This is a genomic window from Paenibacillus montanisoli (assembly GCF_003268025.1).
Taxonomy (GTDB): domain Bacteria; phylum Bacillota; class Bacilli; order Paenibacillales; family Paenibacillaceae; genus Paenibacillus_Z; species Paenibacillus_Z montanisoli.
Genome location: NZ_QLUW01000001.1, coordinates 286,927 through 344,597 on the forward strand (window position 1 = coordinate 286,927; position 57,671 = coordinate 344,597).

Below are 57,671 nucleotides of genomic sequence, written 5' to 3' on the forward strand. Positions count from 1 at the left end.
AACGCCAAACTGATTCCGGATGGCATCACCTATGAGCAGGCTTCTTGGCTGACGCTGGCGCAAATTACGCAGGTCGGCACGCGCCGCGCGGAGCTGAAGCTCGGCGAAACGGTCGCGATTGTCGGGCAAGGCCTCCTGGGCCAACTCGTCGTGCAGTACATGCGCGCTGCCGGCGCAAGGCAAATTATCGTTATCGACCAAGCGGAATCGCGGCTTGAATTTTCGCGCCGCAGCGGTGCGACGCATACGATTTGCGCGCCGGTCGATGCGGCCTTAGAGGAAGTGCGCCGCATTACGGGCGGCAGCATGTGCGATGTCGTGTACGATATTACGGGGCATCCGGCCGTGCTTGCCCCGGCAACGCTGCTTGCCAAGGAGATGGGCCGCGTCGTGCTGCTTGGCGACACGACTCAGCCATCCAAGCAGGTGATCGGACCGCGCGTCGTTTCGAATTCCGTCGCGATTCTGGGCATCCACGCGAGTATGACGCGCAACTACAACGGCGTCACCGGCGACCAGATGACGGCTGTATTTTACGATTATCTGCTCCAAGGGCGCATGAACGTGGATCTGCTGCAAACGCACACGTTCTCGCCGCTCGACGCGCCTGCGGCGTACGATTTCTTGGTGAAGGACCGCACGTCGGCGATCGGCGTTATCTTTGATTGGGACGCGCTGTAAAAGATTTAGAAATTTTTGAATTTAAAATTTAATAAGATGTTAGAAAAAGGCTGCGGAATTATTAGATTCCGCAGCCTTTTCTATGTTTATAGGCGTTTATGCCCAGGAAGCTGCGAGAGGATTCCATCTTATGAAAGGGTTTACAATTCAATATTTTTTGTAGTAAGTTAGAAGTGCAAAGCAAACATTTGAAGAAGAGGTGTAATAAACGATGCCAGTATTCAGCAGAATGTTGCAGCAGAAGGACAGTCGAGTACGTATTGCGGTCTTATTGATTGCCAGTCTTATCTTAATGCTCTTGGCCCAGATGAGAGCTCCATCGGTTTACGGCAGCCCCGCGCCAGGAGATACCGTATCGTTGAAGGTCATGACGTACAATATTTGGCTTGGGGGAAATCAGATTTCATTAGACAAGACAGCCGAGGCGATTCAAGCGGCCGGCGCCGATCTCATCGGCATTCAGGAAGGCGGATCGAATATTCCTGTGCTTGCCGAGAAGCTGGGCTTCTACTATGACAGCGGACAAGCCGTTATCAGCCGTTATCCGATCGTCAAGTCAGGGGATCCCGATTTTGTGTACATTGAAGTGAAGCCAGGCAAGGTTGTTGCCTTTAGCAACGTGCACCTGCTTGCTTATCCATACGGTCCTTATGATATTCGCGACGGGATTAGTTTGGAAACCGTCATGAATAACGAGGAATCCATCCATATGCAGGAGATGAAGAGCCGGTTTGAGAAGCTTCCGAAATTGGCCAAGAACGGCATTGCCGTATTTCTGACCGGGGACTTTAATGTTCCTTCCCACTTGGATTGGACCCAGCAAACGAAGAACGAGCACTTCGGCATGGCGGTCAAATGGCCGGTTTCAAAGAAGCTGCAGCAGCTGCACTTCCGTGATTCCTATCGGGAGATTCATCCGGATCCGGTTACTCATCCAGCCTATACCTGGACGCCAGGCGAAAATGGCCAATTGTATCCGGACGAAGTTCACGATCGCATCGATTTCGTATATGCCGCAGGCCCGTCCGTGACGACAAACAGCGAGATCGTCGGAGAGAATGGACAATATTCCGATATCGTCGTAACCCCATGGCCTTCCGATCACCGGTCAGTCGTATCCACTTTCGTCGCAAAGCTTGCGCCAACGCCGGAAATTATCGTTTCGAACACAACGATTGCAACCGACAAAGCCGCTTATGTAAAAGGCGAACCGATTGCCGTATCATACACGGATGCGTATGGACCGAAGGATTGGGTTGGGATCTATCCGGCCGGAGCGGATGTTAATTCCGACAACGGTTCGCTTCTTTGGCTCTATATAGAAGATGCCAAAGGCGGCACATTGATCTTCGACTCATCCGGCTTGGAGCCCGGAAGCTATGACGCCGTGCTGCTGTACAATGACGGATACCAGGAGCTAAAGCGAACAACGTTCCAAGTTACCGCGCCATAAACTGAAGTAGAAGAGGCTGCCCTTGATCGGGCAGCCTTAGAATGTAGCGAAAGTCCGATGGGCCTGTCTATTCTAGCCTGGATTGTAGAGAATCCCACCATCGTTTAATTGGCGGGATTGTCGACTTTTATCTTGTTAGCGTGTGCGCGGTAAGCGCCCGAAAAATTCTAACGGATGCCCCAGCGCTTAATTGCGCAAAAATAGACTTTCTTAACATCTAACGGTCGCCAGAGAGGTTATTTGGACCAAATCGGAAGAATTCGCTGCCCCAAACGCCAAATAGCGTTTCTGAGAACCGTTAGCATTTCAAAAGGGTCATTTGAGGCTCAATAGCGCGCGTGGCAACCGTTAGCGTATGCGCGGCAGCATGAGCCAATTTCGATTCTCGAAGTCATTCAAGATGTGGATGATTCCACGTTAGAAATCGACAAACAAGCCTGATGTCAGTCAAACATCCGGACTCGCGATTGATCTATTTACGTTTTCTACAGCCTGAGGCTGCCCTTGACCGGGCGGCCTTTTTTTAACGGGCGCGATGCGCGCGCAAAACGAAAAGCAGCCGCCCACTATATGAGCTGCTGCCTAACTAACTCAGCGAAACTTATCCCGGTGACGCGGCGATCAGATGTCGTGATTGACGGCGATGATCCCATAGACTTGGGGGGTATCGGCGCTGCCGCCAAACCAGATGTCGCCGTTGCCGACCATGACGCCCTGATAGTTCACGAACAGATTGTCCGCCGATTGACGGGCAATGGCCTCCTTCACGTTACTGTTAATGATCGAGTCGTATTGCTCGACGAAAACGTCGCGTGTTTTAATGAGCTGCGTGCCAGATTTGCCGTTAACCCGGAGCGGGTACAGAATAAGACTCGCGACCGTTGCTTTATCGTCCGCGGCAATCGCCGTTTGAACCTTCGCGAATACCTCGAGGAACTTCTGCGGGTTCTGAATGCCTGCGACCTCGAACGGATTGCCCCCCGCCTTGATCCTGGTTGTAATCGATGGCGGCGCTGCGGCCGAAGACTCCGCTGCGGCATTATCGTTTGCGGCACTGCCGCAGCCGGTTGCGGCAAGTAACGTTACGGCTATGAGAACGGCTGCTGTGAGCCGGTATGCGAGCGCGGTTCTTTTTCCATGAAGTGTCTCCATTGCCAATCATCCCTTCTTACTCATATGCTTTCACTTTATGGACGAAAGGATACGGCGTAATGTTTCGAGGGCGGCGATAGAAAATAGTGGTGCTGCGGCAAAATAAAACCGTGACCGTTCGGGATGAACGGTCACGGTTTTATTATTTTGCGTGTATGCGCCGGTTAAGCCCGGTTGACGATCGTTTCGTAGGTCGTGCGGTCGCAGTTTTGTACCAGCTTCACGAGCAGCTCCTTAGCCGCATCGTAATCGTCGGTATGCAAGACGGAAGCGGAGGTGTGAATATACCTTGCGCAGACGCCGATGACCGTGGAAGGAATGCCGATGCCCTGCGTATGGACCGCTCCGGCATCCGTTCCGCCTTGGGAGACAAAATATTGATATTTGATCTTGTGCGTCTCCGCCATATCAAGCACATATTCCACCATGCCGCGGTGCGTCAGCATGCTTGGATCGTAGATGCGAAGCAGCGTGCCTTGGCCGAGCTGGCCGAATTGCGACTTATCGCCATTCATGTCGTTGGCGGCGCTGCAGTCCATGGCGAAGAACAGATCGGGCTTAATGAGCGAAGAGGCGGTTTTCGCTCCGCGCAGGCCGAGCTCCTCTTGAACGGTCGCGCCGGCATACAGCACGTTCGGCAGCCTCTTGCCCTTAAGCTCTTTCAGCAGCTCGATGGCGAGACCGACCCCGTACCGATTATCCCAGGACTTCGCCATAATCTTCTTCGGATTGGCCAGAGGGGTGAACGGGCAGTGCGGCACGGCCTGCTGGCCGATACGCACGCCGACCTCTTCGGCATGCTTGCGGCTGTCCGCGCCGATGTCGATGTACATGCCCTTCACATCCAGCGGCTTGCCGCGCGTGGCTTCGTCCAACAGGTGAACGGGCGTCGTGCCGATAATGCCGACGATCGGCCTGTTGTCGGTCATGACTTGAATGCGCTGCGCAGGCAGCACCTGGCTGAACCAGCCGCCCAGCGTCTGAAATTTCAGCATGCCATTCTCGGTAATGCCGGTAATCATGAAGCCGACCTCATCGAGATGCCCCGCCGCCATGATGACCGGACCGCTTTCATCGCCGCGCATGACGCCGAAAATGCTTCCGAGCCGATCCTGCACGATTTCGTCCGTATATTTCTCAATTTCGCCGCGCACGAAGCTCCGCAGCTCGCGCTCGAAGCCGGAGGCTGCCTGAAATTCCGTCAGCGTCCGCATCAGTTCCATCGTTTCTTGATTCATGGGCTATTTTCCTCTCTATCGTTATGGAATGGACTATGTATCGATTCAACACCACCCTTATTCTACCTTCTTTCGAAGGGAAGGTAAATGCGGCAGGGCCTTCCTTAGCTCGTCACTCGCAGCCGCCGGAAGGCTTCTTCGACAAACCATCGGTGCCGCTCCCGCATCCTTCGCTCCGCGTCTTCGAGGAGCCCCCAGTGAGCAAGGCTCCCCGCCGGCCGCAGCGCGGCATAGAGCTCCCAATAGGGCAGATCGGTATAATCGATTCCGGACATTCGGGCTGTATAGGCGCGGGTGAAGGTCTCCATTGCATCAGGTCCGTATGCCCAAAGCAGCTCCAGCCTGCTGCCGGCTAGGTCGGACAGCGGATCGCCGACTGCCGCATCCTCCCAATCCAGAACGGCCGCTAACCGTCCATCCTGCCACAGCAGATTGCCCGGCCAATAGTCGCCGTGCAGCAGCGTGCCGCCATTTCGGCCGCGCAGCGGCCATGCCTCGAGCAATGCGGCTCGGATCCGGCTTTCGCTTAATGCCTCGTCCGGTACGGAAGGAGGATGATTAAGCTTCGCCCATGCGATTTCTTCATAGACGGGGAGGAAGGACAGGTCCGGAGCTTGGCAGCCGGCAAGGTGGATTTGCGACAGCACGGCGGCCATTTCGTCGACGGCCTGCTGATGCTGTCCTTCGGCTACAGCCGTCGCGCCCTCCACGTATCGGGTCACGACGCATGGCGAGCCGAGCAGTTCCCCGTCCGGATCGGCATAGAGCGCGCCGGGTACCGGCAGGCCCGCATCCTCAAGCTGGCGCAGCAGCTTGAATTCGTCCGCGGCTAGGCGGGGATTGCGGCGCAGGTCCGCAGCGCCGTGCTGCCGCACGACGCAGCGTGCCGTTTCGCCGTTTGGACGCCGCCATTCCAACAGCGTTACAACCGCGGAGACGCCGCCGCCCAGCTTTTGCGCGCGGAGAAAAGCGCTTCCCGGTTCAAGCGCGTTTACGAGCGGTGCCCATTTCTTTTTCTCATCGTCTGCCGCTGCCATAGCCGTTACCCCCTCTGCATGTTGATATCATCCATCATACCCGTCCGTCGGGGGCATGCCAAATCCAGTCGAAACCAATCGATCCCTGTCCGAGTTTAGGAGGGAAACCGCAAGTCTTGTCGAACTCTACCTAAGCGTTTACAAAGTGATTTCGATTGACCTGTTATAAGATAATATTAACCCATTGCCTGTCTCGAAACGACAGCGATAAGATAGCAATACACTGGCATGAAGCCGCTTACACACAGGGAAAAAGGGTGATGAGAGCATGTATCGGGTGCTGATCGTAGATGATGAGAAGGAAATCCGCGAAGGGCTGCGGCTTCGTTTTCCATGGGCGGACTTTGGCATCGGGCTCGATGAGGTGCATACGGCCGACGATGGCGAAAGCGCGCTGGAGCTGACGGAGCAGCTGAACCCTGACGTCATCGTGACGGATATTAAAATGAGCCGGATGTCCGGCCTCGAATTTATTCAATCCCTGCATCAGCAGGGGCATTTCTCTGGCAAGTCCGTCGTGATCAGCGGCTATGACGATTTCGATCTGGTGAAGCAGGCGATGCAGCTGGGCGCAATCGACTACGTGCTCAAGCCGATCAATATCGACGAGCTGACGCAGGTCGTAAATAAGGCTCTCGGTCAAATCCGCGAGGAGCGGTTAGATAAGCAAAATAAGCTGCTGCTGGAGAGTCAGGTTCATTTTGCCCTGCCTAAAATGCAGGAGGAGGTCGTTCGCGAGGCGGCGGAGAACGAGTACAATCCGTACTGGGAATCGCGCATGATGCACAGGCTTGGCAATTTGCAGCTGGAGTGGCTGACGCAGCACAAGCTGGCGCTGATGCTGATCGAGGTGGACGATCTGAAGGCCATCGATCAAGGGCGGCTGTACCGCAAGGAGAAGGAGCTTGTCCTGTTTGGCATCGGCAATGTGGTGAAACAGACCTTGCAGGAGGAGTACCTGCATCCGGCCTGCATGTATAACGATGCGAAGTCGCGCTTCGTCATCGTGCTCAGCTGCAATCACCAAGAGCAGCTTGCGTATGTCAAAGAGATCGCCGTTACGTGTATCGAACGCATCAACGGCTACGTCAAAGTGAAAGTCAGCATCGGACTCGCCTCGACCGTCGGCGGCATCAAGCAGTTGTACAATATGCGCCAGGAAGCGGCGGATATTTTGGAGCAAAAGGCCGTTTACGGCGGCAACCGTCTGCTGCTTCGGCAGGATCTTGGCGTCGATGCGGAGTTTTCAGAGCCGTCTCTCGGCAACGTCAACGAGATGATGGACCTGATCCGCTACGGCTCGGACCGGGAGATCCGGGAAGTGATGAGGTCGTTTGCCGATTTTGTCCGTGGTTGGGGCGCGACGAATATTAAGGATATTCAGCAAAAAATTTTCGAGTGGCTGCTGGAGCTGTTCAAGAAGGCGGTCGCCGCCGGCTGGAAGGAGCGCGGCTGGGAACGCAATCCGATTGCGATCTGGGATCGGCTGGAGCAGTACGATACGCTCGATTCACTGCGCATTCAGGTGGAAAGCTACCTCATCGTGATCGCTGCGGATTTCCGTAAGCACTTGGTGCCGCAAAGCCAGATTATTTCGGAGGCGGAGAAGGTCATCCAGCGCAATTACGCGGACAACTTGACGCTGCACACCGTTTCGCAGGAGGTTCATGTGACGCCGGTCTGGCTGAGCAAGCTGTTCAAGAAGGAGAAGCAGCAGACGTTCCTGGAGTACTTGACCGAGGTGCGGATCGAGAAGGCGAAGGAGATGCTAGGCGACGTCGGCAACAAGATTTATCAGGTGTCGCAGGAGGTCGGGTACCGGGATCCGGTTCATTTTACGAAACTGTTCAAGAAGAATGTGGGTCATACGCCGAAAGAATACCGGAAGCTGAGAGGAATCATCGATGAGTAGCTATTCGCTGGAACAGGCGGCTTCCTTGCGCAATAAAGTGATCGCCATGTTTTTTATGATCATTATCGTGCCTTTCCTGCTGTTTGCTTACTACGCGCATATCAAGTCGGTGGAGGGGATCTCGAACGCGAACGCCTCCTTCTCGATGGACTATATGCTTCAATCCAAGAAGAATTTGGACCGCTACTTGAACCAGTTGAACGAGCAGATTAACGGCATTATCGGGAATCCGAAGTTCCAGCAGCTCATGGAGCAGTCGATGACGCCGGAGAGTGACGAGAGCGCGTTCATCTCCGGAATGACGCTGCTGCTCGACCAGTCCAAGTCGCAGGTCGACGCGTTCCGGGTGCGGGTTTTTCCCATCAATCCGTACGATCATCCGATATACATCAACACGCTGGATGAGCCCAAAGACTTCGAGACCAGCAGCTGGTTCAAGGCGGCGCAGAAGACGGTGACGCCGATGTGGCATCTGTTCATGCCGGAGGAGAGCACGTATTTCCGCCCCATGCTTTCGAAGATCAAGCGCTTTACCGGGCTGAACGACCAAATTCCGCGCGGGATCGTCATTACCGATTTGACGGAGGATCAGCTGAAGCGCTACCTCTTGCCGTCGCAGCGGATGAAGGGACAGCGGATGTTTCTGTTGACGCGCAGCGGGTATGTTCTGTATGACTCGGCGGATAACGAGCAGGCCGGCAAGCTGATTCGTTCGGCGCCTTTGATCGAATCGATTGCGGGCTCGACGCAGAAGGCGGAGACGCTCACGATTGATGGGGAAAAGCAGCTCGTAACGTACGTGAAGCTCGACGCAGAGCCGTGGATGCTTGTCAGTACGACGCCGCTTGAGCAGCTGACGCATCCGATTCAGGAGATGGATAAGGTGCTGGTGCTCTTCCTGATCATTTATTTGATCTGCTGCATCGGCGTCGTCATCTATATCACGCTCTATTTCACCCATCCGCTTCACCGGCTGGTGCGCTCCATGCGCAAGCTGGAGTCCGGCGAATTCCAGTTCGTGCTGCCGCCATCGGTCCGGCGGGACGAGATCGGCTGGCTGTACCGCGGGTTCAACAACATGACCGGCAAAATCCAGCAGCTGCTTGACCAGACGACGCAGGCCGAGCGGACGAAGAAGGAGCTGGAGTTTCAGGTGCTGAGTCACCAGATCAACCCGCATTTTCTGTACAATACGCTGGAGTCGATCCGCTGGAAGGCGGAGTACCATAACATGACGGACATTAGCGAGATGGTCTCGTCGCTCGGCAATTTGCTGCGTTTGAGTTTGAATCAAGGCAAGGAGATCACGACCGTTTCACGCGAAATCGAGCAGGTGAAGGCATATGTGCGGATCGAGCAGGCGCGACTCGGCAGCCAGGTTCGCTTCCTGATCTCGATCGATGACGAGGTGCTGCATGCGCCGTTTCTGCGCCTGCTGCTGCAGCCGCTGGTGGAGAATGCGATCCATCACGGCATCCGCTTAAACCCCGAAAAGGGGAAGATCATGCTCACCGGCCGCAGGGAGGGAATGGATATGGTCATTGAGCTCAATGACAATGGACAGGGCATCCCGGAGGCGGTTTTGCGGGAGCTGATGCTGGCGGACGAGAAGGCGGTGCCGGTTGCCGGAGGCGGTGGCAGCGGTGGCGGTGGCGGTGGTGCCGCAGTCATCGCCAAGCGCCGCGGCGTCGGGCTGGGCAACGTAAATGACCGGCTGAAGCTGTATTTCGGCGACGCCTACACGCTGCAGATCGAATCCCGCGCCGGCGCCGGGACGCGGATCGTGCTGCGGCACCCGATTATGGAGCCGCAGGAGGAGCGGGCTTAGGCACCGTGTATGAATAGAGAGAGGGAGGGCATTATCCCGGGGAGCGGGGTAATGCCTTTTGTTTACCCGTTGTACGAGGAAGAAGAGCTCTGGGAGCACTACAAACGCCGAGATGGAGCGATTTGTGAGAAAGAAGAGCTCTGGGAGCATCACAAACGCCGAGATGGAGAGATTTGTGAGGAAGAAGAGCTCTGGAAGCACTACAAACGCCGAGATGGAGCGATTTGTAAGAAAGAAGAGCTCTGGGAGCACTACAAACGCCGAGATGGAGCGATTTGTAAGAAAGAAGAGCTCTGGAAGCACTACAAACACCGAGATGGAGCGATTTGTAAGAAAGAAGAGTTCTGGGAGCACTACAAACGCCGAGATGGGACGTTTCGCGAGAAAGAAGAGTTCTGGGAGCATCACATTGTCCTATAGAGTAATACCCCCACCGCACAGGCCAAATTTACACCACAAAGTTTAATTTTGGCTCATAGTACCCTGAAAGCCCTTACAGTATGATTAAACCAACACCGAACAAGAAAGGTAAGAACGCCGATGAAATTGAACAGCGAAGCTATAAACAAACCGCAATCGCTGCCTGCATCCGCCACCGTCTATCGCAGAAGGTCGGGCTTCCTGCGCGATCTGAAGAGCAACCACTCGCTCTACATCATGTTTTTGCCGGTCGGCATCCTGCTGCTCATCTTTAATTATTGGCCGCTCGCAGGCCTCATCATCGCCTTCAAAAACTTTGACTTCAGCAGAGGCATCTTCGGCAGCCCCTGGGCTCAGCCGATCCTGAACAACTTCGACTACCTGCTCTCCTCCGACGCCGCTGCCAGGGCGGTGCGGAACACGATTTTGCTAAACGGGTTGTTTATCGCCGTCGGGCTCGTATTCGAAGTCGGACTGGCTCTGATGCTGAACGAGGTGCGCAACAAATATTTTAAACGGATTACGCAGTCGATCACTTTCCTGCCCTTCTTCATCTCTTGGATCGTCGTCGGCGTCTTCACCTACAACCTGTTGAACTACGAGAACGGAGCCATCAACCGGATCGTCGAGTGGATGGGATTCCAGCCGATCGACTTCTACAGCGAAGCCTCGCTATGGCCGCTAATCCTGACCATCGCCATCCGGTGGAAGGTCACCGGCTACGGAACGATTATCTACTTAGCAGCGCTCACGGGCATTGACAACAGCTATTACGAAGCCGCCTCCATCGACGGCGCTTCGCGGTGGCAGCAAATTCGCTACATTAGCATTCCGATGCTGAAGCCGACAATCATCATTCTGACGCTTCTTGCGGTCGGACGCATCATGAATGCGGATTTCGGCATGTTCTACGCGATGGTTGGCGATGCGAGCCTCCTATACCCAACAACGGACGTAATCGACACGCTGGTATATCGCAGCTTAAGGAAATCCGGCGACATCGGCATGGCCTCGGCAGCCGGCTTCATCCAATCGGTCGTCGCGTTCATCCTGGTGCTCGGCAGCAACTATGCCGCACGCAAAGTCGACAAAGACTCCGCGATTTTCTAACCAGCTTACAAGAGGAGGGACATCACCAACATGCCGGTCAAACGGATCTCGCTATCACAAACGATCATTATCGCGATCATCTCCCTGTTCAGCTTAGCCTGCCTGATTCCTTTTCTCATGGTCATTACCGGCTCGCTCGCAACGGAGAACGATATTATCAACAACGGCTATTCGCTGTTCCCGAAGAGCATCACCTTCATGTCCTATAAAATCCTGCTGCTCGGCTCGAACCGCATCATTGACGCCTACGGCATCAGCTTGCTCGTCACGGTTGCGGGGACGCTGCTCTCGGTCTTGGTGACCAGCTTGGGCGGCTACGTCATGGCGCGGCGCTCGTTCAAGTACCGCAACATTCTCTCCGTCTATGCCATCATTACCATGCTGTTCAGCGGCGGGCTGGTGCCTTGGTATATCGTCTGCGTCAACTACCTGCATCTGAAGGACACGCTTTTGGCGATGATTCTGCCTCCGCTCGCAAACGCGTTCAACATGTTTCTGATTCGCAACTTCCTGCTTTCCATCCCGGAGGACATCTATGAATCGGCCAAAATGGACGGCGCCAGCGAGTACCGCATCTATGCCCAGCTGATCATGCCGCTCTCCAAGCCGGTGCTCGCCACCGTCGGATTGTTCGTCGCGCTGGGGTATTGGAACGACTGGTTCCTCGGCCTGATGTTCGTCGATAAGCAGGAGCTTCAGCCGCTTCAGCTGCTCCTCAGGACGCTCGTCTCCAATGTCGAGTTCCTGCGAAGCTCGAGCAATGCCGCCGACATGCAGCGCATATCCGCACAGCTGCCATCCGAATCGATCAAGATGGCGCTGACGGTCGTCACTATCGGCCCGATCGTGTTTTTGTATCCGTTCCTGCAGCGGTATTTTGTACAAGGCTTGATGGTCGGCGCGGTTAAAGGATAACACACGCAAGCCACAACTATAGCGGTGCCGTCAAAAACGCGCCGGATAGTATATAACAAACTCAAGGGGAGAGGTACACGATGAAGAAGATGCGCTCCAAGCTTCCGCTGCTGCTCGCGATTGTACTGATGCTGAGTCTGGTTCTCTCGGCATGCAGTTCGGGCAATGACAACGGCAATTCGAATGGCAATTCGTCCGGCTCGGAGACCGGCAATTCCACGAACGCGGCGAAAGACGATTCGGGCAATGCTGCGGCCGACAATACGGCCAAGGAGCAAGAGGAAGTGACGCTGAAGTTCTATTTTGGCGGCGATAAGAAAGCGGCTACGGACGAAGTATGGTCGGCCGTCAGCGATTATGTGAAATCAAAAGGCCTCAACGTCAAATTCGATATCAACTTCATCCCGTTCGGCGACTTTAAGGACAAAATGCTCGTTATGGCCGCTTCCGGCGACAAATGGGACATGAACTTCGACGGCGACTGGCTGTCTTACAAGCAAATGGCAGCAAAAGGCTCCTACATGGCGCTTAACGACCTGCTTCCGAAATATGCGCCGAACCTTTACAAGAAATATCAAGAGCAAGGCACGCTTGCAGCTGCGACAGTCAACGGCCAAATCGTCGGTCTTCCTTGGACGATGAGCATGAACCAGCGTAAATACGCCGTATGGCGGGTCGACCTGACAGACAAAGCAGGCATAACGCCGGCGGTAGATTCGATCAAAACAATCGAAGACCTCGACGCGTTCCTGCACCAACTGAAAGAAGCGTATCCGAAGGATAAACTGTCCCGTTCCACGCCGCTTGGCATCTACATGGAGCGCGACGAGTGGGTTGACCTGGGCTTCCACGGCATGGGCTTCTACCTGAACGATCCGGACGTGAAGATTCAACCGGTGGAGCAACAGCCGTTCTACAAAGAAGCGGCACTGATGGCGAAAAAATGGTACGACGACGGCATCATCAACCGCGATGCGATGATCGACAAAGAAGACGGCGCGGCACAATGGAGAAACGGCAAAATGTTCTACACCGACTCCTCGCACGAATGGGTGTACGCGAACCCAGGCTTTGCGGATCCGTCCTACAAGCTGTCGAGCTCGCTGCTTTACCCGGATAAGAAATACGTGAACCGTACGGCGCTCGCGAACGTGATGGCGATCAACCGCAACTCCGAGCACGCGGACCGCGTCCTGCAGTTCCTGGATATGCTGGAAACCGACAAAACGCTGTATGACCTTGTCCAATACGGTATCGAGGGCAAAACATACGTGCTGGACGGCGAAACGGCCAACTATCCGGAAGGCATGCAAACGACGACGTCCAACTACATGGAGTGGGGCGGCCAATGGGCGCTGTGGAAGCCGCAATTCATGCGTCCGAACCCTGCCTACGGCAAAGATTTCTGGGTGAAAGAGGCAGAATTCGCAGCGCTGCCGGTTAACGTAAACTCGCCGGTTGACGGTCTGTTCATCTCCGAGGACAACATTAAGAACGAAGTGGCGAAGCGCGACCAAGCGATCGAGGAATTCCACAAGCCGATCGAGTACGGCAACGCGAAGGATGTTGACAAAGCGGTAGCGGATTATATCGAGAAGCAGAAGGCGAACGGCCTTGACAAAATCATTGCCGAAGCGCAGAAGCAAATCGACGAGTACTTGGCTGCGAAGAAATAAACGGAAATCCGCGCCTTGAGTAAAGGCGCGGATTTTTATGCCGGGAAAAACGTAGGTTGAAGAAGGTGCAGAGGAGCTTGTTCAAGAAAGGTATAACGGAAACACTTCGTACTCAACGACATCCTTGGGCACAGTCACCATCTATAACGACATGCACCTCCAGGTGCAGGAATCGGAGGATCAGACAGTGGCAAAGATCACAGGCGTAAAATGTATCCGCACACGGCATGACGGCAGCTGGACGATTGTGAAGGTAACGACGGATCAGGACGGATTATACGGCATCGGCTCGGCGACGGACATGTATAATCCGGAAGCGGTCGTACAAGTGGTGGAGCAGCTGTTCGCTCCGCAGCTGATCGGCAGAAACGCAAGCCAAATCGAGGACATCTGGCAAATGATGCATACGAGCGGCTACTGGCGCCACGGCTCCATTACGCAGACCGCGATCGGCGGCATCGATATGGCGCTGTGGGACATTAAGGGCAAAGAGGCGAATTTGCCGGTGTACCAGCTGCTCGGCGGCGCCTGCCGGTCGGCCGTGCCGTGCTACGGCCATGCGGACGGCCGCGATATCGAGGAGCTGACCGAGGCGGTGCACCGCTATGCGGAGGAGGGCTACACGGTCATCCGATGCCAGCTTGGTTCATACGGCGGCGGCGGATTCCTTCCGGTTTCCAAAGCGAACGTGCCGAATCCAAGCTGGTCGGCTAACGTGTTCAATGAAGCGATTTATATGAACGCCATTCCGGCCATGTTCGAGAAAATGCGTCTCACCTTCGGCAATGACATCCAGTTTACGCATGACGTGCACTCCCATTTGCAGCCGATTGCCGCTGTCCAGCTCTCCAGGAGGCTGGATCCGTATCAGTTATTTTTCCTTGAGGATGTGCTGCCGCCGGAGCAAATCGGCTGGTACCGCCAATTGCGTCAGCAATCCTCGACGCCGCAAGCGGTCGGCGAGCTGTTCACGACGCCGCATGAATGGACCGATCTCATTACGGAGCGGCTTATCGACTTCATCCGCGTACGCGTATCCAAAGGCGGCGGCATCAGCGCCTGCCGCAAGCTGGCCGCGCTCGGGGAGACGTTCGGCGTGCGCACCGCTTGGCAGGAGGGCGGGGAGAACGACCCTGTCAACCAAGCGGCGGCCGTACATCTGGACCGCGCGGTGTGGAATTTTGGCATCCAGGAAATCAACCATTTCAGAGATGCGGAGTGTGAAGCGTTCCCGGGCCATGTCGAGCGCAGAGGCGGCTATCTCTACTTGTCCGAGAAGCCGGGGCTCGGCGTCGATATCGACGAAGAGAAAGCTGCGCTGCTCGTAGACGAGAAGTGGAACAAGACGGCTTATCACAAGCCGTATTCGCTGGATCGCAGGCCGGACGGCACGTTGGTTAGACCATAGCGGGGAGGGCGATACGATGAAAACGATAGCTGTAACCGGAGCAAGCGGGAAGCTGGGCGGATGGGTCGTCGGCGAGCTTCTGAATCAGGGATATACGGTCGTTGCGCTGGATAACCGGAGATCCGACAAGCTCCGCTGCCGGCAGATCACGGTCGACCTGGGGAACCTCGGGCAAGTCATCGGAGGCGTGAACGGCGCCGACGCGATCATTCATTTGGCGGCCATTCCCGCGCCTGTTTCCTATACGAATGAATTTATTTTCTCAAATAATGTCCAGTCGACTTACAACGTGATGGAGGCGGCTTCTGTGCTGGGCATCCAGAAGGTCGTGCACGGCTCGAGCGAATCCTCGTACGGCTTCGCCTGGGCGCCGAAGAGGTTCGATCCGGATTATTTTCCGGTCGACGAGGCGCATCCGCAGCTTCCGCAGGAATGCTACGGTCTGTCGAAGATCGTGAACGAGCAGACGGGCGAGATGTTCCACCGCCGCACCGGCATGCAGGTCGCCGCGATGCGCTACTCGCTGATCGCGACCCCGGATGAGCTGCGATCGTTCGGGGAGCGGATCCAGCAGCCGGAGAGTTTCAAAAAAATTCTGTGGAGCTATATCGATGTGCGGGACGCCGTCTCCGCCACGCTCGCGGCATTGACGACGGACGGCTATGGCGCGGTGTCGCTCAACATAACGAGCAGCGATACGCTTAGCGATTGGGAGACGGAGCGGCTGCTCCGGGAATTTTATCCCGAGGTGCGCGACCTTAGAAGAAGCTTCAAGGGGCGCGAAGCGATCGTCAGCAATGAGGCGGCTCGCCGGGTGCTGAACTGGCAGCCGGAGTATTCATGGAAGGATTCGCAGTAGATGGCATGCGGGGCTCCTCTATGGGCAGAAGGGTTCCTTTTTGCAAGAGGTGCTCCAGGTGCACCACATTGCCTGAAATGCGGCGAAATAGGAGAATGTAGTGCTCTAGGTGCACCTCATTGCCTGGGATACGGCGAAATAGGAGAATGTGGTGCTCTGGGTGCACCACATTGCCTGAAATGCGGCGAAATAGGAGAATGTGGTGCTCTGGGTGCACCACTATTAGAGATTCACTATTAATGGATTTAGATGCTATAATTGGCATAAATCTACTTAAGAGGTGATGGGTTCGTGCTAGGAAGAAGCGGCAATCCAACGTTGAACGACAAGTCGTTCGAGCAATCCGGCCATTATAGCGGCTCTGGTCGTATGACGATTGAAGGTACGGTGAATAAGGCTTTTATTACGCTAGCGATTTTGCTTGGCGGGGCATTTGCAACCTGGTCGATGTACTTTAATGGGCAAAATGTAACCCCATACGCTGTAGGCGGCGCGATCGGGGGGCTGATTCTGGCGCTGATCATCAGCTTCAAGCCGACGACGGCTCCGTTTCTGGTTCCGGTTTATGGCGCGCTGGAAGGCGCTTTTCTCGGCGCGTTGTCCGCAACATACGAAGGGGCTTACAACGGCATTACGCTGCAAGCCGCGCTCATTACGATGTGCGTCTTTATCGCGCTTCTGCTCGCCTATAAGACAAGGCTGATCAAAGCGACCGAGAATTTCAAGCTGGGTGTATTCGCCGCAACCGCAGGCATTGCGCTCGTTTATCTTGTCAGCATCGTGCTCGGCCTGTTCGGCGTAGCGGTCCCTTACTTGCACGACAACAGCTTGATCGGTATCGGGATTTCGCTGGTAATCGTCATTGTCGCTGCCCTGAATCTCGTGCTCGATTTCGATTTCATCGAGCAGGGGGCGCAGCGCGGGGCCCCGAAGTTCATGGAATGGTACGGCGCATTCGGGCTGATGGTCACGCTGGTGTGGCTGTATATCGAGATATTGCGCTTGCTTTCGAAGCTTCGCAGCCGCTAGGTTAGTAGCTTAAAGAGAATCATTGCTTCTATACCGCTTATGCTCATCATTACGTCCTGTCAGAAACTCATTGAGAAAGGCGTTTCTTTCACAGAATTGAAAGGGTAGGGGATCGAATTGGCACGTAAAGTTGCACTAGTAACCGGAGCCGGACGCGGGATCGGCAGAGGCATTGCGATTGCCTTTGCCCGTTCCGGGTACGATGTATGCGTGAACTATAATCAGAGCGCGGACAAGGCGAAAGAAGTCGTTCAGGAGCTGCTCCAGCTTGGCGTAAGAGCGGAAGCGATTCAAGGCGATATTTCGAAGCTAGAGGGGATTCAGTCGTTGTACGATCAGTTCCGGGAACAGTTCGGCCGGATCGACGTGCTGGTCAATAACTCCGGCATTACGCGGATGAAGCCGTTTCTGGAGACGACGCCGGAGCTGTTCGATGAGGTTTTCAATACGGACATGAAGGGACTGTATTTCTGCTCTCAGCAGGCAGCGCGCCTCATGGTCGAGCAGGGCACGAAGGGCGTCATCATCAATATCAGCTCTAACCATGCGGAAGGCTGTTGGGCGAATTCGACCGTCTATGCCGCCGCGAAGGCCGGGGTCAACAAGCTGACGAAGAACATGGCTCTGGACCTGGCGCCTCACGGGATTCGGGTTGTCGGCATCGCTCCGGGCTATACGAATAATGGCTGGGCGGACGGAAGCGAGCGTGCTCAGAAGATCGTTGAAAATATTTCATCGCGTATACCGCTCGGACGGTTTTGCACGCCAATCGAGGTGGGCGAAGCCGCGGTATTCCTCTCCTCGGAGAGTGCCGGCTATATGACGGGAACGACCATGTTCATGGACGGCGGCGCGCTGCTTCCGGTATGGGCGGAGAAGGGATCCAACTAGCAAATCCAAAATATGTTACTAAGTTCAAATCCAAGTCCAAGGAGATGCTCGAGCTGTGAAAATAACAGATATGAAGCTGTTCCATGTGAAACCGCGCTGGCTGTTCTTGAAAATCGAAACCGATGAGGGCATCGTCGGCTGGGGCGAGCCGATTGTCGAAGGGCGTGCCCTTACGGTCGCTACGGCGGTAGAAGAACTGAAGCGTTACCTGATCGGCGAGGATCCGCTGCGCATTGAGCATCATTGGCAAGTCATGTACCGCGGCTCGTTTTATCGCGGAGGCCCGGTGCTCGTCAGCGCCATTAGCGGAATCGAGCAGGCGCTGTGGGATATTAAAGGCAAATTCTATGGATTGCCTGTCTATGAGATGCTTGGCGGCAAAGTGCGCGATAAAATCCGCATGTACTGCCACTGCGGCGGCGAAACGCCGGAGGCGTTCGCGGCCAATGCGAAGCGCCGGGTGGAAGCGGGCTTTAACGCGATTAAGACTGGCGTGGACGCACCTGTGCGCCAGGTCGATTCGCTGGCCTTCGTCGAAAGCCAAGTGGCCAAGTTCGCAGCTGCCCGCGAGGCCGTTGGCAGCGGCGTAGACATCGCCATCGATTTCCACGGCCGCGTCAGCCCGGCCATGGCGATTCGGCTTGCGGCGGCGTTGGAGCCGTATTATCCGATGTTTATCGAGGAGCCGTGCCTGCCGGAGAATGCGGATGCCCTCCTGCGCGTCGCGCAATCGACGAGCATCCCGATCGCAACCGGCGAGCGTCTGTTTACCCGCTGGGGCTTCCGCGATGTGCTGGAGAAGGGAGCCGTTGCGATCGTGCAGCCGGACCTTTGCCACGCAGGCGGCATTTTCGAAGGGCGCAAAATCGCCGCGATGGCGGAAACCTACTACGCCACCATCGCGCCGCACAACCCGCTGGGGCCGATTTCGCTCGCATCTTGCCTGCAGCTGGATGCGTGCACGCCGAACTTCCTGATCCAGGAGCATCCGTCCATGGCGGAGAAATGGGATCTCGGCGAAGGCTACTTGAACAAGCCGTTTGAAGTCATTGACGGCCATGTCGCCGTCCCTCAGGGACCGGGCCTTGGCATTGAAATCAATGAAGAAGCGCTCATTGAGCGCAGCTACAGCGGCGACTGGGATACTCCGCGCCTAGCCTACGACGACGGCTCGTTCGCAGAGTGGTAAGTAGATTTAGAAATTAAATATAAAGCCTGTATCGACGATTACTCGGTAATCGAAGATACAGGCTTTTTCCCATTTCAGGCAGCCCGTCCGCGGCGAGCGCCCCGAGTCGGATTAAGCTGGGCATTGTGAGCCGCTCCGCATTCGAGGTAAGATATATAGGCAAGCAAACTTCGGACCGGCGCGGCTTAAGCCCGTTCCGAGCGAAAGGTGTCGGTATGCTGACGTTTTACTTGTTTCCGATCTCATATGCGTTTCTGAGCTTTCCGGTCGCGGCGCTTCTGTTCACGCTGCCGTTCCTGCTCGTGCAATACCGGCGGCACGGGTACGTGAATAAGTACCGGGCGCTGCTGCTCTATCTGTTTCTGCTATATATAATGAACGCGGTTTACCTGATTCTGCTGCCGCTCCCGCCGAGCGTTCACAACGAACCGCCGTCCGTCTCTTACGCGCAGTGGGTCCCGTTCCATTTCGTGCTCGACATCTTGAAGGAGACCGGAGTCGACTGGGAGCGGCCTTCAACATACCTCCGTCTGCTGAAGGAAAGGGCGCTGCTGCAGGTCGTGTTCAACGTGCTGCTGACCGTGCCGTTCGGCATGTTCTTGCGTTATTATTTCCGGACCGGCTGGCTGAAGTGCCTGCTGCTGACCCTCGGGCTCTCGCTCTTCTTCGAAGTGACGCAGGTGACGGGCATCTACGGAATCTACGACTATCCATACCGGCTGTTCGACGTCGACGACGCGATGACGAACACGGCTGGCGGGATGTTGGGCTTCGTGGCCGCCGACTGGCTGTCTTCGCGGCTGCCCCACATCGACAAGCTTGACGAGTACGTCGATTTGGCGGCGAAGCGCGTGTCGTACACCCGCCGGGGGCTGGCGTTCCTGATCGATTGGTTCGTGCTGAATCCGGTTATGGCGGTGCTTGCGGTCTTGAACGTCCCTGTGCCGTACGTCATTGCAATCGCGGCTTACTTCATCGTCCTGCCTTATTTCAGCAACGGGCAGACGCTCGGCAAATGGTTCGTCCGCATCCGCGTACGCGGAACCGGCAACCAGCTGCGGCTGCGCGAACTGTTGATCCGGTACGGTCTGCTCTACGGCGTCGTCGGAGGAGCAAACGCGCTTATGGTCAGCATCGGCGCTCGCGGGGGAGGCAGCTCAATTGCCATTCTACCATTACTGTTGGCCGTCTTCGCGGTCAACGCCGTCTTTGGCATTCACCTAGTCATGTGCCTGTTCAACCGAAAGCGAAAGCTGTTCTACGAGCGGCGCAGCGGTACCGGCCACGTCATCACGCAGAAACCAGTAAAGTCCGGCCGTAAGAACGCCGGGTAAAGCCTGTCGGGCGACAAAATCGTTTGGCACGAACTTTCACATGCTGAAGCGGGCACGACTGCTCTAACGCATATCGAAAACGCGGGCGCGCCACATGGTGCGCCCGCTTTTATTATGATGGGAACGATTGACAATAACGTAATCGCTTCGTCGAATAATCTAACAATATGGCACCGAGGAGGTGACATACTACTTAAAACGCAAGTTGACCTTCGCGTACCCTAGAGCGCCTCGCCGAAGTAAATTGTATGTCCCTGATCGTCCTCAATCACAAACTCCTTCGTGCTCCATTGCGTCTCATGCACGTCCTTGATCAGATGAACTCCGCGGGCCTTCAACGTCTCGGCCAAGGCAGCGGCATCGTCCGTTTGCAGGTAGAGATGGAAATGCTCGCCTTCTTTCGTATATGCGATTGAGGGGTCCTGTTCGCAAACGGACTTGAGGTGGAAGACCTGATTGTTTGCACGAATGCCTGCATAGAAATCTTCATAGCGGAACGCGAGTTCCAAGCCTATCCGCGTGGTGTAGAATCGTATGGAGCTCTCGAGATTCATCGTTCGCAGTTGCGGAATAACTCCCGTTATTTTCATTTTTCTCCTCCTACTAGATGGTTAATTCGATTCGAATGCCAAGCATCTTAGCTTGTTCCTAATTATATCATCCGTTGATCTTCCATTATGAGATTGTTGGAAAGTTGGATACCGAACCAACACGTTCTGACATTCTTTTCAACGGATTTCCAATATAATGTTACATGAAGACGTTAGTATTGGGGGAGCGGTATGGAAAACTATTTACACTATCGCGTATGGTACAAATCCAATGGACGTTTCAACAACAAAATCATTTATGGACCTACGATTAAAACTCCCGGTGATGCTTTATCTTTTTTTAAAAAGCTCTATAGCATCGAACCAACTCATGCCGAATTGATCTCGTAAAATCGGGTACGTTAGTTTCAGTGAATCATGGGGGCAGTTTGCGAACCGCAGCTGCTCTTTTTCCATTGCGCTGACAGGCGGTTTAGTTCCAATAAATACAACAATTCTCTATACAACTTTTCTTGATTTAAAGCGTTTAAAACCGAGGCAACTATTATCACTGGACTTGGAAGGAAAATAAATAATGAACCAATATAAATTGAGTGATATTGCGACACAAATTGCAGTTCATTCTTTTCTGAAAGAGGAATGGCATGATGAGATAGCACAAGCTAAGGAGTATGTATACAAAACAGTAGATATTATTGGGACCAATAATAGTGCATTAAGAAATCCTCTAAATCTTGACGAAGACGTTTTTTATTTTAGAGATAGGGAATATCCATTGACGGGACAAGAAATGATTTCAGGGGATTATTTACTATTTAAATATATTGGTCACAACGGAGATATGTTTATTAATGAATGTATTTCTATTGATGAGTTGGAAGATGAAATCACTGGTGGCGGAGGGATAACCAACACATTTACAACATTTCAAATCCCCATTGTTATGGGGAAAGTTCGCCACTACACGATCACATTTATAAATGGGATCGACGGTCAGGAATATAACTTTGTTAAGGGTATTCACGATGCGTTACCAGAATGGGATTATGAAAATGAGCAGCCAGGCGAAGTGTTTTTTGAAATTTCAAAAGTAAAGATACATTGGCTTAACTCATAGACTAGTTGAAGTTATGACGGCTTTATTAGTTATCGGATCAAGCTCTTGTCATTCGGGTGCAAGAACTTGATCCGATTCCCGATTTGTTGGCAGTTCTCAGTTGGTTAAGCCCTCGGACAATGATTTCAACCGTCTGAGCGACGGGAACAAGAACATCCACAGTCCGGCTACGGCTAATGTGCCGAGCCCGCCGATGAAGGCAGCCGGGACAGTGCCGATCAGGCCGGCCAAGGTGCCCGACTCGAACTCGCCGAGTTGGTTGGACGTCCCGATGAACAGCGAGTTGACGGCATTGACGCGGCCGCGCATTTCATCCGGGGTCTGCAATTGAACGAGCGAGGAGCGGATCACGACGCTGATTACATCTGATGCCCCGATAAGCAGCAGCGCGACTAGCGAAATCCACAGCTGCGTTGAAACGGCGAACAACATCGTCGCTAGGCCAAACACCGCAAGCGCTCCAAACAGCGTCGGACCAAGTGCCCGATTCAGCGGATAATAGGCTAGCACGAGCGACATTAGCAGTGCACCGACGGCCGGAGCCGTGCGCATCACACCCAGCCCTACCGGCCCCGTATGCAGGATATCTTGGGCGAAGATAGGCAGCAGTGCCGTTGCTCCGCCGAGCAGGACGGCGAACAGGTCGAGTGAGATCGTGCCCAAAATGACCGGATTGCGCCGAACGAAGACGAGACCGGAGAACAGCGAGCTGACCGTCACCGGCTCGGATTTGCGGACTATCCGCTCCGTACGAATGAAATAAGTTAGGAAACCCGCTGCTAACAAGGCCAGTGCGGAAGTGATATACACAAGCTCAGGTCCAGCGACATATAGCAGTCCACCTAGGGTTGGTCCCAGAATCTGCGATGTCTGTCCGGCTGACGTCGTCCAGGCAATCGCCTTTGGCAGCAGCTCCTTTGGCACCAGCATTGGCAGCAGCGCGGATGACGAGGGTCCCTCGAAGGCGCGGCAAGCCCCAAGGACGGCCGCAGCCAGCAAAATTTCGGTCCGACCGAGCCAGCCGGTCATGCTGCCTGCCAGCAGGAGGACGGCGATAGCGCCCTCAATGAGCTGGCAGAGAAACACAATCAGCCGGCGGTCGAACCGGTCTGCGACCTGGCCGACAATGAGCGTCAGCAGCACCATTGGCAAGAACTGCGCCAGACCGACAAGTCCAAGGCTGAAGGCATCATGCGTCAGTGCATACATTTGCCAGCCAATGGCCACGGAGAGCATTTGAAAAGAAGAGGAGGATAGTGTGCGTGCAATCCAAAACTTCGTGAAAGGCGGTTGATGGAGCGTCGCTCCAGGATCTGGCTGCATCGGACGGTTCACTTCCTTACAGATAGAATGGTCAAGCGCATATGAAGAACATGTAAATGTTAGTATGCGCTCTTTCCGATCATCTGACAATAGTCGGTCTGCTGCCGTTATAATAGAAATGAATGTTATTGGAAGGTGTTGATGTCGAGTGTCAGAAAAACGGAACAAAGTCGAAGAAACGGAAGTCCGAGTAGTTCCATATGAGTCTAACTGGTCCGTTTTATTTGCTGAAGAAGCACAGGACATAAAAGATGCTATTTCCGATATCGTTATTTCCATCGAACACTTCGGCAGCACATCAGTACAAGGGCTGGATGCTAAGCCCATTGTCGATATTCTAGTTGGGACACAACCTGGAATTCTTCCAACAGTTGCTCACATTGAAGCTCTTGCTAAGTTGAATTATGAGTTTTTAGGAGAAGACGGGCGAAGACCTGGTCGATATTTCTTCCGAAAGAGAGAGCTGAATCAGTTTAACATAAGCATTGTTCCTTTCGATGGTGACTTGTGGAGAGATAATCTATTATTTCGCGACTACTTGCGTACACATCCCGATGAAGCTAAACGTTATGCCGGAATTAAGAAAGAAGCGGCACAAACAGCAAGTAATAGTTTATTGGAATATCAGAACCTCAAGAGATCTTTTGTAGATATGATTAAAGAACGCGCACGAGCCTGGCAAAATAATACTGGACAGTAAGTATGGAGGAAATGAAATTGCCTGAATTTCACCATTCAAGAATAAAAGGGATAACTGCAAATGCGCTAATATACTGGGATGAACAGGATCAAGAGGTCTGTATAGACTTTTCGGAATGCAGAAGCAATTGGGTCCATTATGTAAACGCTTCGGATTCTTTCGAAGGGAATAATCGAAGTATTGAAACTACGAATTGTGTCGGTTGCCGAGATGCATTTGCAAATCCAATGTATATTGAATTCTATACGGTACCAAGGACGAGATTCGTATTTCCGTATAAAAAGAACATTATTGAGCAGTTAAGAAGCTTGAACAGCGGGAAGGCATATGCGTTCTTTAAGGAAATAAACAATCTGCTAATGAAAAATGGGTGGAGCACATTTGACCTAGGATGAACGAGGCTGCCGGCAATCCGGCAGCCTCGTTGAGCGTAAAGGTTTTTTGCGATTACGTTTCTTTGAACAAAACAATGTGAAAAGACAATCCTCCAGGATTAGTAAATAGCGGCGTGGAATAGTTTTGGACCTCATACGACAAGACCAAGAAACTGACGGTATCCTCTCCAGGAAGGCCAGCTTCTATAGGGTTGTTTGAGGTACGAATAAATTGCCAGTTATAGGGCTGTGATTCCAACGGCGTGTTTGGGTCCATATTCCCGGCAGTTGCATTTAAATATTGAAACGGAATTGGATTTAAAACGCCTCCGACTACCTCATATGCCTCGAGAAATACAGTGTGTGCATTATCGGCGAATGTGTTCAGCGCATAGGCGAAGTTTCCAACGAAACCTGCAGAGCTGCTAGAGATAACCGCAGCGAACCCAAGCTTTTGTCCGGGAATGAAATTAGTTTCTCCCCAAACAAAAGGGACTTGAAAGAAAGGCCCATCACCCGAATCATAGGATCTGATTTGAGGCCAAACGTTCAGCACATTGCCTGGTGCAATGGTTTGGGTCATGCCGACATTGGCTATAGCTGCAGCAACCGCATCTGACCGAGTATTCCGAGTAAACACATTAAAAGCTGTACTATTAGTCTCAATAAATAAAGAAATAGGCATTTGGACTTCTCTCCTTTCTGATTACGATTTGAGGTTGTCCTCTCGTTATCATATGTTTTTGTTTGCATAAGGTTTGGACATGTATATAAAAAGCGATAGCAATATCAGGCCCTTAGTTCTACGACTATTTACATAATTGAAGTTACAAAATAAGGCAAAAATAGGGGTTGTCGCTTCTATCGACACCGCCTATAATAAAGCTAACCACAACATTATCGATAATCGATAATCGATAATATTCAAAGGAGCAGTGAATGCCATACGCAGCCCTCATGCGGATTACCCGATCAACTCGATAAGCGAGCATGTTTATGCGGATTTGAAGAAGTCTATTATCGAAGGTGCCCTCCAGCCGGGTACCCGCCTGATCGTCACGGAAATCGCGGGTAAATACCAGATCAGCCAAGCGCCCGTTCGGGAAGCATTGGAAAGGTTGAAGCAGGAAGGCCTGATCACCGGCGTTCCGAACAAAGGATCTGTCGTATCCACGATCACTGCGAAGGAAATCAAAGATATTTTCGTCTTGCGCGAAATCATCGAAGGCTTCGCCGTCCGACAATCCATGCCGTTGTTAACGGAAGAGGACTATGACTATCTGCATTACCTTATTAGCGAAATGGAGATTGCCAACCGACAGCAAGGAATGATGCGCATTTTAGAGCTGGACATGGATTTCCATGCTTTCTTCTATAAACGCTGCGATAATCAGGCCGTTCTGGAGCTGTGGAATCATATGCGCACCAAAGTTATGCGGTTTATGGCGATTTCCAATCGGCATTATACAACCGATGTACTGGGCGAGTGGCATCTCATTCTGATCGATGCCTTGCGCTCGGGCGATCCGGATGCGGCAGAAGCGGCTTTTGTAGAGCACATGCACGCCTATAAGATGATTGATCTTGATTAACATCCGTTCGTAAAGGGGATAGAATATGCTAAGCGAAGGGCTGTTGTATAAGGATGACGTCATTTTGACCTGGATGAGAGACCGATTTCTCCAAGATCTTGTCTTGGGTCGCAAACCGAAAAGCGCGAATTTAAAGGAAAGCTTATCCCGCTTGAATTTGAATCCCTATTTTACTTATCCTGCAATAGCGCTCCTTGAGCCGGTCTCGACTAAATGGGATGAGCACGAGAAAGTGCTGCTCGAGGAAATGCGGGATTATTTGCAGCAGCAGATGCCTAGCGATACCGGAACCATTGTGTTCATGGATGATCGGAATCGGATCGGTTTGTTGTTCTCGTGGGTTTCCAAGTCGGATCTGGAAACGATTCAAACCAAGTTGAGCAGGCAATTCAGCCTTCCCGTCAATATCGCTGTAGGCAAGCCATGCAGCCAATTGAACGACATCAAACAATCGTATAAGCAAGCATCGCATGCCCTGCAAGATAAATTTTATCGCGGAACGGGCCATATCATCTATTACAGCGAACTCCCCGAGTATTTGGCATGCTGCGATTATCCTGCTGACAAGGAGCTGGAATTGCATGAAGCTTTGAAAACGGCGGACTCCGCCGCCGACATTGAAGAGGCTGTTGAATCCTTCTATCATTCGATGCTCAAGCAAGGACCGGTCGATATCAAGGCCGTCTATGAATTAACGGCTCGCTTATTAATCGGAACGGAGAAGAAGCTGCTTGCCGCAGCCAATAATGACAACGCTTACAGTAAAGTGGAAATCACGTCTATCGTAAAAATGCAGACCTTGCAGGAAATTAAACAATACGTCTGCCATTTCTTATCCGGCGTAAGAGAAGTGATGTCATCCGAGCAGAAGGAGAGCCACCGCAGCATCATTAAGAAAACGATTTATCACATGGAGCAGGAGTACCAGGAGGTATCCTTGCAAAGCGTGGCGCAGAAGGTCTATATGACTCCGACCTACTTGAGCCTGCTCTTCAAGCTGAACACCGGCAAAACCTTTATCGAGCACTTGACCGATATCCGGATCGAGAAGGCGAAGAAGCTGCTGTGCAGCACGCATTATAAGAATTATGAAGTGGCCGAACAGGTCGGCTATCAAGATCCGCGTTATTTTAGTCAAATTTTCAAGAAGAAGGTAGGCTTATCGCCGACGGAATACCGGGAAACGGTCGCGACTTAGTACATAAAAAGGACTCCGGAGAGCGTTCAGAACGCTTTCCCGGAGTCCTTCTTTCATGTTCTGGTCTACAAACGCACGTCATGGCCGCTGCCGTCGATCTTCGCGGCTGCCTCAAGCTCCTTTTCCCACGTTAAATGGCGGTACTCCTCTGCTGCCGGATCGTTCTCGAACCAGCTTACGAAGTCATTCCACATTGCGGTAGTCCAAGGGGAATCGATCTGGGCCGTGGAGTAGACGCCTTCCTTGAGACGGACGAAGCCGAAGACGTCGCGGACTTGAGACTTCTCCGCCTGCACGACCGTAAGCTCGGCGAGGTGCGGAGGGATGAAGATCACGCCTGCAGGCGTGCCGAGCACGATATCTCCGGGAAGACAAATCGCCTTTCCGATGCGGGTAGGCACGTTCATGCCTACCATCGTGACATCCGCGATGGCAGTGGGGTCGCTTCCCCGATAGTACACATTGATATTGTCGATCTCTACAACCTGCTGGTTATCGCGAATGCCGCCCCATATGACCGCGCCTCCGCGTTTCGTGCGGGTAGATATCGCCGTGCTCAGATTGCCCCCAACATACGTGCCGAGGTGAACTTTGTCGAACATATCGACAACGACGACATCATCCTCCACGAGGGAATCAATCACCCACTGGTTAAAGAACCCTCTGCGTCCTTCCTGTTCATGGCCGTACTTGAGCAGCGTTTCATGCAGATCGGGACGCTTAGGAACCATGACGGCGGTTACCGCCCGGCCGACCATAATCTTGTCCGGATGAATGATTTTGAAATCTCCCTCGAATTGAAAGGTGTAGCCATGGTTCCATAGAGGGCCCCACGCTTCCTCCAACGTGATTTTCCGCATGCGGCGCAGCACATCTTCGGAAACTTTCGGGCGGCCATTCGGGAAGCGTTCTCCCTCCCATTGGGGGGTAAGCTGAACAATATCTTCGGGGTTATCGAATCTCACGGTAACACCTCTTTCTATAGGTTTAGGGGATGAATCCATCTTCTTAAGTCTATTGTTAAGGACATTCCGGAAGTTGTCGATGCGAGATTTTTAAGGCATTTCATCGAGAACGCATAATAATTCCACCTATAACCAAATCGTTTTAAATAATCAAACAATTTCGTAAAATCGTCACCTTCACTGATGTAACCGTTTTCTATTAGAGTAATGACTAGCTGCAAATTACAGTTACATTACATACGGTCAAGAGGAGGAGATCCATGGGTACTGCTGAAACGTTAACCCAAGCACCCCATACCAAGGCCGCAAGAACTTCCTTGCGCAAGCGCAAAAACAAGGAAGAGACCAATTTGGCCGGGTATATCTTTATTGCCCCGTGGTTGATCGGATTTTTACTGCTTACGCTATGGCCGATCGCGCAATCCTTCTATTTATCCTTTACGGAGTATTCGCTGCTGGAAGCTCCCGTTTGGACCGGAACGGACAATTACGCCAACATTTTCAGAAATGACGATACCTTTACCAAATCGTTAAGCGTAACGTTCATCTTCGTTCTGATCTCGGTTCCGCTGAAGCTGTTCTTCTCGCTGCTCGTCGCGATGGCGCTAAGCAAGAACATCAGGGGGATGAATGTTTACCGGACGGCGATCTACTTTCCTTCCTTAATCGGCGGAAGCATCGCGGTAGCCGCGCTTTGGCGCAACATGTTCGGTTTGGAAGGCTACGTCAACCAAGTGTTGTCGTGGTTCGGCATTCAAGGCGTAGGCTGGATCACGAATCCGGACACCGCGCTTGGAACGCTCATTCTCCTCAACACGTGGCAATTCGGTTCGACAATGGTCATTTTCTTGGCCGGGCTCAAGCAAATCCCTCAAGAGCTGTATGAGTCCGCCTCGGTAGACGGCGCGGGCCGATTCCGTAAATTCGTGAGCATTACATTGCCGATGCTTTCGCCGGTTATGTTTTTTAACCTCGTGCTGGGCGTCATCGGATCCTTTCAGACCTTTACCTCGGCCTTCATCATCACCAAAGGGGGCCCAATCAATTCCACTTACGTGTATGCGCTGTTCCTGTATGAAAAGGCCTTTAAGCACTACCAAATGGGTTACGCTTCCGCACTGGCTTGGATTCTGCTGGTCATCGTCGCCGTACTGACCGCGCTTAATTTCTTAGCCTCACGCTATTGGGTATTCTACGAGTCTGACGGGGGGAGGGCCAAATGATGACGATACGGTACAAAATCTCCAATCATTTGTTTCTATCCGTCTTCTCGCTCTTGATGCTCTATCCGGTCATCTGGTGGATCGGCGCTTCCTTGAAGAAAACGGAAGAGCTGAGACTGCCCACGATTTGGCCATCCATTCCGATGTGGGAGAATTACAGCAATGGCTGGAATTTCTCCGCAGACTACAGCTTCGCCCACTTCTTCGGCAACACGCTGCTTATGGAACTTGGCAACGTAACGGGGGGCGTGCTGACCGCTGCTATCGTGGCCTACGGCTTCGGGCGGCTTCAATTCAAGCTCCGCGGCTTCTGGTTCTCGATTCTATTGCTGACCATGATGCTGCCGGGCCAGGTTACCGTGGTGCCGCAATACATTCTTTTCAATAAGCTCGGCTGGGTGGATAGCTACATACCGCTGGTGCTGCCGCACTTCTTCGGCGGAGGAGCCTTCTTCATCTTCCTGCTCGTTCAATTTATTCGCGGCATTCCGCGAGATTTGGATGAAGCGGCCAAAATTGACGGCAGCTCGGTGTACGGCATTTTCTTTCGCATTATTTTGCCTCTGATCAAGCCTGCGCTAGTAACGGTAGCCATCTTCACCTTCATCTGGAGTTGGGATGATTTCTTTGCCCAGGTTCTGTACATCAGCTCCATAGACAAGTTTACCGTGGGTCTGGCGCTTCGCATGTTTATCGACCAGTTTGATATCCAATGGGGGCAGCTGCTCGCGATGTCCTTCGTGTCGATCATGCCTTCTGTCATCATCTTCTTATTTGCCCAGAAGTATTTCGTGGAAGGGATTGCTACAACCGGATTGAAAGGTTAGCCCCATCACTTGCAAATTCGAGAGGAGATTCGACGTATGAGAAAAAGAGGATCAGCTAGTTTACTGTTATTGAGCTTGGCACTAACGCTAGGGATGACTGCATGCAGCAGCGGAGGAGGAAACAGCAATACTAGCGGCAATAACGCCGCCGGTAACGAGGCCGGGGCCAACAATGAGCCTGCGAAGACGGAGGCGACTACGCTAAGCATCATGTGGTGGGGGCCGGACGCGCGTCATGAAGCAACGAAGAACGCGCTGTCGATCTATACCAAGCAGAACGCCAACGTGACGTTCAAGCCGGAATTCATGGCTTGGGACGCATACTGGCAGAAGCTCCCGACGCTTGCGGCGTCAAAATCGATTACGGATGTCCTGCAAATGGATGCCGCGTTTATTACGGAGTATGTATCAAGAGGGCAGCTGGAGGATCTGTCCGATATTGATTTAAGCGGCATCGTGGATCCGAAGGTGATTGAAAACTTGAAAATTGACGGTAAATTATACGGGATCCCTCTCAGCCAGAACGCGCAGGGCATCGCATACAACAAAGAGGAGCTTGAGAAGTACGGCATTGCGCTGCCGAAGCAGAACTGGACCTATGACGAGTTTTTCCAATGGGCGAGGGATGCCCACGCCAAGCTGCCGGAAGGCAAATATCCGATTGGGGATTCGATCGGATGGGATTCGTTCAATTTCTATCAGACCTCCATGGGCAAGGATCCGGTCATGGCCGAAGAGGGCAAGAAGTTTACGCTTGATAAAGATTTATTTATGACCTACTACAAGACGTACGAAGAGTTCCGTAAAGCGAAAATCGTACCGCCGGCAGAACAAGCGGCCGCATTCCTCGAGAACGACCCGCAGGCGGATCCGATGGCATCCGGCGTGCTTTTGACGCGCGGCGCGACAACCGGTTCGGTAAGCGCGCTGGAGCAGCTGATGCCGGGCAAAGTAGGCGTCGTCAACATGCCGATCGGTCCGTCCGGAGGCGGCTGGGCGCAATCAACGATCTTCCTGAGCGTCAGCGCGAATTCCAAGCATAAGGATGAAGCCAAAAAGTTCGTGCAATGGTTCATTTCGGACAAAGAAGCCGGCAAGGCTCTGGGTCTGACGCGCGGTATCCCGATTAACCCGGAGATTTACAAAGAGCTTGAACCTACGCTTGAGCCTAAGGACAAGCTGGGTAAAGAAATCTATGACCTTTCCGTTGAGAAGGCGCTGCCATTCTACTCGGCTGCGGCAGGATTTACGGAGTGGGTCGACACGTACAAGAAAGAAATGGAGGCTGTCACTTACGGACAGCAGTCCATTGAAGATGCCTATGAGAAAATCAACAAAATGGGCATGGATTTGGCGGCAAAAGCCGGATCTTAACAGACTCTATAATAGAAAGCTTTAGAGAGGAGACACCGCTTATGAAGCTCGCCGAATTTTTCTCTTCGCAGCCCTCTCAGCTGTGGGAGCTTGCGAAGCAGATGAACGTCAATTATGCCGTCGGAGGCCTTCCATGGGAAGAGAAGACCGAAAAGCCTTGGGATTTAATGCCGCTTATTCGGATGAAGCAGCGCTATGCGGATCACGGCCTGACGCTGTTAGTCATCGAATCGATGCCTCCGAGCAATCATATCAAGCTCGGTACGCCGGGACGCGACGAGGAAATCGAAAATTTCCAGAAGTTCATCCTCAACATGGGGGTAGCCGGCATCCCGGTGCTCTGCTACAATTTCATGGCGCAGTTTAACTGGTTCCGCACGTCCACGACGACGAGAACGCGAGGAGGAGCGTTGGTCTCCAGCTATGACCACAGCCTGATGAAGGATGCTCCGCTTACGGAAGCGGGTATTGTGACGGAAGAGCAGCTTTGGGAGAATCTTCACTATTTCATGGAACGGATCGTTCCGGTTGCGGAGGAAGCCAAAGTCAAGCTGGCGCTTCATCCGGATGATCCGCCGATTACGCCGATTCGCGGCGTATCGCGTATTCTTCGCAGCGCGGATGCGCTGCAGCGCGCGATTGATTTAGTGCCGAGCCCTTACAATGGCATCACGCTGTGCCAAGGGACGATGGCTACCGCGGGTGAGGACATCCCGAGCGTGATCCGTCGTTTTGCCGATCAGGATAAGCTGTTCTTCGTCCATTTCCGCGATGTGCGCGGAAACCAGGAGAAATTCGAAGAAACCTTCCATGATGACGGCAAAACCAATATGCTCGAAGCGATGAAAACCTACTATCAAGTCGGATTCTCCGGACCGGCAAGACCGGACCATGTGCCGACGATGGCCGGTGAAACGAACGAGAATCCGGGCTATGAGCTGCTCGGCAGACTGTATGGAATCGGTTATATCAATGGTTTAATGGAAGCCGCTTCGGCAGGGTAACGAAAAAGGCATTCCGCGCGTCATGTTGAATGACGTGCGGAATGCCTTTTGTTATATGCTTCAGCTCCAGAGCCTGTCACTGGAATGGTACTTATTCCACTGATCCGTCGATTCCCACAGGCCCGGAATCTCGGGATGCAGATGCTGTGCAAGCACCTCATCATTCAAATCGTCTATGCCAAGCCCCGGCGCATCCGTGATGGTCATAAATCCGTTCCGCACCAGCTTCTTCGGCAGCTTGCTGCTGATAATGATATCATCCCACCACTCCACTTCGCAGGAATGATACTCCAGCGCGAGGAAATTCTCGGTGGCTGCGGCGACATGTGCGGCTGCCAGGCAAGCGATCGGACTTTCCGCCATATGAATGGCCATGGCCACTCCGTAATCCTGTGCCATATCGCCGATCTTCTTGGTTTCCAAAATTCCGCCCGTTGTCAGGACATCGGGATGGATGACGGAAACGCCGCCGGCTTCGAGAAGCGGCTTGAAATTCTCCTTCAAATAAATATCCTCGCCGGTGCAGATCGGCGTCGTAACCGCGCGCGCCAATTTCGCATACTGCTCCGTATACTGCCAAGGGATCATATCTTCCATCCAGGCCAGATTGAATTTCTCTACCCGGCGGCCCAGCTTAATGCAATCCTCCAGGCCGATATGGCCGAAATGGTCGATCGCAAGCGGCACTTCATAGCCGATTACCGCTCGTACATCCGCCACATATTGCTCCAGGACGTCCAGCCCTTTTTCCGTCACATGAATGCCCGTGAACGGATGCGCGATATTGTAAATATCGTAATGGCGGTTACGGTTTTCGCGAATTTGATCTTCCGTCAGACCAGCGGCGTTTTGGCGGTAGCGTCTTTTCGATCTTTCCGACATTTCCTCAAGGAAGCCGAGAGGAGCGCTCAACGTTCCGGGCTGATCGATCAGCTGTCCGATGCCCAGGTCCATTTTCAGAAACGTAAATCCGTCGTCCATTCGTTTCTTCAATGCGACTCCCATCGCCGTACCCGTATTTTTGCCGCTGACGTCCGTATCGCAGTACATCCGGATTTTGTCGCGGAACTTGCCGCCCAGCATTTGATAGATCGGCACGCCGTACGCTTTGCCAGCCAAGTCCCAAAGCGCGATTTCAAGTCCGCTTACGCCGCCGCCTTGACGGGCATGGCCGCCGAACTGCTTGATCCGGCGGAACAGCTTGTCGATATTACAGGGGTTCTCTCCCAGCAGTCTGCCTTTCAGGATCTCTGCGTAGACCTTGTCCGCTCCGTCCCGTACTTCTCCAAATCCAACGAGACCTTGGTTCGTATAAACTTTAATCAAGCTGCTGTGGAACGGACCGCCGACAATGTCAGTGAAACGGATATCGGTGATGCGAAGCTCCGATGGACTGGAATGCGTATTTACGTGAGCAAGTGTTTCTTCATAGGCGGTAGGCTTACTTGTCATCTCATTCACCCCGATTTAATAGAAGTTGCCATGCTACTTAATCTTAGTGAATGGCCTTGGTCGGCTGCGATACCGTAAAGTTATGATTTTGTTTGATTTCTTTGGAGAAAAAGATGCCGGTTCCGACTAAAAAAGATGGTTGACGGCTAATTACCCGCATGGTAATATGATTCACATGATAACAAAGTAAACTCATCGGAATAATAAATTATCTACCGGACAGCCGGAGACCAGAGCCCACAAGGGTACTGCGTCTCCATTTTTGTTGGAAACCGACTTGGTGACTAGAGGTTACAACTACGGCTTGTAGATGATTAAGGCGTCGACCGGTTAACCGGAGACACAACATGTACCTAAATGTTGTGTCTTCTTTATTTTCTAGGAAGGGAGAATTCAAAATGGCATACATCGACAGCGAGGCTGCAGTTAAGGAGGTCAGCGTTCTGACTCCAAAGCCCGTTCGCAAACAAGCAAGGCTGTTGCGCTACATCTGGTTCAACCGGTATCTGTATCTAATGCTGGTGCCGGCGCTGCTTTACTACCTGATTTTCCACTACATCCCGATGTACGGTGCGGTCGTGGCCTTCAAGGATTTCAGCATTACGAAAGGGATCCTGGGCAGTGAATGGGCAGGCTTTAAGCATTTCGAGTACTTATTCTCGCAGGATAAATTTTGGCAGGTTATCGAAAACACCGTCGTCATCTCGCTGTACCGGCTTGTCTTTGGATTTCCGGCCCCGATTATAGCTGCGCTGCTGCTGAACGAGGTTAGGGTGAGGCTGTTCAAGCAAACGGTACAGACCGTGATCTATCTGCCGCATTTTATATCCTGGGTCATTTTGGGAGGTATCCTAATCAATTTGCTCTCCACGGACAGCGGCGTGGTGAACAACGTCATTAAGCTGTTCGGGGGGACGCCTATCGGATTTTTGAGCGATGAATCCTATTTCCGCAGCATGCTTGTCTTCTCGATGATCTGGAAGGAGTTCGGCTGGAACACGATTATCTACATGGCGGCCTTGGCCGGGATTAGCCCCCATCTTTACGAAGCGGCTGTCATCGACGGGGCAAACCGCTTTCAGCGGCTTCTGCATCTTACGATTCCGCTGATCAGGAGCACGATCGTACTCATTCTCATTCTTCGGCTTGGCGGCATTATGGAAGCCGGCTTCGAGCAAATCTTCGTGCTCTATCATCCCGGCGTCTACCGCGTTTCGGATATTATCGACACGTATGTGTACCGGATTGGCTTGGCGGAGGGAAGATTCAGCCTTGCGGCGGCGGTAGGGTTGTTTAAATCCTTGATTAATTTTGCTCTGCTCGTTCTAGCCAATTGGCTTTCCAGAAGGATGGGAGAGCAAGGCGTTTACTGATATGGAGGGGAGACTATGCATTACACCAGCAGGGCAGGAAAACTATTCGACTCGTTCAATATTGTATGCCTGGCGATCGTAGCCATCGTAACGCTGTATCCGTTCTGGGATACGCTCGTCGTATCCGTGATTCCGCTGGAGGAGTACCTCAGCTCGAGCATTCATCTATTCCCCAAGCAGATTACATTCGAGGCTTATACGTACCTGTTCTCGATGAGCGAGCTGTGGAAATCTTACGGCGTGACGCTGTTCGTCACGATTGTGGGCACGGCGCTAAATATGATCCTTACGATCATGGCGGCCTATGCGCTTTCCAGGCCCGGACTGAAGGGGAATCGCGTAATCATGTTTCTCTTCGTGTTTACGATGTTGTTCAGCGGCGGCATCATTCCGACCTATCTCATCGTGAAAAGCCTCGGCATGATGAACTCGGTGTGGGCTTTGATCATTCCGAGCGCTCTCAACACGTATAACCTGATCATTATGCGGAATTTCTTCACATCGCTGCCGGACGGCTTGGTCGAAGCGGCCCGAATCGACGGCTGCAATGACATGGGGATCCTGTACAAGATCGTGATCCCGCTATCGATGCCGGCCATCTCCACCATTACGCTTTTCTATGCCGTTACCCGGTGGAACGATTTTTTCAATGCTATCTTTTTCATTAGCGACAAGGAGCTTTGGCCCTTGCAGCTGTTCTTGCGAAGCATGCTGTTCGAGAACGAATCCTCGTACTCGGGAGGCGGCGACAGTCTATTTCTGCTAGGGCCGTCTATCAAAATGGCGACGGTCATGGCGGCTTCCATACCCGTCATGCTCATGTATCCTTTTTTTCAGAAGTATTTCATCAATGGCGTGTTGGTAGGCGGGGTCAAGGAATAATTCCTTTACTATAAAAATATCAAATAGGAGGAAGAGAAATGGTGCATAGGAAAAGGTCAAAACTAAAAAAATGGGTGGTCGGCGCTGCGGCAGTTGCCTTGATCATTACGTCAGGCTGCTCGAATAAGCCGGATTCAACCGAAGCGAGCACGAACGGCTCCGGCTCCGGCTCCGAAGAGCCCTACGAGCTGGTGTATTTGACAACAGGCGACCAGGGGGCGAAGCCGCTGGTGCCGAACGATCGGATTGTCGCCGAGATTAATAAGCGGCTGAACATCAAGCTGACGGTCAAGATCGCGCCGGAATTCTCCTATGACAAGATTAACGTGGCGATTGCAAGCGGCGATCTCCCCGACGTCGTGACAACGCAGTATCCTTCCTCTTCCGTATCCCAGTGGATTCGGGAAGGCATCCTGGTTCCGCTGAACGATTACTTCGACAAACTCCCTACCATTAAAGCCAAGCTCGATAACGGCCTGCAGTGGACGGCCGTGGACGGGAAATATTACGGGTATCCATTCGTAAGCGGCGCGGAAAAGTCGAATTACACCGTTCAATTCCGCCAGGACTGGCTGGATAAGCTGGGCTTGGAGCATCCGAAAACACTGGAGGAGTTTCACGGCACGCTGAAAGCGATCGTGGAGAAGGACCCGGACGGCAACGGCAAGGCCGACACCTTCGGCTTTGTCACGAACAAACCGGTTGCAGGCGAAGCCCTCACCGCATTTGATTTCGTACTCTATGCGTACGGCCTTCCTAACTCGGATTATGTCCTGAACGATAATGGAGAAGTAATCCCGCGGTTTGAGCATCCGGCCTTCAAGGCTGGTATCGAGGAACTTCGAAAATGGTACGACGAGAAATTGATCGATCCCGAATTTATCGTGTATGACCGGCCTGCAAAGGAACAAAAGTTTTTCCAAGGCAAGGCGGGCATTATGGACGGTCCATTGTTCCGCCACGTGAGCCGCGTCGAAGGCAGCCTGAAGCAGGTTAATCCCGACGGCGTGCTCGGTTACGCGCCGCCGCCGGCAGGACCGGACGGCAAACAAGGGATGGCTGTCCGTTCGAAAAACGCTTTGTTCACGGCCGTCACCAATAAGGCCAAGAACCCCGAAAAGGCGGCCCAGTTCATCGAATTCATGCTATCCAAGGAAGGCCGCGATCTACTGCAGCTCGGCATTGAAGGCGTTCACTACACGAAACAAGGCGATACCATTACTTACAATGAGGCGGAACGCGAGAAAGACGGATTTGCCGCGAACGGTTGGAGTCACCCGCTTGCGTGGGGGAACGTAACCTGGCCCATCGACCAGAACTACTTACCGCAGACGGAGCCGAACATCGAACGCGCCCTCGACTCGGTCAAAGTCGCATCGAAATACTTTGTGCCGAATCTCATTACCCGCAAGACGGAAGCGGAGATTGAATATGGGAAAGCGGTCAATGAAGTGTATAACCAATATTTCGTAAACCTGTTGAACGGCAAGCTTGACGTTGATCAGGGGATCGCAGAGCTCGGGGAACAATGGCGCCAAGCTGGGGGCGATGAAATCCTGAAGCAGGCGAACGAAGAATACAAGAACCAAGGCGCAGGCAAATAACCACCGCGCGGTTATTGATTTCGAAGAGGACTCTTATTTCAAATATCGAATATCGAATAGTGAGGAGAATGCTCTATGGCAAAAACAATTGCATCCGATGAACGTCCCCGTCAAATTCCGGACCGCGGTATTAAGGGAGGCCCCCGCATCATCCGCCGGCTTCCGGAAGGAGCGGAAGAGCAGCCGTACACGTTGTTCCGCGTAAAGCCTTACGGCCCTCTGATCGGCGCCGAAATCGAAGGCCTCGATCTGCGCAATCCCGTAACGCCGGAGCTCCAAAAGGAGCTGAACCGCGCGCTGCTGGAGTGGAAGGTGATCTTCTTCCGCAACCAGAACATTACGAGCGATCAGCAGCAGGCGTTCGCCCGTCTCTGGGGCGAGCTGGAAACCCATCCTTTCCTGCCGCAAGGTAAATCCGATGAGGTAGTCCGCTTCGCCAAGGATGACAAAAAAGGCGGACACGAAAACAACTGGCACTCGGACGTCAGCTGGCGGCTGACGCCTGCGCTCGGAGCCATCCTTCGCGCGACCGAAGTACCGGCTTTGGGCGGAGACACGTTATGGTCGGACCAGGCTGCCGCCTATGACAACCTGCCGGACGAGATCAAGGAGCGCATCGACGGACTCACGGCGATTCATGATTTTACCCATGTCTTCGGCGTGCGGCTTTCTCCCGAGGAGCTGGAGATTCGCCAACGGGAGTTCCCGGCGGCCGAGCATCCGGTTGTGCGCACCCATCCTGAAACGGGGCGGAAAACGCTGTACGTCAATCCGAACTTTACGGTACGCATCGTCGGCCTGGAGCAAGAGGAAAGCGAAGAGCTTCTCTCGTATCTGTTCCGCCACTCGCAGCTGCCCGAGTTTCAAGTCCGCTTCCGCTGGGAAGCGAACTCCATCGCCTTCTGGGACAATCGCGCGACGCAGCATTACGCGAATTCGGACTATTATCCAGATCGCCGCGTCGCGGAACGTGTGGCCATCGTAGGCGACCGCCCTTATTAAGCTTGAGAAGAAGCCCGCGAGCGACGCGGGCTTTCTTCCATCATTTCGGAACGAACGGAGGAGATGAACAGGTGAGTCATCCGCGGAAAAACCCGAATCTGATTTTTATCTTAATCGACGATATGGGCTGGAAGGACTTGGGGTGTTACGGCAGCACCTACTACGAAACGCCGAATCTGGACCGCCTGGCTGCCGAGGGGATGCGTTTTACGGACGCCTATGCAGCTGCGCCGGTTTGCTCGCCCACCCGGGCAAGCATCATGAGCGGAAAATATCCGGCGCATGTCGGCATGACGAACTGGATCGGCGGCCAAACGGCGGGGAAACTGATCGATGCGCCGTACATTAGGCAGCTTCCCCTTCAGGAGAAAAGCGTAGCCACCGCATTAAAAGAACACGGCTACAGGACATGGCACGTGGGCAAATGGCATCTCGGCGGCCGTGAGCATTACCCGGACAACCACGGCTTCGACGTCAATATCGGCGGCTGCAGCTGGGGGATGCCGTTGAACGGCTTTTTCAGTCCGTATGGCATTGAGACGCTTGAGGAAGGCCCGGAGGGAGAATATTTGACCGACAGACTGACGGACGAGGCGATTCAGCTCATCCGGCAGCATGACGGAAGCAAGCCTTTCTTCTTGAATTTATGGCACTATGCCGTGCATATCCCGATTCAGGTTTGTTCAGAGCTCGTCGAGCGCTTTGCGGAGAAGGCTAAAGCACTCGGTCTGGACCAGCTGCAAGCGTTTGTCGAGGGAGAGGTCTTCCCGTGCGAACACAAAAAGCATTTGCGGGTGCAAAGGCGGATTCTGCAGTCGGATCCCGCCTACGCCGCGATGATCTATAATCTCGATTGGAATATCGGCCGATTTATAGACGCTTTGGTAGAGACGGGCCAGCTGGACGAAACGGTGATTGTGTTCACCTCCGATAACGGCGGCCTCGCAACGGCCGAAGGGTCGCCGACCTGCAACAGTCCGCTTCAGGAAGGCAAGGGCTGGATGTACGAGGGCGGCGTGCGAGAGCCGCTCATCGTCCGTTGGCCCGGCGTTACGGAGCCGGGCAGCGTGAGCGAGGTTCCGGTGACCAGCCCCGATTTCTATCCGACCCTGCTGGATATGGCGGGACTGGACCTGCTGCCGGATCAGCATGCGGATGGCGTAAGTTTTGTTCCTCTGTTAAAGGGCGAGGAGAATCTCGACCGGGACGCCTTGTTCTGGCATTACCCCCATTACGGCAATCAGGGGGGAACGCCGGGGTCGTCGGTGCGCGAGGGGGATTACAAGCTCATCGAATTTTTCGAGGACGGGCGTCTGGAGCTGTACAACCTGCGAACGGATCTATCGGAGGAGCACGATATCGCGCAGCAGCAGCCCGAGCGCGTTGAACGGCTCCGTCGGAAACTTCACCAATGGCGTGATCGGATCGATGCCAAAATTCCAGAGGGCAATCCCGCGTTCAGCCGCTGAACGCCAAATTTCATTCCTTCTATAGGAGGTTCCGCAGCATATGGGCAACAGGCCTAATCTATTGTTGATCACCAGCGATCAACAGCATTGGAATACGATAGGGGCGTTTAACCCCGAGATTTCGACGCCTAACCTGGACCGTCTGGTCCGGGAAGGCACCGCCTTTACGAGGGCGTACTGCCCGAATCCGACCTGCACGCCGACCCGCAGCTCCCTGATCACCGGGCTTTATCCAAGCCAGCATGGGGCATGGACCTTGGGAACAAAGCTGTCCGAAAAAGTGCGGACGGTCGGGGAAGATTTTCTCGAGGCGGGTTATGAAACGGCCTTGGTGGGAAAGGCTCACTTCCAGCCGCTCGCCTCCACGCCCGAATATTCTTCGCTGGAGTCGTATCCGGTGCTTCAGGATTTGGATTTTTGGAGAGGGTTTGACGAGACCTACTACGGCTTCCGTCACGCGGAGCTGGCCCGGAACCATGCGAATGAAGCCCACGTCGGCCAGCATTACGCCCTTTGGCTGGAGGAGAAGGGCTGCTCGAACTGGAGAGACTACTTCGTGGGTCCGACCGGCACGATGGATAAGTCAGCCGCCCATAAGTGGGACATCCCGGAGGAATACCATTATGACGCCTGGATTGCGGAACGGACGAATGCGCTGCTGGAGCAGTATAAACGGGAGGACACTCCATTTTTCCTGTGGTCCAGCTTTTTCGATCCCCACCCGCCGTACTTGGTTCCAGAGCCGTGGCATGCGATGTACGATCCCGACAAGCTGACGGTCCCGCGGGCAGCGGCCCGCGAGCACGATGCCAACCCGCCGCATTTCCGGCTGACGCAGGAAGAGAACCCGGATTTCAGCGGCTATAAAGAAACGGGCTTCGGCATACACGGCATGCACTCGCACAGGCATGAGGAGGCCGAGCTGCGGAGGAACATTGCGACCTACTACGGGATGACGAGCCTAATGGATAAATATATCGGACGCATTCTCGACAAGCTGGATGAGCTTGGCCTTACGGAGAACACATTGGTCGTGTTCACGTCCGATCACGGCCATTTCTATGGCCATCACGGACTGACGGCGAAGGGGCCGTTCCATTACGAGGATCTCATCCGCCTTCCGATGCTGGTCCGTTATCCCGGACATGTTCCTGCGGGAAAGGTGAACGCCTCGCTGCAGTCATTGGTGGACTTTGCGCCTACCTTCCTCCGGTTTGCCGGACTGAGAGTACCGTATACGATGTCCGGCAAGGATCAGTACGAGGTGTGGAACGGGCGACAGACCGCCGTGCGCGATCACATTCTGTGCGAAAATCACCACGAGCCCACGACCATTCATCTGAAGACGTACGTGGACGAACGCTATAAGCTGACGGTTTATTACAAACAGGAATACGGAGAGCTTTTCGACCTCGAAGCCGACAAAGAGGAAAGACACAACCGATGGAACGATCCGGATTATGCGGATATAAAATCAAAACTATTGCTAAAGTATGCATGGGCTGGACTGGAACAGGAACCGCTGTTTATGCCGCGTATCGCTCATGCGTAAGCAATTCGAATGAGGCGTAGGCTGCCGGAATGATCGGCAGTCTTTTTTTGCCGCGGTTATGGAAAAAATTAGCCTGAAATTTGATTCAATTCGACTTTTGCCTTATTGATCTCTGTAAAAAATCTCCTTATAATTACCATACCCTCACCCCTCATACCCTCCGGTAATTCATCAATAGGACAAGCTTCCGCCTAACTACCTTTAGGAGTGATGCCGATGTTGAAATGGATCAAATTTCGCTCACTCAAGTACAAAATTATTATTGTCTTCATTATCATTTCTGTCATTTTGGTTATTCTTCAGGCGGGCTTTTTCCAGCATTGGATAAGCGCAATCATCCTAAAGCAATCAGAAGCCAATTTGCATGAAACGGTTCGGCAAATCGGGAAGCAAGTGGATCTTCAGTATAAACAAATCGATACCAACGCTCGCGTCATCCGCAACAATCAAGTGTTAAAAAATTATTTAAAGGATTTGAAAAGGAACACGATCAACTATCAGATCGCCAAATACCAGATTGCGCGGCAAATCGTAAGGCTCCCCAATTTGGAAATGATCGAGAACATCTACATATTCCCGGTGGGCTACCCGCCGATGAACCTGTTTTATTCCGATGCGATCTTCGAAGTTGACGAGCTTACCGAACGACTGATGACAACAAACCGGGCAGGCAGCTCGGAAGATGTCATCTGGACGGTGCAGCCGCAGTCGCATCAAATTTCAATGATGATGCTTATTTATGACGGCGACGAGCTGCTTGGACTGCTCAGAGTCGATTTAAACGAGAAATTTCATGATCAATTGGACGATGTGCAATTAGGAGAAGAGGGAAGCATTTTCCTTCTCAATGATCAGACCATCATGTTCGCCACAGACAGGAAATTTGTTAATCGGCAGGAAACCAGTTTAGAGCAGCTGGCAGGTTCAGGTACGCAAATTACCTTCACGCTGGATTATCAGGGCTGGAAACTGATCGGGATCGTGCCGAACAAGGAGATCTTAAATCAAGTCAATCAGGTGAACAAAATATTGCTGCTCATGGAATTGATCGTTTTTGCCTTTATCTTTCTTTTTGCCTTGGTCGTTCTTCGCATGATTCTGAAACCGCTTAAGCAGATCTTGAGAGGGATGGAGAGCATTGAGCAAGGCAAGCTGGACGTCATCGTAAATCGAGCCGGCAATGACGAATTCACCGTCATTATCCGGCATTTCAACCAGATGGCGGAGCGGGTCAACCGTTTAATCAAGACCGTATACTATCAGCAGCTTACCTATCGGAAAGCCGAAGTGATCAATCTGCAGTCGAAGCTTAATCCCCATTTTCTCTATAACACCCTGGATATGATCTATTGGATGACGGTAGTCAAGGACGAGGAAGAAATCGGCGATGCGATTATTTCCTTGTCCAATCTATTGCGCTATTCCATCTCTCATCAAAATGAATTTGTCACCGTCGCGGAAGATATGGAGCAGCTGGAAAATTACTTGAAGATTCAGCGCATGCGATTTGAAGAGAAGCTGGCGTATGTGTTCCATATCGACCCTGCCATAACGGACATTAAGATTCCGAAGCTGCTCATCCAGCCGTTGGTGGAAAATGCCATAAAGTATGCGTTTCAGCAAATGCTGCTTGGCGGCATGATTACCATTCGAGGCTATGCGGAAGGCGATGACTTGTTCCTTGAAGTCGAGGACAACGGGGTAGGCATGCCGGCAGATAAGATCGAGGCTTTGGTTGCGTCATTCGAGAATAAGAGACATGGCGGCCTTGGCATTCAGTTGGTCCGGCAGCGCATTAATTATATTTACGGCGAGGATTATGGACTGTCCATTAGGAGCGAAAGCGGCCGCGGAACGAAGATCGCGCTAAAGCTGCGGACAGATGCGGGCGTTCCTCAAGAGGATCTTTGGAAAGATGAAGCATTGCATGCCTAACTCATATTCGGGAAGGGGAGATCTGCTTTGAAAATCATACTCGTCGATGATGAAAGGTCGGTTCTCAAAGGGCTGCAGCATATTTTCACCAAACATTGCACGGAGCACGAAATCGTCGGCACGGCGCAAAGCGCGGAAGAAGCGCTGCATCTGCTGCAGTTTACGATGGCCGATGTTGTCATTACGGATGTCATGATGCCGGGGATGAACGGGATCGAGCTTACACGCGAGATCAGCAGGCTGTATCCTTACCTGGTTATTGTCATTTTGAGCGGTCATGCGGAATTTGAATATGTTCGGGAAGCCATGCGATGCGGCGCATTCGACTATCTACTGAAGCCGTGCCACTATCAGACGGTGATCGACCTCTTAAATAAGATTAGAAGCAAAGCGGCGGAGAAGGAGAAGGTGAATGAAAAAACGTCGCACAAGCGGATGCTGGAGAAGCTGATCCAAGGAAGCCTTGAGTTACCGGAAAGCTGGGGCGTACATACCGAATTACAGATGGCTGTTTTTTCCGGTCAAGAACCGGTGGATGCAAGAATGGAAGAGCATATCGCCTATCATTTGCTGCAAGGGAATATGGAGCAAGGAGTCTTGGACACGGTGATTTACGAGGGGAGATGCGTGGTCCTTTCCCGCAGCGCAGTCGATCACGGGATGCTCAAGCAGCTGCTGGACGAGTGCAGGCTGACGATGCGTAAACAGAACCGCACCGTATTTGCGGCCGTTCATCGGTTTACCGGAGGTACAAGGTCGATCGAGCAGGCATACGAAGCTTGTCTGAGACGTTGCGAGTTTCTGGAGTTTAACGAGTATTCGATCGTTATGGATGACGAATCGTACCATGAACAATTGAAGCAGCAGGAACAATTCGCGATCAGCGATTATTTTTCAGGCAACAAGTTCGGAAAATATTATGCGTCGGCGGATGCAAAGAAATTGCGGCTGTACATCGAATCGATCCTGCAGCAGCTGCATCGCGTCCACGGCAGGCTTGATCCGGTCCGGCTGAAGAGAGGATTGCTGAGCGAGCTAATCTATTTGGAGCATTTGCTTAAGGAACACGGGGTCGAGCCGTTCTTCGGCAGGCAAATCGATTATGTGCGGGAAATGAAGGGAATCCGCACGTTTAAGGAGCTGCTAGGCTGGCTCAAAAACTATTGCATGTCCGCCATCATGTGCATGAATGACGAAAATCACACTCCGCAATATATACAGTCCGCCATCCGTTATATCGAGATGAATTATATGAAAAACCTGACGTTAAAAGAGGTTGCCGACGCCGTTTATTTGAATGTCTGGTATTTCAGCTCCCAATTTAAAAAGCATACCCAAGTCTCGTTCAGCGAGTATATCAATCTCATCCGGGTTCGAAACGCCAAGGAGTTTCTCAGGCAGAAGGACCTTAAAGTCTATCAAGTGGCGGAGATGGTAGGATTTCAAGATGCAGCTTACTTTAGTACCGTGTTTAAAGGGTTAGAGCATATGAGTCCGAAGGAATTCCAACAGTCCTTCTTAATCTCCAATGATTCTTAAAGAAACCCAAGGTTATTAAAATTTTTAATTCCTTCTGATCGCTATAATTTGAGTATCCCATTAGAAGGAGGAGTGTTAATTGCGAATTATGAAAAGGCTTACAGTGCTGTTTGTCATGATGGCGCTGATCATCACGGCTTGTAGTAATGACAATAACAAGAGCAACTCTACTTCGGACGCGGGCAAGAATAATGCCGCAGCGGAAACGGACGGTAACAAAGATACGGGGGATTCAAAGTCAAGCGGCAAGATGACCGACGTCGGCACGCCAAGAAGCGAAACGTTGATCGTCGACATCTTGGGCGGCCGCAGCCCTGATCCGGATCGGTATAATCCGTATGTGCCGGGAGCCGTTGCGATGGATGCCGGCGTGCATCAGCTGATGTTCTCGAACTTATGGGAAATCGACACGCAGAAGGGTACGCAGATTCCGGATTTGGCTGCCACCTTCCCGGAGCCATTGGACGGAACCAATACCAAATTTAAATTTAAAATCCAAGAAGGTCTGTCCTGGTCGGACGGCCAGCCGTTTACGGCGCATGACGTGGAATTTACGGCAAAGATGATCGCGGACACGAAGGAACTCGGCTACAACGGTTACTTTACGAATTTGGTGAAAAGCATGAAAGCGACGGACGATTACACGATTGAAGTCGAAACCGTCAATCCTGAAACGAGATTGGCGCAGAAGCTTGGCGTCGTCATTTGGGGCAATACGTTCAGGGTCATGCCGAAGCATATTTGGGAGAAAGAGGATCCCGCGACATTCAAATTCTCGAATCCGATCGGCGTAGGTCCGTACAAATTGAAGGATCGCGATCCTCAAGGAAACTGGTTCCTATGGGAGAAGCGCGAAGATTGGCAGAAGAGCGATATCGGCAAGCTTGTCGGCGAGCCCGGCCCGAAATACATTTTGTTCAAGTTCTTCGGACCTGAGGAGAAGCGGATTATCGCCATGATTCAGCATGATATGGACATCCTGCAGGACATTACGCCTGAAAGCTGGGATGTGCTGAGACAGAAGAATGAATATGCCAAAGCTTGGTACAACGACTTCCCGTATGCAACGATGGATGATCCGTGCGAACGCGGGATGTCCTTCAACACGGCGAAGGAGCCGTACAACAATCCGGATGTCCGCTGGGCACTCGCGCTCATGACGGATATTAAGAACGTTTCGATGGCAACCTTCGGCGGCATGCTGCGCGTATCCCCGATTCAGCTGCCGCCGATCAAGGTGCTTCAGGATAATTACCATAAGCCGATGCTGGGCTGGCTGAAGGACTTTGCGCTTGAAGACGGTTACAAACCGTTCGACGACAGCTATGCGGCAGGCATTGTCGATATGCTGAAGCAGCAGGGCGTTGAAGGCTTGCCGACGGATCAGAGCGCGATCAGTGACACCTTCGGAGTCGGCTGGTGGAAATTCGACCCGGCTGAAGCTGCGAAATTGCTGGAGAAGAACGGATTTAAGAAAGACGGAGACAAATGGCTCCTGCCAAACGGCAAACCATGGACGATGACGATCAATGCGCCAGCCAACTTTGAGGTCCAGTCGATGCGATTGGCGTTCGCCGTGGCGGATTCCTGGAGAAAGCAAGGCATTGAAGTGAATGTGCAGCAGATGGAAGGCGCTTCCTTCTGGGACAGCGAATCGACGGGCGCGTTCGAGATCGGCTCCTACTGGCCGGCTTGCGGCTTGCTGCCTGATACGACGGCAAATATGACCGGTTGGCATAAGCAGTACATCGTGCCGATCGGGGAGCAGGCACCGGGTAACCGTAACCGCTGGGCGAACGACCGTGTGAGCACCTTGCTCGATGAACTGGACGGATTGCCGAGCGATGATCCGAAGGTGATTCAGAACATCACGGAAATCAATAAAGAATTCGTCAAGGGAATGCCGTTCATTCCAATGTTCGGCACATCCAAATTCGTTCCGGTCGATACGTACTATTGGGATGGGTTCCAAACGTCGGAAAATGCGTTCGAGGGACCATGGTGGTGGTGGTCGCAGTTTAAGTTCTACACCCCTCACTTGAAGCCTACAGGCAGATAACGCTAAATCCTGCTTCGATTACATACCGGGCTGAACAAGTCCGGTATGTATTTTTCAAAGCGGAGACTAACGCAGGCGGGGAGATGCTGCTTTATGGGATTTTACAAGTTTTTGCTATCCAGAGTGCTTTCCTTTGTACTCGTCGTATTTATCGGAATCACGACCGTATTCTTCGTGCCCCGGTTCATGCCGTCGGATCCGGTAGAAGCCATGATCGGCAAGATGACGGCCAATCAGGCGTTCATGGAACCGGAAGCGATCGTTACATTGCGCGAAACGTTAAATGAATCCTTCGGACTTGAAGGCTCGATGTGGGATCAATATTGGGGCTTTGTGAAGCGGGTCATCATTACGCAGGATTTCGGCCCTTCCCTGGCCAGTTATCCGAATCCGGTCAATGAATTAATCGTGAAAGCGCTGCCGTGGACGATGGGATTGTTGTTGATCTCGACGATTATTGCATGGCTGATCGGCAATGTTGTCGGCTTGCTCGCCGGCTTTCTCAAAGATAAATCCTATTCCAAGGCAATGGAAGCCATCTCCATTATGATCTATCCGATTCCTTACTACATATTGGCGCTGATCCTAATTATGCTGCTGACGTATATCTATCCGATCTTTCCGCTATCGGCCACCTTTCAAGGCGAAGGGTTTTCATGGGAGCATATCAAAAGCATCGTCTATAATTCCATCCTGCCGGCGCTTTCCATGATTCTGGTCGGGACCGGCTGGTGGGTGATTAGCATGAAGACGTTATCTTCCGGAATCGCCGAAGAGGATTACGTCCATTTTGCCAGACTGAAGGGCTTGAGCGAACGAAAAATCATGACCAAATACGTGCTGCCGAATGCGGCGCTTCCGCAAGTCACGATGCTTGCGCTGCAGATCGGAACGATTTTTAACGGGGCGTTAATTACGGAAATCCTGTTCGGTTATCCGGGCATCGGCACGCTTATTTATACCGGCATTCTGCAAGCCGATTACAACCTGATCATGGGGACGATTACGCTATCCATCATCGCGGTGGCGGCGGCTACCTTTATCGTAGACTTCTTATATCCGTTCATTGATCCCAGAGTGCGTTATAAATAAGTGTGCTTCGGAGGTGAGTTGCGCGTGAAGCATTGGAATTTTCGTTTAAAGCTGGGTGTGCTTCTGCTAGGCATTTTCATTATCCTCGGCTTCATCGTTCCTTTCTTCTACCAGGGAAATCCGATCGAATGGGGAACGTATTTAAAAAATTTAAAGCCGAGCAAGGAGCATATCTTCGGCACGACGAACCTGGGCCAAGATACGTTCTGGCTGCTGGCAAAGTCGATCCAAAACTCGTTTATTATCGGCATTATCGTTGCCTTCTTCGCAACGCTGATCGGCGTGCTCTTAGGTCTCTGGGCAGGATTTAAAGGCGGCTTTATCGATCGGTTGATCACCGTGCTGACCGACTCTTTTATCGTCATTCCATCGCTGCCGATTCTGATCCTGCTGGGAAGTCTGATGCAAGGCAAAGCATCGCTGTTCATGATTGCGTTTGTGCTGATTATCTTTAACTGGCCTTGGCCGGCGCGGCAGATCCGCTCCATGGCGTTGTCGCTCAGCGAACGCGACTTTATCAGTACCGCGATCTTCTCGGGCCAGAACACGCTGAAAATTATCGTCAAAGAGATCTTTCCGTTTGTCGCGGGCTGGTCCGTAGCCAACTTTGTCAATACGATCCTCGTTGCCATCGGCTCCGAATCCGGCTTGGCCGTGATCGGGATGTCCAGTAACGAGAAGGCTACGCTCGGAACGATGATTTATTGGGCGAATCAGCATCAGGCCATGCTATCCGAGCGCTGGTGGTGGATCGGTTCTCCGGTTGTTGCCATCGCCTTAATCTTCATTGCCTTATTCCTGGTTATGACGGGCTATCAGCAATATTCTGCGTTAAGGAGAGGGAAGTAATATGCTGAAGCTAAATCAGGTAAGCGCGCAGTACAACATTTTGACCGGCTATGTAAAAGCGGTAGATAAAGTTGATTTCGAAGTCCGAAAGAATGAGATTTTCGGCATTGCGGGCGAATCCGGCTGCGGAAAGTCTACGCTGCTCAAGGTCATGTACGACTTGATCAACTATCCGCTTGAAATCGCATCAGGCTCCGTGGAAGTGCACGCTACGGACAGGAAGGGCCTGCCTGTCATCTATCGCAACGGCGAGATCCATAAGAGCTGGTGGAAAGATATTTCTTACGTGCCGCAAGGCGCGATGCACGTCATGAATCCGGTGACGAGAGTGAGAAACCAATTTTTTGACACCATCAGTAAGTTCCATGGCGTTAAGAATAAAAAAACGCTGGAGCACGAAATAACGGAGTATTTGAGGGAGCTGGAGCTTCCGCCTGATGTGCTCAAGGCCTACCCTCATCAGCTAAGCGGCGGCATGCGGCAGCGGGTGTTGATCGCGCTCGCGACGTTTCTGCATCCGAGCATCGTCCTGGCGGATGAGCCGACGACGGCACTTGACGTCGTCGTGCAGAGAGGCATCCTCACCATGCTGTCGCAGGTGCAGAAAAAATTGAAGAACTCCATGGTCATTGTATCTCACGACATGGGGGTGCATTATCAGATCACCAACCGGATGGGCATCATGTATGCCGGCCAAATGATAGAAGTCGGCCCGACGGACCGCATTTTCAACGAGCCTCAGCATCCGTATACCAAAATGCTGATCAACGCGCTGCCGAGAATCGGAGATAACAGCCAGAAGGAAGGCATACCGGGAACGCCCCCTAGCTTAAAGAATCCGCCAGCCGGCTGCCGATTTGCCGCGAGATGCCCTCATGCGACGGAGCTGTGCCGTTTGGTGGAGCCTGATCGGGTGAACGTGGGCGAGGGCCATTATGCGAGCTGCCACTTGCTTAACTAGGCCGTGCTCTACAAAACGAGTTTCTGCTGTGCAAAAGCTTTGAAGGAGGTCTTTGTTTGGCTGCAAACATTCTGGAGATCCATCGTCTCTCAAGGCATTTTAAGATCGGCGGGATGCTGCTCGGGACCAAAATTACGGCAGTCGACCACATGGATTTGACCCTGCCGGGGGATAAACCGCAAATCATGAGCATCGTCGGGGAATCCGGCTGCGGAAAGACAACGCTCGCGAAGATGATCTTGCGCCTGCTTGAGCCATCCTTCGGCGAGGTTGTCATTGACGGCACGCCGCTTTCCTTTTACGCCAAACGGAAAAACAAGAAGGCGTTTCTAAAGAAAGTACAGCCTATCTTTCAAAATCCGTTTTCTACGTTCAGCAGCCGCAAGACGGTAGACACCTATCTCTATGAAACGGCGCTCAACCTGGATATCGCAGCAACAAAGCAGGAAGCAACGGGCATCATTACCGATGTTCTGAAGTCGGTAGGGCTTGATTTTGCCAATGTGGCCGGCAAATATCCGAATCAGTTTTCCGGCGGGGAGCTGCAGCGGATTTCGATCGCGCGGGCGCTTATTCCTAAGCCGAGGCTCATCGTTGCGGACGAACCGGTTGCCATGATTGACGCTTCTCTTCGGATGAACGTGGTGAACCTGTTCAAGAAGCTGAAGGATGAATATAATGTCAACTTTATTTATATTACCCATGACCTATCCACGGCTTATTATGTCAGCGATTATATTGCAACGATGTACAGAGGGAATTTAATCGAATACGGCAAGGCCAAAGAAATCTTGAACCATCCCGCGCATCCTTATACGGAGCTGCTGCTGGAGTCCATTCCGCGGGTCGGGAAGAAGTGGAATGAAGACATGAAGCTCCCGGATATCGAGAGCAAAGAGTACGGGCTTGGCGGCTGCAAATTTGCCGGACGTTGCGTCTATGCCAAAGAAATCTGCCATTCGTCCAAACCCGGCATGCTTCAGCTGAATGCGGATCATCAAGTGCTTTGCTTCAAGCACAGCGGCTATCAAGTCTCCGCAAGCGATGCCGCAATCGGCGTTCAGGTTCTTTCAAACAGCAATAAGTCCGATCTTAGCTTGTAATTAAGAAATGGAGGTTCGTTAGCATGCTGCATAACCAAGGATTAGGATTCGGTTTATCGACAGCACCGATCATGACCAATGCTAAGACCCGTTCGATTAGCGCCGAGAATCCGAAGGGCGAGGTCGGCGCGGGCGGGAAAGAAGCCAGCAATCTGGGCGTCGGCAGGAAAGGCAGGCCGTGCATTACGCTTCAGCAGGGAGAGACCGTCACGTTGATGGAAGTGGACGGGCCCGGCGTCATTCAGCATTTCTGGATCACGGTTACGGATCGGACGGATAAAGGCTACTTCGTGCTGCGGGACTTGGTCTTGCGTATGTACTGGGATGATGAGACGGAACCTTCGGTCGAAGTGCCGCTGGGCGATTTCTTCTGCAACGGATTCGGTGCCCGGAGCATCGTGAATTCGCTGCCGATTGTCGTGAATCCGACCGGAGGCATGAACTGCTATTTTCCAATGCCGTTCCGTAAAAAAGCCAAGATTACGGTTGAGAATCAGCATGCGAAGGAGATCGGCGGCTTCTTCTATCAATTTAATTACACCTTAGTCGATGAATTGCCGGATGAAGCAGGATATTTCCATGCGCAATGGAGAAGAGAAAATATTACGACCGCAGCGAAGGATTTCACCATCCTAGACAACGTGAAGGGGAAAGGACACTACGTCGGTACATACTTGGCTTGGGCCGCCTTGGAGCGATACTGGTGGGGGGAAGGCGAAATCAAGTTTTATATGGATGGCGATGAGGAATGGCCGACCCTATGCGGCACGGGGACAGAAGATTACTTCGGGGGCGCGTGGTGCTTCTATGAGAAGCGGGACGGAAAGATCGTTGAAGTTCCATACAACACGCCATACCTTGGCTATCCCTATTATTCGAAGACGGATACGACGCGCAGCGAAATCTTCGGGGAAGACAGCGTTCCGATGCATGGGTTGTACCGGTGGCATTTAATGGACCCGATTCGCTTCGAGAACGAGCTGAAGGTGACGATTCAGCAAATGGGACACAACAGCCGTGCCTTGTTTGAAAGAACGGATGACGTGTCCTCCGTCGCTTACTGGTATCAGGCTGAGCCGCACGCGGCATTCCCGGCTCTGCAGCCTGTCGAGATGCGCTGGCCAAGATAAGCAGTCACTTTAGTCTAAACTGTAAAAACAGGCTGCCAAGGCAGCCTGTCTATCTTTCCTAAGAAGCGAGGCCGGACGAACCATGGAAGCAAAGATCGAAAAAACGAGTATACCGGGAAGAAAGCGCCTAAGAGCAATCGAGAGACAAAAACAGCAGGATCGAAAGAGATGGCTATTCTTTTCCGTCTGCTTCGCCGCGGTGGCAGCCATCGTATTAGCGGTTGTATTCGCTCCTAAGCCAGAGCCGGTTGAGTTCGATTATCGGGAGCTTCCGATGCTTGGTTCTGCCGACGCGCCGGTCAAAATCGTGGAATTCGGTGACTTTAAGTGTCCGGCATGCCGCTACTTCAGCGAGCAAATCAAGCCGCAGCTGGTTCAGGACTACATTGATAAAGGAACCGTGGCCCTCTACTTTATGAATAATACCATTATCGGACCGGATTCCTTTGCAGCCGCCATGGCGGGCCAATCCATTTATCATCAAAACAAGAATGAATTTTGGAAGTTTTATGATGCGATCTATAAGAACCAAGGCGATGAACGGCTAATATGGGCAACGCCGGAGTATCTGGTTGAGCTCGCCAAGAACGCGCAGCTCCAAGTAGATTATGAGAAACTGAAGCAGGATATTGAAAACGAGGCATATGCCGATGTTGTGATCGCACAGAACGCGAAGGCCGAAAAGCTGATTACAGCTACGCCAACCCTTTTTATCAACGGGGTTAAGTTCGTGGAATTCGCCGATTATGATAAACTCAAGAGTCAGATTGCCAAGGCTGAGAAAAAGGCGCAATAATTTAGAAGAAAGGAATTAACACGTGCATCCAAAAACGGAAAAAGAAAAAATGTACGCATCCTGATAACGCAGTCGTAGGCGGCAGCCCTGCAAAGGTCATTAAGCAAATTAATGATAAATAGGAAATGTTCGCGGGCAGCCGGCAATCGGCTGCTTTTTCATGGTGAAACGTTTGACAAACCTATGATTGGGGATTACACTTTCTAAATTAAGAGAGAATACGCCTTTTGGAAAGCGCTTACAGCACTGGATATGCAGGAGGGGAACATGAGATTTTTTCAAACACGGCTTCTCTGGAAGTATTTCGCATCTTATTTTTGTTTTTTGATGATTCCGTTGTTAGGTCTCGGTTTTTTCGTGTTTAATTACTTTACGCAATATGTGCAGAACGATGTCATCGAGAACAATCTGAATACGTTAACGCAGGTTAGAAATATAGTTGATAATCAGTTCCAGGAAATTAAAGATATTTCCTATCAAATTTCCAGAGACCCTGATTTAACGCCATATAAAATTAAAAACAACGAAAACCGGGGCTTAAATATTAAACAGAACCTTGAAACGTATAAAAGCACGAATTTCTTCGTTCACGAGCTTTATCTATATATGCGCGGAGACAAATTCATTTACTCGCCGATCAGTACGTATACGCCCGAACGCCTGCTGAATTATAAGTATAAGTATAAATCATGGACGTTGGCTGAATTCACACAGGCGCTTAATTCTAGTGAAAGCCCGATTCTCAGACCTGCGGAAGATGTAGAGCTATATAAGCTCAACACGGTCGAGAAATTCATTACCTATATCGTTCCTATTCCGTTATATGATTCGATGCCTTATGGAACGGTCATGTTCCAAGTGAAGGATCAAATGCTAAAAGAGCTCGTACAAGGGATGATGAAAAACTATGATGGAAACTCCATCATTATGGACGCGAAAGGTCAAATTGTTTCATCATTCAAGGATGCCGACTATTTACACGCGCTTGAGTTCGCAAATCTCATGAAGGCACAGAATGGAACCTTTTCCGAGAAAATGACGATGGATGATACGGAGTACTTAATATCCAGCATAAAATCCGACCGGTCTCATTGGTCTTATATTTCGGTCATTCCTACAAAGTCGATTATGGCCGAAGTATCCTCTTTAAAGTGGAAGACTATGCTGGGCTTAGCCATTATGCTTTTATTTGGAAGCGCAATCATCTACTATATTTCATTTAAGCAATATAATCCTATTAAGAGATTGAAAGAGTTCGCCGAAGAGAAGTGGGGCGAGAAGCTCGGCAGCGCCGGCAATGAAATCGAAGCCGTCCGGCTCGTTGTTGACTATTTGTCCGATAATAATCAAACCTTATTCAGCCAAGTCCAGAGCAGTAAAACGGCTTTAAAGGACCAGTATTTGTTCAAGCTGTTGAAAGGTCAAATTTACAATATCCAAGAATTAAATGAGCACGGGAAGGAAGTTCAGCTTTCGTTTACTAGACCGTATTTTTCAGTCGTGATTATGGGTACGCATTCTTTGAATCAGTCAAGCAAATTTAGCAAAGAAGCATTTATTTCGTACATTGAAAGTCATTTGCCTGAAGGAACGGAAGGATATGTCAAAGAGAGCATGGATGACGGTTCCGTCGTACTTATTCTTGCATCCGATTATCGTGAAAGCAATGAATTAAAGCTGCGAATGGAAGAATTAAGCCAATCTATCCGTCAGCATCACGAAATTCAGGTAACCGTGGGAATTGGCAGCCAATACGAGGAACCGCATTTGATAGGCAAGTCTTATATGGAGTCCATTACCGCCTATAATTACAGGATGATACTTGGAAACAATATCGTTATTGGCTTTGACGATATTTCAGGAAAAGTCAATGATTTGGACGAGTATCCGAAAAAAGACATTGAACGTTTATCGCTGGCTCTTAAACAGGATGATATTGATATGGTCTCAGAGGTTATCGGGAGCATCATCCAATATATTAAGGCTAGCAATGCTTCGATCTTTGTCGCCAGATGCTTATGCTATGACGTCATCAATACGATACTGAAGTCTTTATTTGAGATGTATTCCAACAATGCGTTCCATAGAGAGAAATATCCCGATGTCATTGCATTGTTGAAGTTTGAGACGGTAGAAGAGCTGGAGCTTCAAGTAAGGCGGGTATGGCAGGATATTTTGCAAGGGATGAAAGAAAACAGCGATCGAAATAGTGCTGACTTAAAAACAAGAATTATTGCCTATATTCAGAAGCATTGTTGCAATCCGGATTTTTCCGTTCAACTGCTGGCAGAGCATATTGGAGTTTCTTCCTCTTATATCAGCCGTTATTTTAAAGAGCAGACAGGACAATCGATTTCCGATCATGTGAATCATTTGAGGATTAAGCAGGCAGAGAGCTTTTTGCTGGCAAGCGAAGAGTCATTGCAAAACATTGTTCATAAAGTAGGCTACTATGATGTGTCCAGCTTTATACGAAAGTTTAAAAGCCTATCCGGAGTGACCCCAGGCGAGTTTCGAAAATTGAACAAAAGAAGCTAGAACAATTTAGAAGCCTTCGCTGATGCGAGGGGCTTTTTTTTATTTTCGAAGAGGGAAATCTCGCATAGTTCAGGTTCATGAATCGCACATAGAGACTATAAAACCCAGTGTTTATTAGGTTTTCGGGATCTCTTGTTCATAGTTGGCACATGTAAAATCGAATTGGCTGATTCACGATTTGTAAGCGTTTTTATATGATTCAGACATAGAATCTGCAGAGAGAGAGGGGACACCATATGAAACAGTCTGTTGTGACCAGACTTGCAGCCAGCGAGCCGAGCGACCAGTTAGTCATAAAAAAACGAAGTCGAGTGGCTGAAACTTGGACCTATGTAAAAAGAAATTACGATCTTTATCTTTTCATTTTGCCTGTGCTTGTCTACTTCGCTATCTTTCATTACATTCCCATGTATGGCGTGCAGCTTGCGTTCCGGGATTACAATCCCATTGATGGCATATTAGGAAGCAAGTGGGTCGGACTGGAGTATTTCGAGCGATTTTTTAACTCCGCCTATTTTTGGACCATTATTAAAAATACCGTGGTCATTAGCTTGTATTCCCTTCTTATCGGCTTTCCGGCACCGCTAATTCTCGCGCTGCTATTAAATCAATTGCCGAGCCAGAAGTACAAGCGATTCATTCAAACGGTCACATACGCGCCGCACTTTATTTCCGTCGTCGTTATTGTCGGTATTCTGATGGTTTTTCTCTCGCCTTCAACTGGTATCGTCAATACAATGATTACGTTCTTCGGCGGGGAACCCATCAACTTCATGGCGAAGCCGAAGCTGTTCAGCACGCTGTATGTATTTTCCGATATATGGCAAACGGCAGGGTGGGGAGCCATCATCTATCTTGCCGCATTAGCCGCGATTAGCCCTGAGCTTCACGAAGCTGCAATGATCGACGGGGCGACGAAGCTCCAAAGAATTCGCCATATCGATATTCCAGGCATTATGCCTACCGTAATCATTCTATTGATTTTAAGTCTTGGCGGCGTGATGAGCCTTGGTTTTGAGAAAGTGTACTTAATGCAGAATCAACTCAATGTATCTTCATCGGAAATTATCGCTACCTATGTGTATAAAGTAGGTTTGCAGAATGGCGACTTCAGCTTCTCTACAGCAGTCGGTTTATTTAACACGGTCATCAATTTCGTGCTTCTGGTCATCGTGAACCGGTTCGCGAAGAGAGTGTCTGAACACAGCCTATGGTAGGAAGGAGGATCTTCGAATGAATGCAAAGCATACTCAAAAATCTTGGTCGGATGCGGTGTTCGATTACTGCAACTACGCGATCCTAACCTTCGCTATGCTGCTTGTCCTATACCCTCTCTACTTCGTTCTTATTGCTTCGGTAAGCGATCCGACGCTAGTAAGCGGAGGGAAAGTTTGGCTTTGGCCGCAAGGCTTTCGATGGACCGGCTATGAAGCGGTGTTCGGTAATTCAGCCATCATGACAGGCTTCAGAAATTCACTGATGTATGTTGTCATCGGCACGGCCATTAACTTGGTACTAACGCTTCCCGCAGCGTATTCATTGTCGAGAAAAGATCTGAAGGGCAGAGGCATATTTACCTTTTACCTTGTTGTAACGATGTTTTTCGGAGGCGGCCTGATTCCGACTTACATGCTGGTAAAGGATCTTGGGATGCTCAATACGATCTGGGCGATGGTGATCCCAGGGGCGGTAAGTGTTTGGAACATTATTATTTGCAGGACCTTTTTTCAATCCACATTACCGACTGAGTTGCTGGAGGCAGCGATTGTTGACGGATGCACGAATAAGAGATTCTTTTTCTCCATCGTTATTCCGTTATCTACGCCTCTGATCGCGGTCATGGTTTTATTTTGCGCAGTCGGTTATTGGAACTCCTATTTTAGTGCGCTTATCTATTTAAAGGATCATGATTTGTATCCGCTGCAAATGATTTTACGAGAAATTCTCGTTCAGAA

The 57,671-nt window shown here is 51.8% G+C and carries 48 protein-coding genes (2 of these 48 only partly in view); 40 read left to right on the forward strand and 8 right to left on the reverse strand.

The genetic code is table 11. From position 1 onward, the window contains the following. Both DL346_RS01335 and DL346_RS01340 read left to right on the forward strand, forming a co-directional pair. Window positions 1-681, forward strand: the 3' portion of a protein-coding gene (locus DL346_RS01335) for a zinc-dependent alcohol dehydrogenase (RefSeq protein WP_112880264.1). Its footprint begins 318 nt before the window's first position; the window shows 681 of its 999 coding nt (coding positions 319-999); the start codon falls outside the window, past its left edge; it ends in the stop codon at window positions 679-681. A gap of 211 nt (window positions 682-892) precedes the next feature. After that, window positions 893-2,134 (forward strand): endonuclease/exonuclease/phosphatase family protein, encoded by a 1,242-nt coding sequence (locus DL346_RS01340; protein WP_112880266.1) that lies wholly within the window; start codon window positions 893-895, stop codon window positions 2,132-2,134. Window positions 2,135-2,755: 621 nt separating this feature from the next. Here DL346_RS01340 and DL346_RS01345 read toward each other — a convergent pair. From DL346_RS01345 to DL346_RS01355, 3 genes are all read right to left on the reverse strand, one after another. Beyond that, window positions 2,756-3,286: a hypothetical protein gene (locus tag DL346_RS01345; protein ID WP_112880267.1), complete on the reverse strand. Its 531-nt coding sequence runs from the start codon at window positions 3,284-3,286 to the stop codon at window positions 2,756-2,758. Window positions 3,287-3,450: 164 nt separating this feature from the next. Continuing rightward, the gene (locus tag DL346_RS01350) at window positions 3,451-4,524 is read right to left on the reverse strand and encodes a M42 family metallopeptidase (protein ID WP_112880268.1); all 1,074 of its coding nucleotides are present in this window, start codon (window positions 4,522-4,524) and stop codon (window positions 3,451-3,453) included. 104 nt (window positions 4,525-4,628) lie between these two features. Continuing rightward, a complete protein-coding gene (locus DL346_RS01355; RefSeq protein WP_112880270.1) occupies window positions 4,629-5,561 on the reverse strand; it encodes a phosphotransferase family protein in 933 nt (310 codons plus the stop codon). A 268-nt stretch (window positions 5,562-5,829) separates the two neighbouring features. Between DL346_RS01355 and DL346_RS01360 the strand changes: the two genes are divergently transcribed. The 12 genes from DL346_RS01360 (at window position 5,830) to DL346_RS01415 (ending at window position 20,132) form a co-directional block, all read left to right on the forward strand. Beyond that, complete coding sequence (locus DL346_RS01360) at window positions 5,830-7,473, forward strand: response regulator (protein WP_112880272.1); 1,644 nt, start codon at window positions 5,830-5,832, stop codon at window positions 7,471-7,473. Further along, on the forward strand, window positions 7,466-9,301 hold the full coding sequence (locus tag DL346_RS01365) for a sensor histidine kinase (protein WP_112880274.1): 1,836 nt from the start codon (window positions 7,466-7,468) through the stop codon (window positions 9,299-9,301). The genes DL346_RS01360 and DL346_RS01365 overlap by 8 nt, the downstream gene beginning before the upstream one ends. Window positions 9,302-9,352: 51 nt before the next feature. Continuing rightward, entirely contained in the window at window positions 9,353-9,721 is a 369-nt protein-coding gene (locus DL346_RS01370; protein ID WP_133257464.1) for a hypothetical protein, read from the forward strand. 237 nt (window positions 9,722-9,958) lie between these two features. Continuing rightward, window positions 9,959-10,831 carry an ABC transporter permease gene (locus DL346_RS01375; RefSeq protein ID WP_240633081.1) on the forward strand — a complete coding sequence of 291 codons (873 nt, stop codon included), beginning with the start codon at window positions 9,959-9,961 and terminating at the stop codon, window positions 10,829-10,831. Between the two features lie 30 nt (window positions 10,832-10,861). Continuing rightward, window positions 10,862-11,746 (forward strand): carbohydrate ABC transporter permease, encoded by an 885-nt coding sequence (locus DL346_RS01380; protein ID WP_112880279.1) that lies wholly within the window; start codon window positions 10,862-10,864, stop codon window positions 11,744-11,746. An 80-nt stretch (window positions 11,747-11,826) separates the two neighbouring features. Further along, the gene (locus DL346_RS01385; RefSeq protein WP_112880281.1) at window positions 11,827-13,422 is read left to right on the forward strand and encodes an extracellular solute-binding protein; all 1,596 of its coding nucleotides are present in this window, start codon (window positions 11,827-11,829) and stop codon (window positions 13,420-13,422) included. Window positions 13,423-13,609: 187 nt separating this feature from the next. Continuing rightward, window positions 13,610-14,830, forward strand: coding sequence for an enolase C-terminal domain-like protein (locus tag DL346_RS01390; RefSeq protein WP_112880282.1), 1,221 nt, complete (start codon window positions 13,610-13,612; stop codon window positions 14,828-14,830). A 16-nt stretch (window positions 14,831-14,846) separates the two neighbouring features. Continuing rightward, window positions 14,847-15,689 (forward strand): NAD-dependent epimerase/dehydratase family protein, encoded by an 843-nt coding sequence (locus tag DL346_RS01395; protein WP_112880284.1) that lies wholly within the window; start codon window positions 14,847-14,849, stop codon window positions 15,687-15,689. 291 nt (window positions 15,690-15,980) lie between these two features. Further along, complete coding sequence (locus tag DL346_RS01400; RefSeq protein WP_112880285.1) at window positions 15,981-16,718, forward strand: Bax inhibitor-1/YccA family protein; 738 nt, start codon at window positions 15,981-15,983, stop codon at window positions 16,716-16,718. 117 nt (window positions 16,719-16,835) lie between these two features. Then, window positions 16,836-17,609, forward strand: a complete 774-nt coding sequence (locus DL346_RS01405; RefSeq protein ID WP_165822326.1) for an SDR family NAD(P)-dependent oxidoreductase — start codon at window positions 16,836-16,838, stop codon at window positions 17,607-17,609. Between the two features lie 55 nt (window positions 17,610-17,664). After that, window positions 17,665-18,798 carry a galactonate dehydratase gene (gene dgoD / locus DL346_RS01410; protein WP_112880289.1) on the forward strand — a complete coding sequence of 378 codons (1,134 nt, stop codon included), beginning with the start codon at window positions 17,665-17,667 and terminating at the stop codon, window positions 18,796-18,798. Window positions 18,799-19,013: 215 nt separating this feature from the next. Then, window positions 19,014-20,132 (forward strand): VanZ family protein, encoded by a 1,119-nt coding sequence (locus DL346_RS01415; protein ID WP_112880291.1) that lies wholly within the window; start codon window positions 19,014-19,016, stop codon window positions 20,130-20,132. A 221-nt stretch (window positions 20,133-20,353) separates the two neighbouring features. Here DL346_RS01415 and DL346_RS01420 read toward each other — a convergent pair whose 3' ends face one another. Further along, on the reverse strand, window positions 20,354-20,722 hold the full coding sequence (locus tag DL346_RS01420; RefSeq protein WP_112880293.1) for a VOC family protein: 369 nt from the start codon (window positions 20,720-20,722) through the stop codon (window positions 20,354-20,356). A gap of 535 nt (window positions 20,723-21,257) precedes the next feature. Here DL346_RS01420 and DL346_RS01425 point away from each other — a divergent pair. Then, the gene (locus tag DL346_RS01425; protein WP_112880295.1) at window positions 21,258-21,800 is read left to right on the forward strand and encodes a hypothetical protein; all 543 of its coding nucleotides are present in this window, start codon (window positions 21,258-21,260) and stop codon (window positions 21,798-21,800) included. A 96-nt stretch (window positions 21,801-21,896) separates the two neighbouring features. Here DL346_RS01425 and DL346_RS01430 read toward each other — a convergent pair whose 3' ends face one another. Beyond that, a complete protein-coding gene (locus tag DL346_RS01430; protein WP_112880297.1) occupies window positions 21,897-23,123 on the reverse strand; it encodes an MFS transporter in 1,227 nt (408 codons plus the stop codon). A 148-nt stretch (window positions 23,124-23,271) separates the two neighbouring features. Between DL346_RS01430 and DL346_RS01435 the strand changes: the two genes are divergently transcribed. Further along, complete coding sequence (locus DL346_RS01435) at window positions 23,272-23,823, forward strand: GrpB family protein (RefSeq protein WP_112880298.1); 552 nt, start codon at window positions 23,272-23,274, stop codon at window positions 23,821-23,823. 447 nt (window positions 23,824-24,270) lie between these two features. On the opposite strand, the gene DL346_RS01445 is transcribed toward DL346_RS01435, so the two are convergent. Next, on the reverse strand, window positions 24,271-24,882 hold the full coding sequence (locus DL346_RS01445) for a hypothetical protein (protein WP_112880301.1): 612 nt from the start codon (window positions 24,880-24,882) through the stop codon (window positions 24,271-24,273). Window positions 24,883-25,132: 250 nt separating this feature from the next. Between DL346_RS01445 and DL346_RS01450 the strand changes: the two genes are divergently transcribed. Together DL346_RS01450 and DL346_RS01455 are read left to right on the forward strand one after the other, a co-directional pair. After that, window positions 25,133-25,789: a GntR family transcriptional regulator gene (locus DL346_RS01450; RefSeq protein WP_112880302.1), complete on the forward strand. Its 657-nt coding sequence runs from the start codon at window positions 25,133-25,135 to the stop codon at window positions 25,787-25,789. Between the two features lie 25 nt (window positions 25,790-25,814). Then, entirely contained in the window at window positions 25,815-26,987 is a 1,173-nt protein-coding gene (locus DL346_RS01455; RefSeq protein ID WP_112880304.1) for a helix-turn-helix domain-containing protein, read from the forward strand. A gap of 65 nt (window positions 26,988-27,052) precedes the next feature. Here DL346_RS01455 and DL346_RS01460 read toward each other — a convergent pair whose 3' ends face one another. Next, on the reverse strand, window positions 27,053-27,952 hold the full coding sequence (locus DL346_RS01460; RefSeq protein WP_112880306.1) for an RraA family protein: 900 nt from the start codon (window positions 27,950-27,952) through the stop codon (window positions 27,053-27,055). A gap of 260 nt (window positions 27,953-28,212) precedes the next feature. Between DL346_RS01460 and DL346_RS01465 the strand changes: the two genes are divergently transcribed. From DL346_RS01465 to DL346_RS01480, 4 genes are read left to right on the forward strand one after another with little or no spacing between them, the layout of a single operon-like run. Then, the gene (locus DL346_RS01465) at window positions 28,213-29,175 is read left to right on the forward strand and encodes a carbohydrate ABC transporter permease (RefSeq protein WP_112880308.1); all 963 of its coding nucleotides are present in this window, start codon (window positions 28,213-28,215) and stop codon (window positions 29,173-29,175) included. Then, on the forward strand, window positions 29,172-30,002 hold the full coding sequence (locus DL346_RS01470) for a carbohydrate ABC transporter permease (RefSeq protein ID WP_112880310.1): 831 nt from the start codon (window positions 29,172-29,174) through the stop codon (window positions 30,000-30,002). The genes DL346_RS01465 and DL346_RS01470 overlap by 4 nt, the downstream gene beginning before the upstream one ends. Window positions 30,003-30,038: 36 nt before the next feature. Next, window positions 30,039-31,376 (forward strand): ABC transporter substrate-binding protein, encoded by a 1,338-nt coding sequence (locus DL346_RS01475; RefSeq protein WP_112880311.1) that lies wholly within the window; start codon window positions 30,039-30,041, stop codon window positions 31,374-31,376. A 41-nt stretch (window positions 31,377-31,417) separates the two neighbouring features. After that, window positions 31,418-32,380: a mannonate dehydratase gene (locus tag DL346_RS01480; protein ID WP_112880313.1), complete on the forward strand. Its 963-nt coding sequence runs from the start codon at window positions 31,418-31,420 to the stop codon at window positions 32,378-32,380. Window positions 32,381-32,440: 60 nt separating this feature from the next. Here the strand turns inward: DL346_RS01480 and DL346_RS01485 are convergent, their stop codons facing one another. Beyond that, the gene (locus tag DL346_RS01485; RefSeq protein WP_112880314.1) at window positions 32,441-33,832 is read right to left on the reverse strand and encodes a mandelate racemase/muconate lactonizing enzyme family protein; all 1,392 of its coding nucleotides are present in this window, start codon (window positions 33,830-33,832) and stop codon (window positions 32,441-32,443) included. 398 nt (window positions 33,833-34,230) lie between these two features. Between DL346_RS01485 and DL346_RS01490 the strand changes: the two genes are divergently transcribed. From DL346_RS01490 to DL346_RS01575, 18 genes are all read left to right on the forward strand, one after another. Continuing rightward, window positions 34,231-35,205, forward strand: coding sequence for an ABC transporter permease (locus DL346_RS01490; protein ID WP_112880316.1), 975 nt, complete (start codon window positions 34,231-34,233; stop codon window positions 35,203-35,205). A 15-nt stretch (window positions 35,206-35,220) separates the two neighbouring features. After that, the gene (locus DL346_RS01495) at window positions 35,221-36,087 is read left to right on the forward strand and encodes a carbohydrate ABC transporter permease (RefSeq protein WP_112880318.1); all 867 of its coding nucleotides are present in this window, start codon (window positions 35,221-35,223) and stop codon (window positions 36,085-36,087) included. 38 nt (window positions 36,088-36,125) lie between these two features. Continuing rightward, window positions 36,126-37,691 carry an extracellular solute-binding protein gene (locus tag DL346_RS01500; protein WP_112880319.1) on the forward strand — a complete coding sequence of 522 codons (1,566 nt, stop codon included), beginning with the start codon at window positions 36,126-36,128 and terminating at the stop codon, window positions 37,689-37,691. Between the two features lie 75 nt (window positions 37,692-37,766). Further along, on the forward strand, window positions 37,767-38,693 hold the full coding sequence (locus tag DL346_RS01505) for a TauD/TfdA dioxygenase family protein (RefSeq protein WP_112880321.1): 927 nt from the start codon (window positions 37,767-37,769) through the stop codon (window positions 38,691-38,693). 71 nt (window positions 38,694-38,764) lie between these two features. Next, complete coding sequence (locus tag DL346_RS01510; RefSeq protein WP_206098457.1) at window positions 38,765-40,162, forward strand: sulfatase; 1,398 nt, start codon at window positions 38,765-38,767, stop codon at window positions 40,160-40,162. 40 nt (window positions 40,163-40,202) lie between these two features. Further along, complete coding sequence (locus DL346_RS01515; RefSeq protein WP_112880322.1) at window positions 40,203-41,714, forward strand: sulfatase family protein; 1,512 nt, start codon at window positions 40,203-40,205, stop codon at window positions 41,712-41,714. A 216-nt stretch (window positions 41,715-41,930) separates the two neighbouring features. Further along, window positions 41,931-43,649 (forward strand): sensor histidine kinase, encoded by a 1,719-nt coding sequence (locus DL346_RS01520; RefSeq protein ID WP_165822327.1) that lies wholly within the window; start codon window positions 41,931-41,933, stop codon window positions 43,647-43,649. 27 nt (window positions 43,650-43,676) lie between these two features. Next, window positions 43,677-45,188 (forward strand): response regulator, encoded by a 1,512-nt coding sequence (locus DL346_RS01525; RefSeq protein ID WP_112880325.1) that lies wholly within the window; start codon window positions 43,677-43,679, stop codon window positions 45,186-45,188. A gap of 88 nt (window positions 45,189-45,276) precedes the next feature. After that, window positions 45,277-47,247: an ABC transporter substrate-binding protein gene (locus DL346_RS01530; protein ID WP_240633082.1), complete on the forward strand. Its 1,971-nt coding sequence runs from the start codon at window positions 45,277-45,279 to the stop codon at window positions 47,245-47,247. Between the two features lie 93 nt (window positions 47,248-47,340). Beyond that, the gene (locus tag DL346_RS01535) at window positions 47,341-48,339 is read left to right on the forward strand and encodes an ABC transporter permease (protein WP_112880328.1); all 999 of its coding nucleotides are present in this window, start codon (window positions 47,341-47,343) and stop codon (window positions 48,337-48,339) included. A 24-nt stretch (window positions 48,340-48,363) separates the two neighbouring features. Then, window positions 48,364-49,188: an ABC transporter permease gene (locus tag DL346_RS01540; RefSeq protein WP_206098458.1), complete on the forward strand. Its 825-nt coding sequence runs from the start codon at window positions 48,364-48,366 to the stop codon at window positions 49,186-49,188. A 1-nt stretch (window position 49,189) separates the two neighbouring features. Beyond that, window positions 49,190-50,149, forward strand: a complete 960-nt coding sequence (locus DL346_RS01545; RefSeq protein WP_112880330.1) for an ABC transporter ATP-binding protein — start codon at window positions 49,190-49,192, stop codon at window positions 50,147-50,149. Window positions 50,150-50,205: 56 nt separating this feature from the next. Then, a complete protein-coding gene (locus DL346_RS01550; protein ID WP_206098459.1) occupies window positions 50,206-51,252 on the forward strand; it encodes an ABC transporter ATP-binding protein in 1,047 nt (348 codons plus the stop codon). A 23-nt stretch (window positions 51,253-51,275) separates the two neighbouring features. Continuing rightward, window positions 51,276-52,382, forward strand: a complete 1,107-nt coding sequence (locus DL346_RS01555) for a glycoside hydrolase family 172 protein (protein ID WP_112880332.1) — start codon at window positions 51,276-51,278, stop codon at window positions 52,380-52,382. An 82-nt stretch (window positions 52,383-52,464) separates the two neighbouring features. Next, window positions 52,465-53,178, forward strand: a complete 714-nt coding sequence (locus tag DL346_RS01560; protein ID WP_112880334.1) for a DsbA family protein — start codon at window positions 52,465-52,467, stop codon at window positions 53,176-53,178. A 267-nt stretch (window positions 53,179-53,445) separates the two neighbouring features. Beyond that, window positions 53,446-55,716 (forward strand): helix-turn-helix domain-containing protein, encoded by a 2,271-nt coding sequence (locus tag DL346_RS01565; RefSeq protein WP_165822328.1) that lies wholly within the window; start codon window positions 53,446-53,448, stop codon window positions 55,714-55,716. A gap of 236 nt (window positions 55,717-55,952) precedes the next feature. Further along, entirely contained in the window at window positions 55,953-56,933 is a 981-nt protein-coding gene (locus DL346_RS01570) for an ABC transporter permease (RefSeq protein WP_112880338.1), read from the forward strand. A gap of 16 nt (window positions 56,934-56,949) precedes the next feature. Continuing rightward, a protein-coding gene (locus tag DL346_RS01575; RefSeq protein WP_112880339.1) for a carbohydrate ABC transporter permease crosses the window boundary here: on the forward strand, window positions 56,950-57,671 show its 5' portion. The gene runs 175 nt beyond the window's last position; 722 of the gene's 897 nt are visible here — the first part of the coding sequence; it begins with the start codon at window positions 56,950-56,952; the stop codon falls past the right edge of the window.

What these genes read in the sequence shown, in the direction of transcription:
- DL346_RS01340 (WP_112880266.1), top strand. Translation starts at nt 893, where the DNA reads ATGCCAGTATTCAGCAGAATGTTGCAGCAGAAGGACAGTCGAGTACGT.
- DL346_RS01345 (WP_112880267.1), bottom strand. Translation starts at nt 3,286, where the DNA reads ATGGAGACACTTCATGGAAAAAGAACCGCGCTCGCATACCGGCTCACA.
- DL346_RS01350 (WP_112880268.1), bottom strand. Translation starts at nt 4,524, where the DNA reads ATGAATCAAGAAACGATGGAACTGATGCGGACGCTGACGGAATTTCAG.
- DL346_RS01355 (WP_112880270.1), bottom strand. Translation starts at nt 5,561, where the DNA reads ATGGCAGCGGCAGACGATGAGAAAAAGAAATGGGCACCGCTCGTAAAC.
- DL346_RS01360 (WP_112880272.1), top strand. Translation starts at nt 5,830, where the DNA reads ATGTATCGGGTGCTGATCGTAGATGATGAGAAGGAAATCCGCGAAGGG.
- DL346_RS01365 (WP_112880274.1), top strand. Translation starts at nt 7,466, where the DNA reads ATGAGTAGCTATTCGCTGGAACAGGCGGCTTCCTTGCGCAATAAAGTG.
- DL346_RS01370 (WP_133257464.1), top strand. Translation starts at nt 9,353, where the DNA reads ATGCCTTTTGTTTACCCGTTGTACGAGGAAGAAGAGCTCTGGGAGCAC.
- DL346_RS01375 (WP_240633081.1), top strand. Translation starts at nt 9,959, where the DNA reads ATGTTTTTGCCGGTCGGCATCCTGCTGCTCATCTTTAATTATTGGCCG.
- DL346_RS01380 (WP_112880279.1), top strand. Translation starts at nt 10,862, where the DNA reads ATGCCGGTCAAACGGATCTCGCTATCACAAACGATCATTATCGCGATC.
- DL346_RS01385 (WP_112880281.1), top strand. Translation starts at nt 11,827, where the DNA reads ATGAAGAAGATGCGCTCCAAGCTTCCGCTGCTGCTCGCGATTGTACTG.
- DL346_RS01395 (WP_112880284.1), top strand. Translation starts at nt 14,847, where the DNA reads ATGAAAACGATAGCTGTAACCGGAGCAAGCGGGAAGCTGGGCGGATGG.
- DL346_RS01415 (WP_112880291.1), top strand. Translation starts at nt 19,014, where the DNA reads ATGCTGACGTTTTACTTGTTTCCGATCTCATATGCGTTTCTGAGCTTT.
- DL346_RS01420 (WP_112880293.1), bottom strand. Translation starts at nt 20,722, where the DNA reads ATGAAAATAACGGGAGTTATTCCGCAACTGCGAACGATGAATCTCGAG.
- DL346_RS01425 (WP_112880295.1), top strand. Translation starts at nt 21,258, where the DNA reads ATGAACCAATATAAATTGAGTGATATTGCGACACAAATTGCAGTTCAT.
- DL346_RS01430 (WP_112880297.1), bottom strand. Translation starts at nt 23,123, where the DNA reads ATGCAGCCAGATCCTGGAGCGACGCTCCATCAACCGCCTTTCACGAAG.
- DL346_RS01445 (WP_112880301.1), bottom strand. Translation starts at nt 24,882, where the DNA reads ATGCCTATTTCTTTATTTATTGAGACTAATAGTACAGCTTTTAATGTG.
- DL346_RS01455 (WP_112880304.1), top strand. Translation starts at nt 25,815, where the DNA reads ATGCTAAGCGAAGGGCTGTTGTATAAGGATGACGTCATTTTGACCTGG.
- DL346_RS01465 (WP_112880308.1), top strand. Translation starts at nt 28,213, where the DNA reads ATGGGTACTGCTGAAACGTTAACCCAAGCACCCCATACCAAGGCCGCA.
- DL346_RS01470 (WP_112880310.1), top strand. Translation starts at nt 29,172, where the DNA reads ATGATGACGATACGGTACAAAATCTCCAATCATTTGTTTCTATCCGTC.
- DL346_RS01475 (WP_112880311.1), top strand. Translation starts at nt 30,039, where the DNA reads ATGAGAAAAAGAGGATCAGCTAGTTTACTGTTATTGAGCTTGGCACTA.
- DL346_RS01480 (WP_112880313.1), top strand. Translation starts at nt 31,418, where the DNA reads ATGAAGCTCGCCGAATTTTTCTCTTCGCAGCCCTCTCAGCTGTGGGAG.
- DL346_RS01485 (WP_112880314.1), bottom strand. Translation starts at nt 33,832, where the DNA reads ATGACAAGTAAGCCTACCGCCTATGAAGAAACACTTGCTCACGTAAAT.
- DL346_RS01490 (WP_112880316.1), top strand. Translation starts at nt 34,231, where the DNA reads ATGGCATACATCGACAGCGAGGCTGCAGTTAAGGAGGTCAGCGTTCTG.
- DL346_RS01495 (WP_112880318.1), top strand. Translation starts at nt 35,221, where the DNA reads ATGCATTACACCAGCAGGGCAGGAAAACTATTCGACTCGTTCAATATT.
- DL346_RS01500 (WP_112880319.1), top strand. Translation starts at nt 36,126, where the DNA reads ATGGTGCATAGGAAAAGGTCAAAACTAAAAAAATGGGTGGTCGGCGCT.
- DL346_RS01505 (WP_112880321.1), top strand. Translation starts at nt 37,767, where the DNA reads ATGGCAAAAACAATTGCATCCGATGAACGTCCCCGTCAAATTCCGGAC.
- DL346_RS01515 (WP_112880322.1), top strand. Translation starts at nt 40,203, where the DNA reads ATGGGCAACAGGCCTAATCTATTGTTGATCACCAGCGATCAACAGCAT.
- DL346_RS01520 (WP_165822327.1), top strand. Translation starts at nt 41,931, where the DNA reads ATGTTGAAATGGATCAAATTTCGCTCACTCAAGTACAAAATTATTATT.
- DL346_RS01530 (WP_240633082.1), top strand. Translation starts at nt 45,277, where the DNA reads ATGAAAAGGCTTACAGTGCTGTTTGTCATGATGGCGCTGATCATCACG.
- DL346_RS01535 (WP_112880328.1), top strand. Translation starts at nt 47,341, where the DNA reads ATGGGATTTTACAAGTTTTTGCTATCCAGAGTGCTTTCCTTTGTACTC.
- DL346_RS01545 (WP_112880330.1), top strand. Translation starts at nt 49,190, where the DNA reads ATGCTGAAGCTAAATCAGGTAAGCGCGCAGTACAACATTTTGACCGGC.
- DL346_RS01555 (WP_112880332.1), top strand. Translation starts at nt 51,276, where the DNA reads ATGCTGCATAACCAAGGATTAGGATTCGGTTTATCGACAGCACCGATC.
- DL346_RS01560 (WP_112880334.1), top strand. Translation starts at nt 52,465, where the DNA reads ATGGAAGCAAAGATCGAAAAAACGAGTATACCGGGAAGAAAGCGCCTA.
- DL346_RS01565 (WP_165822328.1), top strand. Translation starts at nt 53,446, where the DNA reads ATGAGATTTTTTCAAACACGGCTTCTCTGGAAGTATTTCGCATCTTAT.
- DL346_RS01570 (WP_112880338.1), top strand. Translation starts at nt 55,953, where the DNA reads ATGAAACAGTCTGTTGTGACCAGACTTGCAGCCAGCGAGCCGAGCGAC.